The organism is Mesorhizobium sp. WSM4829 (assembly GCF_055811475.1).
Window position 1 is genome coordinate 228979 of sequence record NZ_JBVVQJ010000002.1, and the last position, 57405, is coordinate 286383.

At 63.4% G+C, this 57405-nt stretch carries 51 protein-coding genes (2 of these 51 cut by a window edge); 31 read left to right on the forward strand and 20 right to left on the reverse strand.

All coding sequences use genetic code 11. The features are described from left to right. The 6 genes in view from AC0L17_RS03425 to AC0L17_RS03450 are tightly spaced (at most 12 nt apart) and all read right to left on the reverse strand, a layout consistent with a single transcriptional unit that may run on beyond the window. On the reverse strand, window positions 1-882 hold the 5' portion of the coding sequence (locus AC0L17_RS03425; protein ID WP_473514765.1) for an acyl--CoA ligase. Its footprint begins 654 nt before the window's first position; 882 of the gene's 1536 nt are visible here — the first part of the coding sequence; its start codon is at window positions 880-882; its stop codon lies beyond the left edge, outside the window. After that, window positions 875-1573, reverse strand: coding sequence for a fumarylacetoacetate hydrolase family protein (locus AC0L17_RS03430; protein WP_473494468.1), 699 nt, complete (start codon window positions 1571-1573; stop codon window positions 875-877). Before AC0L17_RS03430 ends, AC0L17_RS03425 begins: the two co-directional genes overlap by 8 nt. 2 nt (window positions 1574-1575) lie before the next feature. Continuing rightward, window positions 1576-2331: an ABC transporter permease gene (locus AC0L17_RS03435; protein ID WP_473514766.1), complete on the reverse strand. Its 756-nt coding sequence runs from the start codon at window positions 2329-2331 to the stop codon at window positions 1576-1578. Window positions 2332-2337: 6 nt separating this feature from the next. Continuing rightward, window positions 2338-3141, reverse strand: a complete 804-nt coding sequence (locus AC0L17_RS03440) for an ABC transporter ATP-binding protein (protein ID WP_473514767.1) — start codon at window positions 3139-3141, stop codon at window positions 2338-2340. A 1-nt stretch (window position 3142) separates the two neighbouring features. After that, entirely contained in the window at window positions 3143-3970 is an 828-nt protein-coding gene (locus tag AC0L17_RS03445; RefSeq protein WP_473514768.1) for an ABC transporter permease, read from the reverse strand. A 12-nt stretch (window positions 3971-3982) separates the two neighbouring features. Further along, entirely contained in the window at window positions 3983-4978 is a 996-nt protein-coding gene (locus AC0L17_RS03450) for an ABC transporter substrate-binding protein (RefSeq protein ID WP_473514769.1), read from the reverse strand. Between the two features lie 178 nt (window positions 4979-5156). On the opposite strand from AC0L17_RS03450, the gene AC0L17_RS03455 reads away from it, so the two are divergent. After that, window positions 5157-5849, forward strand: coding sequence for a FadR/GntR family transcriptional regulator (locus tag AC0L17_RS03455; RefSeq protein ID WP_023799437.1), 693 nt, complete (start codon window positions 5157-5159; stop codon window positions 5847-5849). A 61-nt stretch (window positions 5850-5910) separates the two neighbouring features. Here AC0L17_RS03455 and AC0L17_RS03460 read toward each other — a convergent pair whose 3' ends face one another. The 7 genes from AC0L17_RS03460 to AC0L17_RS03490 form a co-directional block, all read right to left on the reverse strand. Further along, window positions 5911-7338, reverse strand: a complete 1428-nt coding sequence (locus tag AC0L17_RS03460) for an aldehyde dehydrogenase family protein (protein WP_473514770.1) — start codon at window positions 7336-7338, stop codon at window positions 5911-5913. Between the two features lie 32 nt (window positions 7339-7370). Beyond that, a complete protein-coding gene (locus tag AC0L17_RS03465) occupies window positions 7371-8456 on the reverse strand; it encodes an ABC transporter ATP-binding protein (protein ID WP_473514771.1) in 1086 nt (361 codons plus the stop codon). Then, the gene (locus tag AC0L17_RS03470) at window positions 8446-9054 is read right to left on the reverse strand and encodes a cupin domain-containing protein (RefSeq protein WP_473514772.1); all 609 of its coding nucleotides are present in this window, start codon (window positions 9052-9054) and stop codon (window positions 8446-8448) included. The genes AC0L17_RS03465 and AC0L17_RS03470 overlap by 11 nt, the downstream gene beginning before the upstream one ends. 218 nt (window positions 9055-9272) lie before the next feature. Then, window positions 9273-10343, reverse strand: coding sequence for an ABC transporter substrate-binding protein (locus tag AC0L17_RS03475; protein ID WP_473514773.1), 1071 nt, complete (start codon window positions 10341-10343; stop codon window positions 9273-9275). Continuing rightward, window positions 10328-11206: an ABC transporter permease gene (locus AC0L17_RS03480; RefSeq protein ID WP_473514774.1), complete on the reverse strand. Its 879-nt coding sequence runs from the start codon at window positions 11204-11206 to the stop codon at window positions 10328-10330. The genes AC0L17_RS03475 and AC0L17_RS03480 overlap by 16 nt, the downstream gene beginning before the upstream one ends. After that, window positions 11203-12090, reverse strand: coding sequence for an ABC transporter permease (locus AC0L17_RS03485; protein ID WP_473514775.1), 888 nt, complete (start codon window positions 12088-12090; stop codon window positions 11203-11205). Before AC0L17_RS03485 ends, AC0L17_RS03480 begins: the two co-directional genes overlap by 4 nt. 85 nt (window positions 12091-12175) lie before the next feature. Continuing rightward, on the reverse strand, window positions 12176-13459 hold the full coding sequence (locus tag AC0L17_RS03490) for an NAD(P)/FAD-dependent oxidoreductase (protein ID WP_473514776.1): 1284 nt from the start codon (window positions 13457-13459) through the stop codon (window positions 12176-12178). 260 nt (window positions 13460-13719) lie between these two features. On the opposite strand from AC0L17_RS03490, the gene AC0L17_RS03495 reads away from it, so the two are divergent. The 5 genes from AC0L17_RS03495 (at window position 13720) to AC0L17_RS03515 (ending at window position 19062) form a co-directional block, all read left to right on the forward strand. Next, window positions 13720-14877 carry a fumarylacetoacetate hydrolase family protein gene (locus AC0L17_RS03495; RefSeq protein WP_473514777.1) on the forward strand — a complete coding sequence of 386 codons (1158 nt, stop codon included), beginning with the start codon at window positions 13720-13722 and terminating at the stop codon, window positions 14875-14877. Window positions 14878-15133: 256 nt separating this feature from the next. Beyond that, window positions 15134-16066, forward strand: a complete 933-nt coding sequence (locus AC0L17_RS03500; protein ID WP_027152256.1) for a substrate-binding domain-containing protein — start codon at window positions 15134-15136, stop codon at window positions 16064-16066. Window positions 16067-16185: 119 nt separating this feature from the next. Further along, a complete protein-coding gene (locus AC0L17_RS03505; protein ID WP_473514778.1) occupies window positions 16186-17172 on the forward strand; it encodes an ABC transporter permease in 987 nt (328 codons plus the stop codon). A gap of 3 nt (window positions 17173-17175) precedes the next feature. Beyond that, a complete protein-coding gene (locus tag AC0L17_RS03510) occupies window positions 17176-17970 on the forward strand; it encodes an ATP-binding cassette domain-containing protein (RefSeq protein WP_473514779.1) in 795 nt (264 codons plus the stop codon). 69 nt (window positions 17971-18039) lie between these two features. Beyond that, window positions 18040-19062: a LacI family DNA-binding transcriptional regulator gene (locus tag AC0L17_RS03515; RefSeq protein WP_419696181.1), complete on the forward strand. Its 1023-nt coding sequence runs from the start codon at window positions 18040-18042 to the stop codon at window positions 19060-19062. 506 nt (window positions 19063-19568) lie between these two features. Here the strand turns inward: AC0L17_RS03515 and AC0L17_RS03520 are convergent. Beyond that, a complete protein-coding gene (locus AC0L17_RS03520; RefSeq protein WP_091596146.1) occupies window positions 19569-20150 on the reverse strand; it encodes a TetR/AcrR family transcriptional regulator in 582 nt (193 codons plus the stop codon). Between the two features lie 262 nt (window positions 20151-20412). Here AC0L17_RS03520 and AC0L17_RS03525 point away from each other — a divergent pair, with 262 nt between their 5' ends. From AC0L17_RS03525 to AC0L17_RS03550, 6 genes are all read left to right on the forward strand, one after another. Then, complete coding sequence (locus AC0L17_RS03525; protein WP_023799452.1) at window positions 20413-20670, forward strand: hypothetical protein; 258 nt, start codon at window positions 20413-20415, stop codon at window positions 20668-20670. Continuing rightward, window positions 20664-23840, forward strand: coding sequence for an efflux RND transporter permease subunit (locus tag AC0L17_RS03530; RefSeq protein WP_473514780.1), 3177 nt, complete (start codon window positions 20664-20666; stop codon window positions 23838-23840). Before AC0L17_RS03525 ends, AC0L17_RS03530 begins: the two co-directional genes overlap by 7 nt. 15 nt (window positions 23841-23855) lie before the next feature. After that, window positions 23856-25025 carry an efflux RND transporter periplasmic adaptor subunit gene (locus AC0L17_RS03535; RefSeq protein ID WP_473514781.1) on the forward strand — a complete coding sequence of 390 codons (1170 nt, stop codon included), beginning with the start codon at window positions 23856-23858 and terminating at the stop codon, window positions 25023-25025. A 260-nt stretch (window positions 25026-25285) separates the two neighbouring features. Beyond that, window positions 25286-26392, forward strand: a complete 1107-nt coding sequence (locus AC0L17_RS03540; protein WP_473514782.1) for a mandelate racemase/muconate lactonizing enzyme family protein — start codon at window positions 25286-25288, stop codon at window positions 26390-26392. 359 nt (window positions 26393-26751) lie between these two features. Beyond that, a complete protein-coding gene (locus tag AC0L17_RS03545; protein WP_128167747.1) occupies window positions 26752-28074 on the forward strand; it encodes an NAD(P)H-dependent oxidoreductase in 1323 nt (440 codons plus the stop codon). Window positions 28075-28093: 19 nt separating this feature from the next. Beyond that, the gene (locus AC0L17_RS03550; protein WP_473514783.1) at window positions 28094-29650 is read left to right on the forward strand and encodes a xylulokinase; all 1557 of its coding nucleotides are present in this window, start codon (window positions 28094-28096) and stop codon (window positions 29648-29650) included. On the opposite strand, the gene AC0L17_RS03555 is transcribed toward AC0L17_RS03550, so the two are convergent. Then, window positions 29647-30609, reverse strand: a complete 963-nt coding sequence (locus AC0L17_RS03555; RefSeq protein ID WP_473514784.1) for a sugar-binding transcriptional regulator — start codon at window positions 30607-30609, stop codon at window positions 29647-29649. The two genes, AC0L17_RS03550 and AC0L17_RS03555, sit on opposite strands and share 4 nt — an antisense overlap. Window positions 30610-31042: 433 nt before the next feature. Between AC0L17_RS03555 and AC0L17_RS03560 the strand changes: the two genes are divergently transcribed. The 10 genes from AC0L17_RS03560 (at window position 31043) to AC0L17_RS03605 (ending at window position 43365) form a co-directional block, all read left to right on the forward strand. Then, window positions 31043-32053 carry an ABC transporter permease gene (locus tag AC0L17_RS03560; RefSeq protein ID WP_473514785.1) on the forward strand — a complete coding sequence of 337 codons (1011 nt, stop codon included), beginning with the start codon at window positions 31043-31045 and terminating at the stop codon, window positions 32051-32053. Window positions 32054-32187: 134 nt separating this feature from the next. Then, window positions 32188-33126 (forward strand): sugar ABC transporter substrate-binding protein, encoded by a 939-nt coding sequence (locus tag AC0L17_RS03565; RefSeq protein ID WP_091596158.1) that lies wholly within the window; start codon window positions 32188-32190, stop codon window positions 33124-33126. A 34-nt stretch (window positions 33127-33160) separates the two neighbouring features. Further along, window positions 33161-34669 (forward strand): sugar ABC transporter ATP-binding protein, encoded by a 1509-nt coding sequence (locus AC0L17_RS03570; RefSeq protein ID WP_473514786.1) that lies wholly within the window; start codon window positions 33161-33163, stop codon window positions 34667-34669. A gap of 133 nt (window positions 34670-34802) precedes the next feature. Beyond that, complete coding sequence (locus AC0L17_RS03575) at window positions 34803-35567, forward strand: SDR family oxidoreductase (protein ID WP_473514787.1); 765 nt, start codon at window positions 34803-34805, stop codon at window positions 35565-35567. 8 nt (window positions 35568-35575) lie between these two features. Continuing rightward, entirely contained in the window at window positions 35576-36361 is a 786-nt protein-coding gene (locus tag AC0L17_RS03580; protein WP_473514788.1) for an SDR family oxidoreductase, read from the forward strand. Between the two features lie 514 nt (window positions 36362-36875). Beyond that, entirely contained in the window at window positions 36876-37853 is a 978-nt protein-coding gene (locus AC0L17_RS03585; protein WP_473514789.1) for an ABC transporter substrate-binding protein, read from the forward strand. Window positions 37854-37928: 75 nt separating this feature from the next. Further along, complete coding sequence (locus tag AC0L17_RS03590; protein ID WP_473514790.1) at window positions 37929-39014, forward strand: quaternary amine ABC transporter ATP-binding protein; 1086 nt, start codon at window positions 37929-37931, stop codon at window positions 39012-39014. Further along, complete coding sequence (locus AC0L17_RS03595; protein ID WP_473514791.1) at window positions 39011-40993, forward strand: ABC transporter permease; 1983 nt, start codon at window positions 39011-39013, stop codon at window positions 40991-40993. The genes AC0L17_RS03590 and AC0L17_RS03595 overlap by 4 nt, the downstream gene beginning before the upstream one ends. Before the next feature lie 139 nt (window positions 40994-41132). Then, on the forward strand, window positions 41133-42035 hold the full coding sequence (locus AC0L17_RS03600) for a dienelactone hydrolase family protein (protein WP_287226110.1): 903 nt from the start codon (window positions 41133-41135) through the stop codon (window positions 42033-42035). Window positions 42036-42342: 307 nt separating this feature from the next. Continuing rightward, window positions 42343-43365, forward strand: a complete 1023-nt coding sequence (locus AC0L17_RS03605; protein ID WP_473514792.1) for a serine hydrolase domain-containing protein — start codon at window positions 42343-42345, stop codon at window positions 43363-43365. A 34-nt stretch (window positions 43366-43399) separates the two neighbouring features. Here the strand turns inward: AC0L17_RS03605 and AC0L17_RS03610 are convergent, their stop codons facing one another. Then, window positions 43400-44758, reverse strand: a complete 1359-nt coding sequence (locus tag AC0L17_RS03610; RefSeq protein ID WP_473514793.1) for an NAD(P)-binding domain-containing protein — start codon at window positions 44756-44758, stop codon at window positions 43400-43402. A gap of 255 nt (window positions 44759-45013) precedes the next feature. On the opposite strand from AC0L17_RS03610, the gene AC0L17_RS03615 reads away from it, so the two are divergent. After that, entirely contained in the window at window positions 45014-45724 is a 711-nt protein-coding gene (locus AC0L17_RS03615; RefSeq protein WP_473514794.1) for a helix-turn-helix domain-containing protein, read from the forward strand. A 216-nt stretch (window positions 45725-45940) separates the two neighbouring features. On the opposite strand, the gene AC0L17_RS03620 is transcribed toward AC0L17_RS03615, so the two are convergent. From AC0L17_RS03620 to AC0L17_RS03635, 4 genes are read right to left on the reverse strand one after another with little or no spacing between them, the layout of a single operon-like run. Then, window positions 45941-46981, reverse strand: a complete 1041-nt coding sequence (locus tag AC0L17_RS03620) for a heme-dependent oxidative N-demethylase family protein (protein ID WP_473514830.1) — start codon at window positions 46979-46981, stop codon at window positions 45941-45943. Between the two features lie 9 nt (window positions 46982-46990). Continuing rightward, window positions 46991-47956, reverse strand: coding sequence for a PDR/VanB family oxidoreductase (locus AC0L17_RS03625; RefSeq protein WP_473514795.1), 966 nt, complete (start codon window positions 47954-47956; stop codon window positions 46991-46993). Beyond that, window positions 47953-48549: a dimethylamine monooxygenase subunit DmmA family protein gene (locus AC0L17_RS03630; RefSeq protein WP_473514796.1), complete on the reverse strand. Its 597-nt coding sequence runs from the start codon at window positions 48547-48549 to the stop codon at window positions 47953-47955. The genes AC0L17_RS03625 and AC0L17_RS03630 overlap by 4 nt, the downstream gene beginning before the upstream one ends. Before the next feature lie 14 nt (window positions 48550-48563). Next, window positions 48564-49697, reverse strand: coding sequence for an aminomethyl transferase family protein (locus tag AC0L17_RS03635; protein WP_091600567.1), 1134 nt, complete (start codon window positions 49695-49697; stop codon window positions 48564-48566). Window positions 49698-49860: 163 nt separating this feature from the next. Here AC0L17_RS03635 and AC0L17_RS03640 point away from each other — a divergent pair, with 163 nt between their 5' ends. The 8 genes from AC0L17_RS03640 to AC0L17_RS03675 all read left to right on the forward strand — a co-directional run. Next, a complete protein-coding gene (locus AC0L17_RS03640; protein ID WP_473514797.1) occupies window positions 49861-51258 on the forward strand; it encodes an ammonium transporter in 1398 nt (465 codons plus the stop codon). Between the two features lie 37 nt (window positions 51259-51295). After that, the gene (locus AC0L17_RS03645; protein ID WP_287072904.1) at window positions 51296-51514 is read left to right on the forward strand and encodes a hypothetical protein; all 219 of its coding nucleotides are present in this window, start codon (window positions 51296-51298) and stop codon (window positions 51512-51514) included. 133 nt (window positions 51515-51647) lie between these two features. After that, window positions 51648-52544, forward strand: coding sequence for a class II glutamine amidotransferase (locus AC0L17_RS03650; protein ID WP_473514798.1), 897 nt, complete (start codon window positions 51648-51650; stop codon window positions 52542-52544). A gap of 4 nt (window positions 52545-52548) precedes the next feature. Then, entirely contained in the window at window positions 52549-53280 is a 732-nt protein-coding gene (locus AC0L17_RS03655; protein ID WP_473514799.1) for a GltB/FmdC/FwdC-like GXGXG domain-containing protein, read from the forward strand. Between the two features lie 6 nt (window positions 53281-53286). Further along, a complete protein-coding gene (locus AC0L17_RS03660; RefSeq protein ID WP_473514800.1) occupies window positions 53287-54615 on the forward strand; it encodes an FMN-binding glutamate synthase family protein in 1329 nt (442 codons plus the stop codon). Window positions 54616-54652: 37 nt separating this feature from the next. Continuing rightward, complete coding sequence (gene glnT / locus AC0L17_RS03665; RefSeq protein WP_473514801.1) at window positions 54653-55960, forward strand: type III glutamate--ammonia ligase; 1308 nt, start codon at window positions 54653-54655, stop codon at window positions 55958-55960. A gap of 92 nt (window positions 55961-56052) precedes the next feature. After that, entirely contained in the window at window positions 56053-57306 is a 1254-nt protein-coding gene (locus AC0L17_RS03670) for a sarcosine oxidase subunit beta family protein (protein WP_091600574.1), read from the forward strand. Window positions 57307-57322: 16 nt separating this feature from the next. Next, window positions 57323-57405 carry the 5' portion of a sarcosine oxidase subunit delta gene (locus tag AC0L17_RS03675; protein ID WP_473514802.1) on the forward strand. It continues 190 nt past the right edge of the window, so 83 of the gene's 273 nt are visible here — the first part of the coding sequence; the start codon lies at window positions 57323-57325; its stop codon lies off the right edge, out of view.

Sequence of the window (57405 nt, forward strand, 5' to 3'; positions counted from 1 at the left end):
AAGCTCGGCCATCACTTGCGGCGGCAGCGATGCCGAGGACGAGCGGATGAAGCGTAAGGGCGCCGCCGCCAATGCATCGGCATTGCGCGTTGCGCGCGGCAGTATCGCCTGATGCATGGTCGGCACCGCCGTGTACCAGCTCGGCCGCGCCTCGCCCAGCCAATGGAAGAAGCGCAGCGCGTTGAAGCCCGGCGTGCAGAAGACGCTGCCGCCGGCGGCGAGCGAGGACAGCACCGCCGCGATCAGCCCATGGATGTGGAACAGCGGCATGATGTTGAGGCAGCGATCGCCTGATGTCAGGCCGAGCGTCGCGCCGATATGAGTGGCCGAGGCGGCGAGATTGGCGTGGCTGAGCGGCACCAGCTTGGGTCGTGACGTGGTGCCGGACGTGTGCAGCAACAGCGCGATGTCGCCGTCCTCAGCCAAGCCTGGCGAAACAGACGGACCAACCGGTTTGCCCTTGATCTCAAAGCTGCCGGCTGGCGCGTCACGCAGTGCCGTGAGCCTGAGCACCGCTATGCCGAGGCGCTCGGCCACGGTCACCGCCGGGCCGCTTTCGTCTTCGGCGACGAGGATCGCTTTGGCGCCGATGTCGGACAGATAGAAATCGAGCTCGTCGGCCCGGTAGGCCGGATTGAGCGGCGCCGTCGACGCCGCCGCCGCCACTGCGACAAAGGCCGTCGCCATCTCCGGCCCGTTCGGCAGCACGATGGCCACCCGGTCGCCACGGCCGAGCCCCAGTGCATGCAGTTGCGCTGCCGTTTCGGAGATCAGGCGGCGCAGTCCGCCATGCGTGAGCGTGATCCTGTCGGGTGCCGAAATCGCCGGCGCATCGTCGGCTCCGGCGGCAAGCCGTTCAATGATCGAGGCTGCTTCAGACAACGCGAACCTCTAGGTCGCCGACGCCATCGATATGACCGCGAAGAACGTCACCGCGCACGACCGCGCCGACGCCCGCCGGCGTGCCGGAAAGAATGATGTCCCCCGGCTTCAGCGTGAACAGACCTGACAGATAGCTGATCATTTCCGGAACCTTCCAAATCATCTGGTTGAGGTCGCCGGTCTGCTTTCGCTGACCATTGACGTCCAGCCAGATCGCGCCCTGGCTGGGATGGCCGGTCGAGCTTGCCGGAACCAATGGCGTGCATGGCGCCGATGCCTCGAAGGCCTTGCCGACCTCCCATGGACGGCCCATGTCCTTCGCCTTCCCTTGCAGGTCGCGCCGCGTCATATCGAGACCTACGCCATAACCGAACACGCAGTCCAGAGCCTTTTCGACCGGGATGTCGGTACCGCCGCTCTTCAGCGCCACGACCATTTCGATCTCGTGATGAACATCGTTAGAGGCCGGAGGGTACGGAAATTCTCCTGTCGTATCGAGGTTGTCGGGATTCTTCTGGAAGAAGAATGGCGGCTCCCTGTCGGGGTCGTGTCCCATCTCGACGGCATGCGCGGCATAGTTCCGCCCGACGCAATAGACCCGGTGCACCGGAAACATCTTGTCGGTTCCCGCCACCGGGATGCTCGGGATTGCGGTTGGTTCGATGACATAGCTTGAAGTCGTGCCGTGCATGTTCACTGTCTTGCTCCTGCGTAATATTCGACCTTGGCTTCAGCCCGTTCGATCAGTTCGGCGATCAGCAGGGCGAAGGCAAAAAGGATGATGGTCAAGGCCCAGAATTCGGCCATGCGGAAATTTCGCGAGAAGGTTTCGAACAGCGCACCGTAGCCGACGATGGCGACGAGCAACTGGCCGATGACGACGCCCTTGACGCCGCGGATGAGGCCGAGGCGAATGCCGGCAAGGATTTCCGGAAGTGCCGCCCAAAGGATGATCTTGCCATAGAGCGCCGGGCGCGAGGCGCCGTAGGAACGCGCCATCTCGATCAGCGACGGCGAGATATGACGGACCCCGGCGCGGGTGTCGAGAACGATGATCCAGATCGCAAACAGGAACACCGCCGCAACGATCGTCTTCTCGCCGAAGCCGAACAGGATCATCAGCACCGGGACGATCGCCGAGAGCGGTGCGCTTGAAAAGATGTTGACCCACATGCCGAGCAGGTCGTCGGCGATCTTGACGCGTCCCATCAGGATACCCAATGGCACGCCGACCACGATCGACAGGGCCATGCCCGTCGCGAAGGCGCGAAGGGTCGTGACTGTCGCGCTCTGCCAGGACGGCGTCTGCACCAGGCTGACCGCTGCAACCAGCACGTCGCTAAACGGCGGCAGCAGAAAGACAAGGTCGAGCCGGCCGACGATTTCCCATACGACGCACCAGACCAGCAGGGACGCCATCATGGGCACACGGTAGCCAAACAAGGTCACGGCCGGTCACTCCACATACTGCTTCAGCCCCTGCCAGATCTCCTCGACAGTATCGAGATAGTGCCTGTCGCGATGGATGCGCTCGGGGTCGCCGGAGCGATCGATTTCCGGTTCGATGATCTGCGAAACCCGGCCGGGTCTCGGCGACAGCAAGACGATGCGGTCGGAGATGTAGACCGCTTCCTCGATCGAGTGCGTCACGAAGATGAAGGTCTTGTTCTGGTTGGTGCGCAGCCGGATCAGGTCTTCCTGGAATTTCCGCCGGTTCTGCTCGTCGACCGCCGAAAACGGTTCATCGAGCAGCAGGACGTCGGCATCGACCGACAAGGCGCGCGCCAGGCCGACGCGCTGGCGCATGCCGCCCGACAGTTCGTGCGGGTATTTGTCCTCGAAGCCGGCGAGACCCACCTCGGCGATGTAGCGTCGGGCGATCGCTTCGCGCTCGGCCTTGTTGGTGCCGCGCAACTCAAGTCCGAAGGCCACGTTGCGCATCACCGTCGCCCACGGCATCAGCGCAAAATCCTGGAATACGAAAGCGCGTTCGGGGCCGGGTGCGGTGACGTGCTTGCCGTTGATCGCGACGGTGCCGCCATCGGCCCGTATCAGCCCCGCTATGATCTTCAGCAGCGTCGTCTTTCCGCAACCGCTGGGTCCGAGAAGACTGGTCAGCTTGCCCCTGGGGAAGTCGAGATCGATGCCGCGCAGCGCCTCGACATTGCCGTAGGTCTTGGAGATTCCCCTCACTTCCACGATTGAATCGATCGGTGCGGGAACCGGCGACGGTCCATTTCGCAATGCGGTCGCGCCCATCTTAAGCACCTCTGCTCTCGGGCCTGAAAACGCGGACTTCCACCCACTGCAGAAAGACGAGCGTCAGGGTGGAAAGCGCAATGATCGAGGCGATTGTTGCGTACATCTCGGCGTAGTCGGCGCGCGAGCGGTGGAAGGTGATGAGGTCGCCGATGCCGGTCGGAGTGATCAGCAGTTCGGCGAGCACCACGCCGACGAAGCCGGCAGCGACGCCGAGGCGCAAGCCGGCAAAAATCACCGGGCTGGCGTCCGGAAGGATGATCTTGGCGACGGTCTGCCAGCGGGTGCCGAGGAAGGATCGGCACATGACCAGCAGCGACTCGTTGACATTGCGCACGGCCTTGTAGGTGTTGAGCACGATAACCGGCAGCGCCAGGATCATGACGGCGAGCGTCTTGGCGGTCATGCCTATTCCGTAGACAAAGGTGACCATCGGAATGAAGGCGGCGACCGGTGCTGCCTGAAGCACGATGAACACGGGGATCACCAGCCATTCGCCGGTGCGCCACAGGCCACAGATCGTGCCGAGGCCGACACCCAGGAACGCCGACAGGACAACGCCAAGCACCAGCGGCTGCAGCGTCGAAAGATAGGCGGTCGCCAGGCTGCCGTCGGCGAGCAGTCCGAAGAACGCGACGACCGTATCGGAAAAGGTCGGGAAAGCGAAGCTGACGGGAATACGCCCAGCCACCTCCCAGATTCCCGCGAACAGGGCGATCGACACCAGCCTGAGCAGGACCGGCTGGTCCCACGATGCGCCCGTTGCGCTGCGATTGGAAAGAGGAGCGAGGTCGGCAGCCTCCCCGTCGGTTCTGATGCTTACGGCCATCCGGCAGGCCGCCTATTTCTTGCCGAGCTTGGCGACGGCGCGGTCGATTGCGGAGACATCCCAGAAGTCCTCGACCTTGAGGCTGGCGGGATCGCCTTCGATCTGGCCGGCAAGGCTGAAGAAGGCAAAGTCGTCCTTGGCCGCATCGGCTCCGCCGCCGTTCAGCGCAAGACTGCCGGCTTCCGCGGTTTCCTTGTAGTATTCGGTGATTTCGCTGTCGCCTTCAGCGCCGAGATCCGGCAGCAGTTTGTATTTGTTGCGAAGCTCGACGGCGACCGCGGGGTTCGCGGTGATCTCGCGCGCGGTCTTCATCAGTTCCTCGACCAGGATGTCGACGTCGGCGGCGTTGTTCTTCAGATAGTCCGCGGTCGCGAAAAGCGCTTCGTCAGAGGCGCCGAGATCCTCGACCGGTAGAACGATGAACTTGCCGGGGGCTTCGGCCTCGAGCGCGCGCCTGTTGGCGGCATCGACGATCGACGCCTTGATGGTCCCCTGGAGCAGCGCATTGCGGCGAACCTCGGAACCCGGGACATAGCTGATGTTGCCGAGCTTGATGCCGTGGTTTTTCGCCATCAGCAGCATGACCGCTTCGGTGCCGGAGCCGCGCGCCTGCACGGCGACCTCCTGCCCGTCGAGATCCTTCCATTCCTTGTAGAATTCGCTGTTGACGACGGGAAAGAAGCGCAGCGTCGATATCTGCGCGAAAATGCGGATCGGCACGCCCACCTTCTGGATCAACGTATAGGGCGCGCCGATGCCGACATCGGCCTGGCCGCCGACAATGGCCTGGGCAGCCAGATCCTCGTCATTGAGAACAATGAGCTCGACATTCACGCCGCGCTCCTTGGCGCGCTCTATCGCGGCGAGCGTCTGGATGGATTCGATCCCGGGAAGGTCGCCGAATGCGATGCGCATGTCGCCCGCATTTGCGGCCGACAAGGGCGCTGCACATGCCAGGGCCGCTGCGAAAGCGGTGGCAAGGATGGTACGTCTGGACACGCCGGCCATTGTCATTCCTCCCGTTTTTTGTAACCATTTCCTTGATTGGTTAAGACTACGGGACGGATTGGTCAAGGAGAAACTGCACCGCATCGAACGGGTGTGCCCAGAAAACTCGGCAGTTGACGGTTTCCACTAATCGTTTTAACACCGGCAGAGGAAAATCATATGCGGATTGGTTAAATTGATGGACGATCCCGGTAATGGCGGCCACGCCGCCCTGGTTCAGCTGCAGGCCTATCTTGCCCAGATGGATCATGCCGGTGAGACGCGGCTGCCTGCCGAGCGGGAACTGTCGGAGAGCCTCGGCGTATCGCGCGGCGATCTGCGCAAGGCGCTGGCGGTTCTCGAGAAGGACGGCCGCATCTGGCGTCACGTCGGCAGGGGCACCTTCGTCGGCAGCGGGCCGGTCGAGGAGACGATCGGCATTTCGGAAATCGCCGGGCGCACCAATCCGGCCGACGTGATGCGCGCGCGCCTCATCCTCGAGCCGGAGATTGCGCGCGAAGCGGCGCTGCACGCCACGCTTTCGGATATCGCCGCGATGCGGCAATCGCTGGTGCAGACGCGGGAGGCCGTCACGTGGCGGCAATATGAGAATGTCGACAATCTGCTCCACCGGCAGATTGCGCAGGCGAGCCGCAACAATGTGCTGCTCGGCCTGTTCGACGTGCTGAACGCCGTGCGCCGCACCGTGGTCTGGGGACGTCTCCGTTCAGAAGGCGCCCGCCCCCCGGCAGACCATCACAGCTTCGCCGACCATGAACGGATCGTCGAGGCGATCGCCGAGCGTGACCTCGGCGGCGCGGCGGCAGCGATGCGCCTGCATCTCCAGCAGGTCGAGCGGCGCCTGATCCCTGTCCGCGAAGCCGCCGAATAGCTCGGTTAGCCCGTTACAGCGCGCGTGCTTCTTAGGCGCGGGCGCTGTTCGGTGTCATGGGCTAAGCGCCGTAGCCGATGATGCCCTTGATCTCGAGGAAATCGTGGATCGCCCAATCGGCATATTCGCGGCCGTTGCCGGATTGCTTGTAGCCGCCGAACGGCGCGAAGGTGTCCCACTCCGGATAGTTGATCGAGACCTGCCCGGCGCGCAGCCGGCCGGCGACTTTTCGCGCGTGGTCGATATCCCCTGATTGCACGTAGGCGGCGAGGCCATAGACGGTGTCGTTGGCGATTTTCACCGCGTCATCGTCGTCATCATAGGAGATGACCGAAAGCACCGGCCCAAAAATTTCTTCCCGCTCGATGGTCATGCCCGGCGTGACGTGGCCGAAGACGGTCGGCCGCACGTAATAACCGCGATTAAGATGCTCCGGCCGCCCAGGGCCGCCGGTGACCAGCGTTGCACCCTCGGCGATGCCGGCATCGATCAACCGCTGGATCTTGTCGAACTGGATATTGCTGACCACCGGCCCGAGCCTGGTGTCTTCCGAGCGCGGATCGCCGACCTTGTGCGCCTCGGCCGCCTTCTTGGCGATCGCCAGCGCCTCATCGTGGCGGGCGGCCGGCACCAGCATGCGCGTCGGCGCATCGCAGGACTGACCGCTATTGCCGAAACACGCGTTGACACCCTTGCGCACGGCCTTCTCGAAGTCGGCATCGGCTAGCACGATGTTGGGCGATTTGCCGCCGAGTTCCTGCGCTACGCGCTTGACCGTCTCGGCCGCCGTCTTGGCGACGATGATGCCGGCCCGGGTCGAGCCGGTGAAGGAAACCATGTCGACATCGGGATGTCCGGCCATGACCTGTCCGACATCCGGACCGGTGCCGTTGACCATGTTGTAGACCCCCTTCGGCGTGCCGGCCGCTTCCATCACTTCCGAAAAGACGATGCCGCTGATCGGCGCGATCTCGGAAGGCTTCAGCACGACCGTGCAGCCGGCGGCGATCGCCGGCGCCACCTTGCAGACGATCTGGTTAAGCGGCCAGTTCCACGGTGTGATCAGCGCGCAGACGCCGATCGGCTCCTTGACCACCATGGTGGCGCCGCGCTTCTCGCTGAATTCGTAATCCTCCAGCGCCTTGATGGTGGACTCCATATGAGCCCTGCCCGCCCATGCCTGCGCCTCGCGCGCCCAGGTGATCGGCGCGCCCATCTCCTGGCTGACAGCCTGGGCGATGTCCTCGTAGCGCTCGTTGTAGACTTCGAGGATGCGCTTCAGCAGCTTCAGGCGCTCGGCCTTGCTGGTTTGCGAAAAGGCCGGAAAGGCCGCCTTGGCCGCCGCCACGGCGCGATCCACATCGGCCTTCGAGCCGACGGAGATTTTGGTGTAGGCCTCTTCGGTGGACGGATCGATCACATCCAGCGTCGCCGGCACCACCGGCGCGACCCATTTGCCGTCGATGAAGAAGTTCAAGTGATTGCTCATGGGTGGTGCTCCGGTTTTCTGGAAGGATAGGGTCAGATGGGCAGCATAGGGCAGTTAGCGCCGCGGCGCAGGCTGATATGCGCCACGTCGCCGACGCTGAATTGAAAACCTTCCGCCCGGCGTGGCGCGTCGATCACCACTGGTATCCCCTGCCCCAATTCGGCGTGCAGGCGCAAGGTGCGGCCGTGAAAGACGATGCTGCTCACCCGCACCGGCGCGGTGCCGGTCGCTGCTTCGGTCGCCGCCAAAAGATCCTCCGGACGCACTCCGATGGTTCGCACCGCGCCTTCTCCCGGCACTTCGCCGGTTTCCGACGTGGCTTCGAGCGGCAGGGCGCCGGCGGCGAAACGCAACCGATCGCCGTCACGGCCGACAAAGCACGACTGCAGCAGGTTCATCGTGCCGATGAAACTGGCGACGAATTTGGTGGCGGGCCGGTCGTAGAGCGTGGCCGGCGGCGCAATCTGCTCGATGCGGCCCTTGTTCATGACGACGATACGGTCGGAGATCGACAGCGCCTCGGTCTGGTCGTGGGTGACCATGACGAAGGTGGTGCCGAGCCGCGACTGCAGCCGCTTCAATTCGACCTGCATCTGTTCGCGCAGATGCGCATCGAGCGCCGACAGCGGCTCGTCGAGCAGCAGCACACGTGGTTCGCAGACAATCGCACGGGCAAGCGCGACGCGCTGACGCTGGCCGCCCGACAATTCGGACACGCGGGCGCCGAGCTTCTCGGCAAGGCCAACCATGTCGAGCGCTTCGCCGACGCGCTTTGCCTGTTCTGCCCCGGAAAGCTTGCGCAGCGACAGGCCGAAGCCGACGTTTTCGGCGACGTCCATGTGCGGAAACAACGCATAGTCCTGGAACACGGTGTTGACGGGACGGTCGAACGGCCGCAGCGAAGTGATGTCACGGCCGTCGAGCAGCACCCGTCCGTTGGATGGGCTTTCAAATCCTGCGATCACCCGCAGGCTAGTGGTCTTGCCGCAGCCAGATGGGCCGAGCAAGGTCAGGAACTCGCCGCGGGCGATGTCGAGATCGACGGCGTCGAGACCGACGATGCCGCCGGGGAAAATCTTCGATACCGCATCCAGCCGGACGAGAGGATCAGGCGCCATCGCGGACCTCGGACGCTTTGGTCGTGTTGACCCAGAGGATCTGGCAGCGCTCGGTGCCCGGATTGCGGAAGGCATGCAGCAAGGTGCTTTTGAAGGCGAAGCTGTCGCCGGTCTTCAGCCCGTAGGTGGTTGAATCGATCACGAGTTCGACCTCGCCCGACAGGACGAAACCGAATTCGTGGCCGGGATGGGCGTAGGCTTCGACGGTGCCGCCACCGGCTTCTACCGTCACCAGCATGCCGGTGAGCGTCGCGGCCGGCGGCGATAGCAGCGCCTTGGCGATGCCTTCCGACTTCACCGGGATCTGGCGCCGACTGTTGGCGCGCACGCAATAGAGATCGCTGACGGCATCGTTGCCGTCAGCAATCAGCGCCGACGGCTCGATGTCGAGAGCGGCGGCGAGCGGCCAGATCACCTTGACGCGAAGCGAGGACAAGCCGCGCTCGATCTGGCTGAGCGCCCCGATCGAAACGCCGGCCTTGGCTGCGAGATCGGCCAGCGAAAGACTGCGTTCCAGCCTAAGCGCCCGCACGCGCCGGCCGACCCGCACATCGGCGTCGTCTTTCGGCTTTTCAGCCGCTTGGTCCAGTATATCCATGCATACTTCCTCGTTCGCCAGCACTTTCCCTTCTCCCCCTGTGGGAGAAGGTGGCCGAGCCCACGGGTCTTGCCTCCGGCAAGCCCGAGGACAGGCTCCGCTCGGACGGATGAGGGGTGTTCCAGCTTGGCAAACCCCGCATTCTGTCCAGCACCCCTCTACCGTCTCGACGCTACGCGCCGATCCACCTTCTCCCACAAGGGGAAGGAAGAGCGAACTCAGCCGCCTGCCTTGACCTTCTCGAACATCTTGGCGAGTTCGTCATTCTGTTTCATCGGCCCGGTGAAGACGGTAGTCTTCAGCATCACTTCCGGATCGGACGGCAGTTGCAGCTTTTCCAGTTCCTCCTTCGGCACCGCAGCGAAGACCGAGCTGTTTGAGCTGCCGTAACCATAGGTCTGAATCAGGTATTTTCCCGAATCCGTCTCCAGCCGGCTGTTGATGAAATCATAGGCGAGGTCGACATTCTTGGCGTCCTTGAGCATGACGAAGCCGCACGACCAGGTCAGCATGCCTTCCCTAGGCTTCATGAACTCGACCGGCACGCCCTGCTTCTTCAGCGAGGTGGCCGACGCGTTCCAGGTCATGGCGGCGACCAGCTGGCCGCTCGCCAGCGCCTGTTCGACCGAGGTCATGTCGGTGGTGTAGTTGGAGAGCAGCGGGCGCTGCTCGCGCAGTTTTTCAGCCACCTTTTCCATCTGTTCCGGCGTCATGTCGAACGGATTGACACCGGCGAGAAGCGCCGCCACCACCGGCGTGTCGTGGACGGCATCGATCGTCGCCATGCGCCCGGCATATTGCTTGTCCCACAAAAGGTTCCAGCTTGGCTCCGGGTTCTTCACCAGATCGGTGCGGTAAAGGATCGAGGTGTTGCCCCAGTCCCACGGCACCATCCAGACTTTGCCGTCGCCGGCCTGCAGGTCGGGCAGGTTCTTGAAAACCGGAAAGATCGAATCCCAGTTCTTGATGCGCTTGGTGTCGATCGGCTGCAGCAGGCCTTCCTTGTTCCAGCGCGCCACCTTGTCGTAGCAGGGATGCGCGACGTCAGGACGGAAACCGGCCTTGACCTTGGTGAAGGCGTCATCGTCGTCGCCGAACATCGAGGCCTCGACGCCATCGGGGTGTGCGGCGAGGAAGCTCTTGTTGAAGTCGGGAAGTTCGTAGCCCGACCAGGTGAAATATTGCAGCTTGTCGGCCGCAAGCGCGACGGTCGACGAAAGCGCCAGCGCGAAGGCTGCCAATCCGGCTTGGACTGTCTTGCGATTTATCGATTTCAGGTCGAATGCCATTGCAGTTCTCCTCTTTCGGTTTCTTCTGGTTTGGACAGGTTGGCGGGCACTGGCCGCTGAGCGGCGGCGAGCCCGCGATGGCGCAGGATTTCGGCAATTGCCGCGATGACGAAGGACACGGCCAGGATGGCTGTGCCCAGTGCCATGACGGTCGGCAGCGATTTCGGGAAACGCAGCTGGCTCCAGATATAAAGCGGCAAGGTCGGTTCGGTGCCGGCGAGGAAGAAGGCGACGATGAACTCGTCGAATGAGGTCAGGAAGGCCAGCATGAACGCTGATACAATGGCGGGCAGGCTGAGCGGCAGCATGACCCGCCTGAATGTCGTCCAGTCGGAGGCGCCGAGATCGAGTGCCGCCTCGTGGATGGTCTTGGGGATAGCGGCGAAGCGGCTTTTCATGATCACCACCGTCGTCGGCAGCGCCACCAATATGTGGCCGAGCACGATGGCGGTGCGTGACGGCCCGAAGCCAATGAGGTTGACCAGGATCAGCAGCGAGATGCCGACGATGACGCCGGGGATCAGGATCGGCAGCCGCGCGATGGCGCTGATCGTAAAGGCAAGCGGCGAACGGCCGAAGAGATCCATGTAAGACACGGTGATGCCGCAGAGCGTGGCACCGGTGGCGGCAATTGCACCGATGACCAGGCTGTTGGCAAGGGCGCCGGACAGCGCCGAATTGCCGGACAGCGTCGTGTACCATTCAAACGTGAAGCCTTGCAGCGGAAACGCCGCCTGGATCGAATCGTTGAAGGAAAACAGCGGGATCAGCGAGATCGGCAAATAGAGGAATACCAGATAGACAAGCACGTAGGCGCCGAGCCAGCGGCCACCTTGCTTTGCGTCTATGTGCGCGGCGCTCATGTGCGGCTGCCAAACCTGCGGTCGGCGGAACGCACGACCAGCACCACGGCAAGGATGACCAGCATGACGGCAACGGCGAGTGCTGCGCCGAACGGCCAGTCATTTGCCTTGCCGAACTGGGCCTGGATCAGCGAGCCGATCATGGTGCTGGCAGGGCCGCCGACCAGCGCCGGGGTGACATAATCGCCGACCGTCGGCACGAAGACGACGAGAGCCGCCGCCAGCACCCCCGGCATCGAATTCGGCAGCACGACGCGGCGAAAGCTGGTGAACGGTCTGGCGCCGAGATCGGAAGCAGCTTCGAGCAGCGATTTCGGGATCGTGTCCAGCGCCACATAGATAGGCAGGATGGCGAACGGCGCATAGGCGTGAGCCAGCGTGACGACGACGGCGGCCGGCGTGTTGAGAAACGCCGGTGTCGGTTCGGACCAGATGCCGCTTTCGATGAGCGCCGAGTTCAGCACGCCATTGTAGGCAAGCACGATCTTCCAGGCGAAAACGCGCAAGAGATAGCTGGTCCAGAACGGCAGCGTCACCAGAAACAGCAGCAGCCCGCGCCGCCGTCCGGCATGGAAGGCCAGGTAGTAGGCGACGGGATAGGCGGTGACGACCGTCGCCAGCGTCACCAGGCCGGCAATGACCAGCGAGCGCAGCGTTACCGTCCAGTACAGCGGGTCGGATGCCACGGTGATGAAATTCGCAAAAGTGAAGCCGTAGCCCAGCAGCGAACCGTCATTGCCGCGAAGGGCGAGGAAAACCACGAGGCCGAGGGCAAACAGGATCAGGAAGAAGGTGACCAGCCCGCCCGGCAGCAGCATGGCCAACCGGAAACCCGTCGAGGACCGGGACTCCGGCAGCGGCTGCCTTGCAACGATGGTCGACATCGGGGTTGCCCATCGAAATTTGAAATCACATAAGACTTTTTCAGAATCGTGAAACTGTCAAGCTGATTCCTGCATCGGCATAAAATCAGCGCTCGAATGCATCCAGCATACGATACCAGGCGATCGTCGCGGCGACGCCGACCTGCCGAAAGACGTGGAATGGGATCGGCCGGATCGGCGAGACCGGGAACGGCAATTGCCTGGCGTCGCCGCTCGCCAGATAGCCAGCAATGCGCTCGCCAAGCGCGGTCATCAGGCCGACGCCACGGCCCTGGCAGCCGACCATGGCCATCAGGCCCTGCTGGGGCTCGTGGATATGCGGGAGGTGATCCGGCGTCATCGCCACCCGGCCAAACCAGCGCTTTTCGATTGCGACTCCGGATAGCGCCGGATACAGCCGGAGCAGCGCGCGCTCGAGGTGCGCCCAATCACTTTCGCTGGTCGGCAGCGCCATTCGGCCGCGCCCGCCGAGCACCAGCCGCCCGTCGGCACTCTTGCGGTAATAAACGAGGATGCGACGTGAGTCCGACACTGCTTGCCGTTCCGGTAGAATCCTGGCCGCCAGATCGGGCGGCAGCGGTGAAGTCGCGATCTGGAAGGAGTGCAGCGGAACGATTGTCTCGGCGAGACCGGGGAGCAGGTCGCCGGTATAGGCGTTCGTCGCCAGAATGACCGCTTTGGCCTGCAATTCGGCGCCGCCCTCCGTCGAGATGCGCCAAATGCCGGCGTTGTAATCGAGGCGCATCACCTTCTGGTGTTCGGCGATCTTCACGCCCGCGGCCGAGGCGATCCGTGCCAGTTCCGACGTATAGGCAAGCGGATCAATCACGCCGGCCCGGCGGTCGAGCCAGCCACCGAGATAGCCCTGCGCGCCAGTCAACGCGGCGATCTCGGTCTGGCTCAGAAGCCGGACATCGGCGCCACGGTTCCGCCACTGCCGATCCCTGTTCGCCGCCGCCTCCAGCGCCGTCTCGGTGTGCGCTGCCTGGATCCAGCCGTTGCGGACGAACGGCACCGCCAGTTTCTCGTCGCGGATCAATTCGAAGACGGCGTCCGCCGTTGAGGCGGCAAAATTGACGAGGATCTCACCGCGTTCAAGGCCAAAATGCTCCAGCAGCCATTCCGGATCATTTTTCAGGCCAGGGATAACCTGACCGCCATTCAGGCCCGATGCGCCTTGGCCGATTTCGCCGGCTTCCAGCACCTGCACGGCAAGGCCGAACCGGGCTGCATAAAAGGCTGTCGACAGACCGAGAATCCCGCCACCGACAATGACGACATCAGTACGCTGGCAGCCGGGAAAAAGCGACCGGAACGCAGGGGCCGCCGGCGGCTTCCGCCAGATCGGATCGGAAAACGGTAGGGGCAAGAGTCACCTGAATGTACTTCGTCAAATGAAAATCCTAGTGACGATTTCATGATTTTGAAAGAGCCTTTGATCTCGGCATCAGGGGGGATTGAAGAGGAAGGCGTCCGCCACTGCGAAATGCAGCGCAGGGGCTCGACCGCGAGGAACGGGATAGACCTTTGTCGGGAATTTGTCGAAAGTGCCGCCGCCGCGGCCAGGCTTTTGATGAACCATCGGTCCGCAGCGACGACGCAGAACAAGACAGCAGAGGACCGCAAGCCATGACGAACGCCACCCTCCTGCCCGACGAGGGCCTCTTCATCGGCCGCGCCCGGACGAGCGGAGCATCGCATCCGCTGGTGGTCACGGTACGCGGCGGCACGGTCTTCGACATCACCTCCAGCATGGCACCAACCGTGCGCGACGTCTGCGAGATGCCGGACCCAGCAGGCTACGTCCACGCCGCCGCGGGCGAACCGATCGGATCGCTCGATGCAATCGCCGCCAACAGTTTCCAGGCCGCGCGCGATCCGCAAAAACCGTACCTGCTCTCTCCGGTCGACCTGCAGGCGATCAAGGCATCGGGCGTCACCTTCGTCGTCAGTCTGCTCGAACGGGTCATCGAGGAGCAGGCGCGCGGCTCGGCCGAGAAGGCGGACGCCATTCGCGCCGACATTGCCGGGCTGATCGGCCACGATCTGTCGAAGCTCAAGCCAGGCTCGCCGGAGGCGATGGAGATCAAGGCCAAGCTGATCCAGCGCGGCGCTTGGTCGCAATATCTGGAAGTGGGCATCGGCCCCGACGCCGAAATCTTCACCAAATGCCAGCCGATGGCGTCGGTCGGCTTCGGCGCCGATGTCGGCCTGCATCCGGTCTCCACCTGGAACAATCCCGAGCCGGAGATCGCCATGATCGCCGCCGGCAGCGGCAAGATCGTCGGCGCCACGCTCGGCAACGACGTCAATCTGCGCGACGTCGAAGGGCGCTCGGCGCTGTTGCTCGGCAAGGCCAAGGACAACAACGCTTCGGCCGCGCTCGGCCCGTTCATCCGGCTGTTCGACGATACCTTTTCCATTGGTGACGTGAAGCAGGCCACCGTGCGGCTGAAGGTCGAGGGCGAGGACGGTTTCTCGCTGGAGGGCGCCAGTTCGATGGCCGAGATCAGCCGCTCGCCCGAAGAGTTGGTCGCCGCCGCCATGGGCCCGCATCACCAGTACCCCGACGGGCTGGCGCTCTATCTCGGCACCATGTTCGTGCCGTCGAAGGACCGAGGCGAAAAGGGCAAGGGCTTCACGCACAAGGTCGGCGACATCGCCACCATCTCATCGGAGAAATTCGGCGCCTTGATCAACCGGGTGCGGCTGTCGCCCGACTGTCCCCACTGGACCTACGGCGCCAGCCATCTCATGCGCGACCTTGCCAGGGCCGACCTCATCTAGCTTCCGTCCCGCCTGCGCCTCGTTTTCGGCGCCGAGTACCGCTTGCCGCAAAAGATATCAGCCAAACTGATGCGATCTGATGGGATGGCTGATGGCGCATCGTCGTGCGCCAACTACCACTGGCAAATGGAGGCTTGCCATTGATCGAAAAAGCGGATGCTCTGATGCATCCAGATCGCCGCTGGCAAGAATACGGTCAGGCTTGCCGTGATCGTCGCCGGAGCTGGAGGACGTTTTCAAAATGGGAGGAAATCAAATGCTGACGAGGCTACGACTATTTGTATTCGGCTTGATCGTGGCGCTGGCGATTCCGGCGGCGGCACAGGCCAAGACCTTCTACTGGATTTCGCATGGCGGCCCGGCCGATCCGGTCTGGACCTACTTCCTCGCCGGCGCCAAGCAATGGGCGACGGACACCGGCAACACCGTCAACACCTCGTTCCACAATGGCGACGTGTCGTCCCAGCAGGAGGCTGTTCGCGCCGCCATCGCGGCGAAGGCCGACGGCATCACCACCACCAGCCCCGACCCGGGCAGCCTTATCGAGCTCGTCAAGGAGGCACGAGCGGCAAACATCCCGATCATCAACTTCAACACGCCCGATCCGAAGGCGGACTTCAACGCCTATGTCGGCGGCGACAACGTCACCTTCGGCAAGAACTGGGCTCAGTATCTGGTCGACAAGGGCCTGGTGAAGAAGGGCGATTTTGTCTGGATGCCGGTTGAAATCCCCGGCGCCACCTATGGCGTCCAGGAAGAAGAGGGCATCAAGAGCGTCTTCGAGCCGCTCGGCATCACCTATGAAATCACCGAAGCCACGCTCGACCAGGCCGAAGCAATCAACCGCATGGTCGACTATCTCACCGCCAACAGGGCCAAGGTCAAGGCGATCATCGGTCTCGGCGACCTGGTGACCGGCTCGATCAAGCGGGTGTTCGACCAGGCCGGCATCAAGCCGGGTGAAATCCCGGTCGTCGGCTGGGGCAACTCGCTCGACACCACCCAGGAGGTGCTGACCGGCTACGTCAATGCCGCACAATGGCAGGATCCGCAGGCGACCAGCTATGTGGCGCTTTCGATCGCCAACATGGCCGCCAGCGGCATTCCGCCCGGCTTCGACGTGATCACCGGCGCGCTCTACGAAAAGGACACCGCACAGGTCTACGACGACATCCTGTCCGGCAAATAAAACCGCGATCGGGATGGTCGCGGCACGCCTGCCACGATCATCCCCATCATCCCGCTGAGCCTCGAACCGCCTCATGCGGTATCGGGCTTGGCCAGTTCCAACCATGTCGCGGGTCAAACGTGGAAAACAGTTCCATCATCCAACGCTCGATCGCCAGGCCGGAATTCGGGCCCTTCGTGCTGCTTGTCGTCGAGCTCGCGGTGTTCTGGGGGTTCAACCACGACTTCCTGTCGCCGCAGAACATCAGCAACATACTGGCCTTCACGGTCGAGCTCGGCCTGATTGCGCTGGCGATGACGCTGTTGATGACTTCAGGCGAATTCGACCTCTCGGTCGGATCGCTGTTCGGCTTCTCACCCGTCTTGATGTGGACGCTCTTCAACAGCGGCCTCACCTCGCTGGAGGCCGGCTTCGTGTTGGCCTTGCTGGTTGCCGCCTTCATCGGGCTGGTCAATGGCTGGTTCGTGACGCAACTCAAGATTCCATCCTTCCTGGTGACGCTCGGCATGCTGCTGGTGGTGCGCGGCACCGCTCTGTTCGTCACCAGCGGATTTCCGCAACGGACCTGGAGCGCCGAAGGCAGCTCGCTCGCCGAGGCGCTGGTCGGTGACTTCTTCATCGGGCCGTTTCGTATCTACATGTCGCTGTTCTGGTTCATCGCAGCCGCGATCGCACTCGGCTACGTGCTGACGCAGAGCCGCACCGGCAACTGGATCCAGGCGGCCGGCGGCAACCCCAATGCGGCAAGGGCGCGCGGCGTCAATGTCAGCGGCGTCAAGATCGGCCTGTTCATCCTGTCGTCGATCATGGCTTCGCTTGCCGGCGTCATCAGCTCGCTGCGCACTTCGGCGGCCAACCCGAACAGCGGCACTGGCTACGAGCTGGAAGTCATCGCCATGGTGGTGATCGGCGGCACGGCGCTGACCGGCGGACGTGGCACCATCATCGGTACTGTGCTCGGCATCCTGATCCTGCGCGTGATGCGCAATGGCATCGTGCTGATCGGCGTGCCTGGGCTTGCCTACAACATCTTCATCGGCGCGATCATCCTCGGCATGATGGCGCTCCATTCATGGCTGGAACGCCGGCATCAGGCGGGGACTTGAGCCATGGCTGAGCCGCTTGTCCGCATGGAAAACATCCGCAAGTCCTACGGGCGCGTGCAAGCGCTGGTGGACGCCAATTTCCATGTCAACGAAAAGGAGATCGTCGGTCTGCTCGGCGACAATGGCGCCGGCAAGTCGACGCTGATCAAGGTCTTGTCGGGTGCGGTCCCGCTGACCAGCGGCGACATCTTCATCCGCGGCAAGAAGGTGGACTTGCGCAGCACCAGCGACGCCATCGCCCACGGCATCGAGACGATCTACCAGGACTCCGCGCTGGTCACGCAATTGTCGATCGCGCGCAACCTGTTCCTCGGGCGCGAGCCGATCAAGCCGCCGCGTTTCCTCAACCGTATGGACCAGGAGGCGATGAACGTGGTTGTCCGCGATCTGCTCAAGCAGGTCGGCATCTCGAAGGACATCCCGCCGACCACACCAATCGGCTCACTCTCAGGCGGCGAGCGGCAGGCGGTGGCGATCGCGCGCGCCATGCATTTCGACAGCGACCTTATCATCCTCGACGAGCCGACCAACAATCTCGGCGTCGCCGAGACGCAAGGTGTGCTGAGCTTCGTGCGCAGCGCCCGCGATTCGGGCCATTCCTGCATCTTCATCGCCCACAACATCCACCACGTCTTCCAGGTGGTCGACCGCATCGTCGTCATGCGCCGCGGCAAGGTGGTTGCCGACGATATTGATCCGAAGAACACCAACGTCGCGGAAGTCGAACGGATCATCACCGGCATGTCCGACAAGGAGATCCGTGACGCCATCGTGCAGGGGAAGCAATCGCAGGGCTGAGTGGCCAGTTGGAAGCCGGGTTGGCCGTATCTCTGGTACAGGATCACATCGGCTCCTATGACTGCGACTATGAAAGCCACCGTTGCGGACATCGCCAGAAGCTGCGGGCTGTCGACCGCGACGGTCGACCGGGTGCTGAACAACCGGCCGGGCGCCAGCGCCGCCAACCGGCAGCGGGTGATGGAGGCGGCCAAGCAGCTTGGCTATTTGCCGGTCGTGGATCAGGTCACGCTGCCCTCGCGGCCGGCGCATCTCGAGTTCTTCCTGCCGATCGGCTCGAACGCCTTCATGATGGATCTGGCAAATCATATCGAGGACTATGCCGCACGCCTGCCGCTTGTCGCCTCCTGTCGGATCCACAAGCTCGCCGGCATCTCGCCGAACGCGTTGCAGGCGGCCGTCGAAAACCTCTCGCTTAGGGCGAACGGCGTCGGTGTCATTGCGATCGATCACCCGAGAACGCGCAACATCCTGCGCGAGATCGTCGAAGCCGGCATCCGCCTGGTCACGCTGGTGTCGGACGTTCCGGGCGCGCCGCGATCGGCCTATGTCGGCATCGACAACCGTGTCGCAGGGCGCACCGCAGCCCTTTTGATGGGACGTTTCCTAGGCGGTCGCACGGGCCATCTGGCGATGATCGTCGGCTCGCGCTCCTATCGCGGGCATGAGGAACGCGAAATGGGCTTTCGCTCGGTGCTCGGCGAGGAGTTCCGCAATTTGACCGTGACCAGCGCCGTCGAGATCAACGACGAGCCTGATATCAGCTACACGGCGACGATGAAGGCGCTGCACAACGAGCCGGAACTGCTCGGTATCTATTGCGTCGGCGCCGGACGCTCGGGCGTGGCGAAAGCGCTGCTGGAAGCCAAACCGCAAAGGAAGCCGGTGTTCATCTGTCACGACCTGACAAGAGCGACACGCGGCTATCTCGTCGACGATCTGCTCGATGTCGTCATCGACCAGAATGCACGGCTGATCGCCGAGCAATCGGTCATTCGCCTGCTCGGCTCGATCGCTTCCTCGGCGCCCTATCTGACGCGGAAATTCATCGAACCGCGCCTGATCTTCAAGGAGAACGTTCCGGTCCAGTGATGCCACGCAAGCGCCACGGTCGGTCTCGGCGAGGGTTAAAATTCGGTTGATACCGCGAATCTGCACATCTGCTATGCATCTTTTGCTATTGCCGAATCATTGGGCAATTGATAGTTTCGCAGGTGTCGGCCATCTACTCCTCCCAGATGCGATGCCGACGCTGAGTGCGGCGCACCTCCTCCCGCGTCGTATTCGAAATCGAGCCCGCTGCCACCTCCTCCCGGCAGCGGGCTTTTTTTGTTCTGCGGTGTCGGGCAAGGCGGCGGCAATCGCCAATGGCTGGTTCGGGCAGCGCCGCAGCCCCATCGGAATCCCGCCACACTTGTCACTCTCACCAATTCGCCATCGGGCCTAGCCTGCTCACAACCAGCAGCGACCGCCGAGCGCAAGAGCGCGGTGACAGACCGGCAACGGAGACGTGAGATGACAGCACATGCCAAGGCAAAAGAGCACTCGCGGCGCGGCTTGCAATGAACACGCCAGCGATCGTTTCGCCGCTTGCGAGACTATCTGGCCTTGAACGAGGTGATCAGGCCTTCCGCCATGCGGACAAACTGCGCGCTGGGGCCTTCGGCTCCGACGCTTTGCAGGCTGACACGGGCGCCTTCAAGCAGCAGCGACAATGTATCGGCGAGAAGCTCTGCTTGGCCGATGCCGGCATCCCGACACAGGCCGACGAGGCGGTCGCGCTGAGCCTGCTTGAGTTCCTTGATTACCCGACGGGCCGGATGGTCGGTCTCGCTCAACTCGATGGCGGCGTTGGCCATGTCGCAACCGCGGCCGTCCATCATCAGGCAATCGGCTGCCATCCGAACCCAGGCATGCAGTTGCGCAAGCTTGTCGCCCGGATGCTCCGCCTCGAACTTTTGCCACATCGCGTTGGCGCTGCATGCGGTCGCCCGCAGGCACTCGATGACCAGATCGTCCTTGGACTCGAAATGACGGTAGAGCGTCATCTTGTTGGTACCGGCGGCCTCAGTGATCGCGTCGACGCCGACGCCCTTGATGCCATGCTTGTGGAACATATCCCGTGCCGTCTCCAGGATGCGATCCCGGGGGCGGATGCGTTCCGCAGTGCCGTCTTCCATCAAAACCTCCTTGGTTTCCGGGGTTTCCGAAAAATCCCTCGGTACACCTCTTGACTAGGGTGTTACCGGTCTGTAACTTCTAGATGTTACTTACTGGTAACACCCCCATTGCCTCGTGTCAATCTCGCAGGCGCCTGTGAACAGCCTCCGCCAAATCGGCCCAGGCATGAAACTGCGCCCCAGGCGACTTTGGCCGCGAACAGGAAGACCACTCGATCTGCGGCGGCGTACGCCGCAGATCGCCAAGCCAGGAGCCGCTACGATGTCGCAGCGCAAAGATTTGACGATCGACGAAGTTGTGAAGGATCCGATGATCCGGATGCTGATGCAGGCCGACCGTGTCGACCCGCGCTCTTTCGAGACGATGCTGCGTAGCCTTGCGGATGCGCAAGGCCGCAGCCGCAAGGCGCCGCCTCGTTTCCTGGAAGATTCCGGGCAAAGCCGCAGCCGGCGGCTGTCAAGGGTGGCCAAGGCCTTTGGCCAGGCAAGAGCATCGGGCGAGGCGTGCGTGTCATGGTAAATTTCTTCATCCACCGTCCGATCTTCGCATCGTCGATCGCCATCATCATGGTGCTCGCCGGGACGATCTGCTATTTCCTGCTGCCTGTCTCGCAGTTTCCCGATATCACGCCGCCTCAGGTGGTGGTCAGCGCCAACTATCCTGGCGCCAGTGCGCAAGTCGTGGCCGACACCGTCACGACGCCGCTCGAACAGCAGATCAACGGCGTTCAAGGCATGACCTACATGTCGTCGTCGAGCTCCAATGACGGCTCCTCGACGATCACCGTCACCTTCGAGGTCGGCTATCCCCTGAGCACCGCCGCCGTCGATGTCCAGAACCGCGTCTCACAGGCGGCGTCCTCGCTGCCGGCCATCGTCAACCAGGGCGGCGTGACGATCAAGAAGCAGAACCCGAACTTCGTCCTGATCGTCAACCTCACCTCGCCCGACGGCTCCGTCGATCCGGTCGCGCTCAGCAACCTCGCCTACCTGCAAGTGGTCGACCCGCTGAAGCGCCTGCCCGGCGTCGGCGACGTGCAGATCTTCGGCGAGCGGCGCTATTCGATGCGCGTATGGCTCGATCCCGACAAGCTCGCCAATCTCGGCATCACCGCCGTCGATGTCCAAAACGCCATCGCCGAGCAGAATGTCCAGGTTGCGGCCGGCAAGATCGGGCAGTCGCCGGCGCCGGCCGGCACCGCTTTCGAAATGCAGGTCAATGCCGTCGGCCGATTGAGCGATCCCAAGGAATTCGGCGATATCATCGTGCGCGCCGATGCCGCGAACGGTTCACTGGTGCGGTTGCGCGACGTCGCGCGCATCGAACTCGGCGCCCTGCAATATTCGTCGTCGGCGTTCTTCGGCGAGGACCCGACCGTGGTGCTCGCGGTCTACCAGATGCCGGGCTCGAACGCCCTCGATCTGCAGCAGCGCGTCAAAGACAAGATGCAGGAACTGTCGGCCCGCTTCCCGAAGGGCGTCAGCTACGCCATGCATTACGATACGACACGTTTCGTTTCGGCATCGATGCACGACGTGCTGGTCACGCTCGGCGAGGCGCTGGTCCTGGTTGTCGCGGTGGTGTTCATCTTCCTGCAGAGCTGGCGCACCACGATCATCCCGACGATCGCGATTCCCGTGTCGCTGGTGGCCACCCTCGTCGTCATGTACATGTTCGGCTTCTCGCTGAACATGCTCAGCCTGCTCGGCATGGTGCTGGCGATCGGCCTCGTCGTCGATGACGCGATCGTCGTCGTCGAGAATGTCGAACGCCAGCTGGAGGCCGGCCTCAAACCGCTGGCTGCGACGCGCGCGGCGATGGCCGAGGTCACCGGCCCGATCATCGCCACAACCGCCGTGCTGATGGCCGTGTTCGTGCCTGTCGCCTTCATACCCGGCGTTTCCGGCCGGCTCTACAACCAGTTTGCCCTGACGGTGGCGATCTCCTTCGGCATCTCCGCCTTCGTCTCGTTGACGCTCACCCCGGCGCTCAGCGCCGCTTTCCTGCGCCACCGCCCGGCAACGCAATTCGTGCTGTTCCGCTGGTTCAACACGGGCTTCGATCGGCTGTCGCATGCCTATGCCAATGGTGTGCGCTTCCTCATCCGCCTGCGCTGGATCATGCTCGGCATATTCGCGGCTGGGCTTGTCGCGACCTATTTCGTCTGGCAGCGCCTGCCCTCGACCTTCCTTCCGGTCGAGGACCAGGGCTATTTCTTCGTGGTCATCCAGTTGCCGGACGGCGCGTCCCTGGAGCGCACCGACGCGGTGGCCCGCAAAGCGCGCGACATCCTGCAGAACACGCCTGGTGTCGATATCGTCGGCTCGATCAGCGGCTTGAACTTCCTCACCAGTGCCGCCCAGTCGAACTCGGCGGTGGAATTCGCCATCCTGAAGCCATGGGACCAACGCGGCCCTGACCAGAGCGCCTCGAAGCTCGTCGCCGACGTGCGCTCGAAGCTCATGGAACTTCCGGAAGCGTTCGCGCTGAGCTTCGATCCGCCTTCGATTCCGGGCATCGGCACGACCGGCGGCTTTGAATTCCAGGTGGAGGACCTGACCGGTCGCGGCAGCGCTGCGCTCAACGACGCGACGCAGGCCGTGCTCGCCGAAGCGCGCAAGCAGCCCGAACTCAACCCGCAGCAATTGTTCTCGTCGTTCTCGACCTCGACGCCGCAGTTCAACTACGACCTCGATCGCAACAAGGCGAAGCTGCTCGGCCTCAGCCTGCCCGACGTGTTCAACACACTGCAGATCTATCTCGGCTCGCTCTATGTGAACGACTTCAACCTGTTCGGCCGCACCTTCCGGGTGACGATCCAGGCCGACAAGGATGCGCGTGCGGGTGCCGCCGACATTTCGCGGCTCTATGTCCGCAATGCCTCCGGCGGCATGGTGCCGTTGAGCACGCTCGGCAAGCTGGTGCCTATCGTCGGCCCGGAAACCGTCCCGCATTACAACAACAACGCGTCGGCCCTGATCAATGGCGGTGCCGCACCCGGCTTCTCCTCGGGCCAGGCGGTCGCTGCGATGGAACGTGCCGCCGCCACGGCGCTGCCGAAGGATTTCGGCTACGAATGGACGGGCATCACCTATCAGGAGCTCAAGGCCGGATCGATCGCCTCGATCGTCTTCGGTCTCGCCATGGTCTTCGTCTTCCTGATCCTTGCCGCCCAATATGAGAGCTGGGCCATGCCCTTCATGGTCCTGCTCGCGGTGCCGCTTGCCCTGTTCGGCGCCTTTGTCGCCTTGCTTATGCGCGGCATGCAGATCGACGTCTATTCGCAGATCGGTTTCGTCATGCTGATCGGGCTGGCGGCGAAGAACGCCATTCTGATCGTGGAGTTTGCCCGGCGCCGGCGCGAGGAAGGTCTCAGCATCGTCGACGCCGCAATGGAAGCGGCGCGCCTGCGGCTGCGGCCCATCCTGATGACCGCCTTCGCGTTCATCCTCGGTGTGCTGCCGCTGATGTTCTCGACAGGTGCCGGTGCAGCCAGCCGCCAGTCGATCGGCACCACCGTCTTTGGCGGCATGGTCGCAGCGACGATCCTGTCGCTGGTGTTCGTGCCGGTCTTCTACGCGGTGATCGAGCAGCTGCGCGAGCGCGGCAGCAAGAGCGAGCCTGTCGCCGAACCGACTGAAGCAACTGCCGAACCCGCTTTCGAGCGATTGGCCGAAGCGGCCGAATAGAATTGGAGAATGATCATGCGTAAATGGAAAATTGCGTTGGGAGCGGCTGTTGCCGTGGGGGCGGTCTCGATGGCCAGCGTCCACTTGCTCGACATGGGAAATTTTGGCCTCAACGCCGGCACGGCAGGGGCGGCAACGCCTGAGCCCGCGGCGCCCGAGCCCGCGGCTTTTGTCATGCCGGTGCCAGTGGTGAGCGTCGTCAAGAAGACGATCCCGATCTATCTCGACTATGCCGCTCGCACCGAGCCGATCCGCAGCATCACGCTGCAGGCGCGCGTGCCGGGGTATCTGCAGGAGCAGGTCGCGCCCGACGGCAGCGATGTCAAGAAGGGCGACCTTCTCTACAAGATCGCTCCAGAGGATTTCCAGGCTGCCCTTGAACAGGCGAAGGCTCAGGTCCAGCGCGACGAAGCAACGCTCGACTATGCACGATCCAACCTTGGTCGCGGCACCGAACTGGCCAAGAGCGGCTACATCGCCAAGGATGCGTTCGACCAGCGCACCAGCAGCTTGCGCGAGGCCCAGGCATCGCTCGCCGTCAACCAGGCGGCTGTGCGGACCGCCGAACTCAATCTGAGCTATTCGGAAATCAAGGCGCCGTTCGCCGGGCGCGTCGGCCGCAACCAGGCCTCGGTCGGAACGCTGGTCAGCGTCGCCGGCACAGTGCTCAACACGCTGGTGCAGCTCGACCCGATCTATGTCACCTTCAATCCGAGCGAAACGGATCTGGCACAGATCGAGGAAGCCCGCGCGGCGGGACCCATCGATGTCGACGTCCTGCTTCCCGGCGATACGGAACCGCGCCAGAGAGGTCAGCTCACCTTCATCGACAACACGGTCGATCGCTCGACCGGCACCATCACCGCACGCGCGACGATCGGCAATGCCAAGTTCACGCTGCTGCCGGGCCAATATGTTCGTGTCAGGCTGCATATCAAGCAGCAGCCAGATGCACTGATGGTGCCGCAGACGGCATTGGGATCGAGCCAGCTCGGCAAGTATCTCTACGTCGTCGGCAAGGACAATACTGTCGACCAGCGCATTGTTTCGCTGGGACCGACCAACGGCGACCTGGTGGCGATCTCGAGCGGCGTAGCGGAAGGCGACCAGGTGATAACAGGCAATCTGCAGAAGATCGGCCCCGGAATGCCTGTCTCGCCGCTGCCACAGAAACCTGCCACCTGATACCCCCCATCAGGCCCGGTCCAGCGGCGCCCCCGGCTATGCCGAGGGCGCCGTTTTGCTGAGCAGTTCGACGAGGCCGGCGACATCGGCACAGCTTCGAAGAATTGCTTGCCTATGGGCGCGGCCTCGAACAGTGTGTTTCCAGAGGCGTCAAGGCCGATCGCGCCGGCCTGACGCGCAACCGGCCTGACGGCAGTTGAGCCCAGCGGACGATGCAGGTTGGCGGCTTCGTCAGGGCGTCACAGCGACGGACAGAAAAATTGCGGATCAAAACCATCAAGGCCTACCATGTCGTGCAGCCCTTTGTGGACGGGCCCTACCGCATGTCCAAGGGGCGTGTCGCCGCCGCGTTCGACGCGGTGATCGTCGCCATCACCTCCGACAGCGGGCTGACCGGCTGGGGCGAGATGGCGCCGCTCGGCAATTTCTACTCGCCGGCATTCGCGGCCGGCACTCGCGCCGGCGTCATCGAAATTGCGCCGCATCTGCTCGGCCACGATCCTCGCGCCTTGGCCAGTATCGGCAGGCTGATGGACACGGTGTTCAAGGGCCACCCCTACATCAAGTCGGCGCTCGACATGGCCTGCTCGGATCTCGCGTCACGCGCCGCCGAGGTGCCGCTGGTGACGCTGCTCGGCGGGCGCGAGAGCGAGACGGCGGAACTCTACAAGGTCGTCACCCATGGCACCGTCGACGCGATGGCCGCACTGGCCAAGCGCATCGTCAAGGACGGGTTTCACCGGCTGCAGGTCAAGGTCGGCGGCAACGTCCATGACGACATCGAGCGCGTCACCGCGGTCGCCGCTTCGGTGCCGAAGGGCACCGTCATCTTCTGCGACGCCAATGCCGGCTGGACGCCCTATCAGGCGCGCCAGTTCGCTGACGCGACGCGCGCCATCGACTACACGTTCGAGCAGCCCTGCACCACGATCGACGAATGCATGTCGGTGCGCCGCTCGCTCGACAAGCCGATGGTGCTCGACGAATCCGTCACCTCGCTGGACGACATGCTCGACATCCACCGCAAGGGGGCGGCTGACGGGCTGACGCTGAAAATCTCGCGGCTCGGCGGCGTGACCAGGACGCGCCAGATCCGCGACCTTGCCGTCGACCTGGGCTTCATGATCACCGTCGAGGATACCGGCGGCGCCGAGATCGACACATCAGCCATGGCGCATCTGTCGCTGTCGACGCCGGAGGAGCGCCGGCTGCACGCCATCGCCTTCCACGAATGGGTGACGGTGCGCACCGCATCGAACAAACCGCCGGTTTCGGGCAGCCGCATGGGCATTCCGGACGGGCCGGGCCTCGGCATCGACGTTGTTCCCGACCTGCTTGGCGCGCCCTTCTTCGAGGTCGGCAGCTGACCGATATACTGGCATGCGCCGACTGAGCATTCCGGCTGGCGCCCTCTGTTGCGCGGCTTCGTCGCTGGCGATAGGCGCAGCGGCAGCTGAGCGGTCGTGAAACAGTTTTTCGTCGCACTCGCTTGCTTGCGAGAAGGAATGTCACGGTCGTCGCCGCCTGCATCCCAAGAGATCACCGCCTTCTGCGCCCTCGCTGACCGCGCTGCCAAGCCGCAAGCCAGGGCTTGCACAAATTAAATCACAGAATGTTTGCGGGGACGGCTGCCGAATTGCCGGTTGAAATATTTTTCATTTGGAAATAGGAATGTTCAAAATGATGACTTCGACGCTGCGGCGCGTCAGGAACTGGAGGAAGCAACATGGCCCATCCGCAATTTGCAGCGGAACTTTTGCAGCGCGCTGAACAGCAGGGACCGATCACCATCGGGCTTGCAGGCGCCGGGCAGATGGGCACCGACATCGTCGTCCAGGTCGCGCTGATGCCGGGAATGCGGATCGGCGCCATTTCCGAGGTCAGGCCGCAGGCGGCGATCGATGCGGCGCTGCTCGCCGGCCACGACCGCTCGGATATCGTGCAGGCCGGCAATGCGGCGGCGATCGACCGCGCCATCGAGGCCGGCAAGATCGCGGTGACCGAAGATTTGCATGCGTTGGCTGCGGCCGGCCGCATCGACGTCATCATCGACGCGACAGGTAATCCCAACATCGGCACGCTGTTCGCGCTTGAAGTGATGAAGAACGGCAAGCATATCGTCATGCTCAACGTCGAGGCCGACATCACCATCGGCCGCTTCCTCAAGGAGGAGGCGCGCAAGGCCGGCGTCGTCTATACCGGTGCGGCCGGCGACGAGCCGGCCTGCACGCTGGAGATCATCGGCTTTGCCAGGAGCCTCGGCTTCAACATCATCGCCGCCGGCAAGGGCAAGAACAATCCGCTGAAGATCGACGCCATGCCAGCCGACTACGAGAAGGAGGCGGCCGAGCGCAACATGAATGCGCGCATGCTGGTCGAGTTCGTCGACGGCTCGAAGACGGCGATCGAGATGGTGGCGATCGCCAACGCCACCGGCCTGGTGCCCGACGTGCCGGGCATGCACGGCCCGACCGCGACGCTGGAGGAACTCGCCGGCGTGCTTTGCCCGCGCGAGGATGGCGGCGTGCTGCACCGCAAGGGCGTCGTCGACTATTCGATCGGCAAGGGCGTGGCGCCCGGCGTGTTCTGCATCATCGAGACCAGGCATCCCCGCGTGCTGGAGCGCATGATCGACCTCAAGGTCGGCAAGGGCCCGTATTTCACGATCTTCCGCCCCTATCATTTGACCAGCCTGGAAGTGCCGCTGTCGGCGGCGCGCGCCGTGGTCTACAAGCGCGCCGACATGGAGCCGCTCGACCATCCGGTCGCCGAGGCGGTGGCGGTTGCCAAGAGCGAGCTTGCCCCTGGCCAGTCGCTCGGCATGATCGGCGAGAACGACTATCGCGGCTTCGCCATGACCTGGGAGGACGCGCGCGCCCGCGGCGCCCTGCCGCTCGGCCTCGCCGAACGCGCCAAGGTGGTCAAGCCGGTCAAGACAGGCGATTTCCTCACCTATGAAAATTGTGTACCCGACGATTCGATGGTGATAACCCAGATCCGCCGTCGTCTCGACCAGTCGGACGGACGGTTCGTTACGAACGCCGCCTGATCCGCTGGATTCCCGCCTGATGGACGATGTCGTAATCGGGATCGACGCCTCGACCACGGCCGTGAAAGCGATTGCCTTCACGCGCGACGGCAAGGAGCTGTTCCAGGCGCGCGAAGCCTACCCGCTTTCAAATCCCAGGCCCGGCCATTTCGAGCAGGATGCCGAACATTGGTGGACCGCGCTGCTCGGCGCCTTGACGCAAGTCACCGAGGCGGTTGGCGCTGCCCGGGTGGAGGCGATCGCCATCGCCCACCAGCGCGAGACCTTCACGTTGATCGACCACGCCGGCAAGCCGCTTATTCCGGCGATCCTGTGGCTGGACGAGCGGGCGCGCCCGCAAGTCATCAGGCTTTCGGCGGAGCTCGGCCGCGAGACGATCCGCGACTGGAGCGGCAAACCGCCGGACCCGACGCCCGCGCTCTATGCGATCGCCTGGCTTGCCGAGCACCAGCCGCAAACGCTTGATGACGCAGCCGCACTCGTCGACGTGCATGGCTTCTTCGTCCACCGGCTGACCGGACGTCTGGTCACCAGCACGGCAAGTGCGGATCCGCTGGGGCTGCTCGACGTCAAGAATGGCACTTGGCACCCTCAGCTCGTCGAGGCCGCGGGGCTGCGCCCGGACCAGTTGCCGCGACTGGTCGCGCCCGGCGCGATCTGCGGCGGGCTTGGCGAAAGCGTGGCCCGGCTGATCGGGTTGAAGGCCGGCACGCCTGTTGTCGCCGGCGCCGGCGATGGCCAGGCGATGGGCCTTGGCATGGGCGTCTATGGCGACGGCAAAAACTACCTTTCGCTCGGCTCGGGCATCGTCAGCGGCTGTTACTCCCATGGGATCACGACTTCGGACGCGTTTCGAACGCTGGTCTCGCCGACCGGCTCGGGCTTCATGCTGGAGACCGTGCTGCGCTCGGGCATGCAACTGGTCGACTGGATCGTTCGCACCACCGGCTCGCCGTCGGCTGCAGCGCTGGAGAAAGCAGCAGTCGACGTTGCCGCCGGCAGCGAGGGCCTGCTCGTCATGCCGTATTGGGCCGGTGTCATGAGCCCCTATTGGGACGGCGCGGCGCGCGGCGCCATTGTCGGCCTGTCGCTCGACCATGAGCCGAAGCACCTTTTTCGAGCGGTTCTGGAAGGCATCGCCTTCGAGCAGGCCATCGCCAGCGAGGCAATGGAAACGCAAGCAGCGGAAACTCGGGCGGCGGAAACCCAAGCGGCGGAAACCCAGGCGGGGCAAACTCTGGCCGGCGGCAAACCGGCGGCGATGATCGCCGCCGGCGGCGGCACCAACTGCGCCCTGCTGATGCGGATCATGGCAAGCGTGCTCGAGCGGCCGCTCTCCGTCTCGCCAGTCAACGAAGCTGCAGCGCTCGGCGCCGCCATGCTGGCGGCTTCCGCCATCGGATGGTTTGCCTCGCCTGAAACGGCGGCTGAGGCGATGGCCGCGCCGCCGACCAGGCATGTCGACCCCGTCGACGGGCTGGTCTCCGGTTACCGTGCGCGCAAGGCAATCTACCGCGACCTCTATCAGGCGACGCGCGAGACCCATGTGCGGCTCGGTGAAGTCGGACAGGTTTAGCGGTTGAGCAGGCCCTTGGCGGCGTCCTCGTCGGTGATCAGAACCGATATCCTGGTGTTGGCAAGCGCCGCCCGCATGATGGCGATTTTTTCCTGCCCTCCCGAGACCAGGATGATGGCCGGGATGTCCGACAGGTCCTGCAGCGGATAGGCGCAGACCCGGCGGTTGACCTCATGGTCGACGAGCCGGCCCTCGGCGTCGATGAAATGGCATAAAATATCGCCAACTGCGCCGGCCGCCTGAAGCTCTTCGAGTTCGCTGGGCTTGATGAAGCCGTAATTGGCGATCGGGCTGTCATTGGAAAACGATCCGACGCTGAGCACGGCGATGTTTGCCCGGCGTGCACGGAAGACGACGTCCTGAACGCTGCGCTGACTCATGAAGGCTTCGCGCTGCTCCGGCCTGTCGGCATAGACCGGCACCGGCAGCAGAAAGCACTCGGCGCCGATCTTTTCGGCGAATTCCCAGGCGCTTTCGGTCGGGTTGAGCGGCTGGGCATGGGTGAGGCCGCCCAGCATGGAAACCACCGTCGTCCTGGCGATCGGCCGCCGCGGCAATTCATTGATGGCGAATTTCAGCGTGCGCCCCCAGCCCAGCGCGATGACATCGCCGGCATTCACATTGTCGGCCAGATAGGCACCCGCGGCATGGCCGATCATCAGCGGCGCGTTGCTTCGGTCGGCGGCGGACGGCACCACAACGGCCTGGCTGAGCCCAAAACGCTGTTTTAGAGCCTCTTCCAGCACCAGGCATTCGACGACGCTGTCACGGATGCGGAACTGGACGACGCCCTCCTCACGCGCGGCGGACAGGATGCGATGCACCTTGATGCGGCCGATGCCGAGGATCTCCGAAATCCTCTCCTGCGTCAGACCCTCGACATAATAGTGCCACGCGGCACGCGCCTTCAGCTCGGCATCCGGGAAGCGCGAGGCCCTGTCATTGTCTGTCATCGCCATCTTTTTGCCCTCCCGCGGTCGTCTGAATCCTTAAATGCCATTCAAATGGCGTTATCCGACCAAGCGACGCGAAATCGTGCTGCGTGCCCAGGATTCGAGATTCAGGACATCGACAGGATACCTCTACAACGTGAATGAAAGCCAAAATGGTCAACATTTACTTCGTCTTGGCCGTCCTGCCCTGCTCAAGCAGCCGACATGAATTCGCAGGATGCGACCGGAGCTGAGAACGCGGCATTTCATGCCCTTTCGTAAGGCAAACCGGCTGGCGGCGCAAACCGGCGTGGAATGATGCGGCGGGCCTTGACAATTTTCCGACGAACAGTTTAGCTGAACAAAATTGCATATCAAAGATAAATTGTTCACAGGGAGGTGCCTGGTGAACAAGAGTGAGCCGACGACGCATCGCCGGATCGCTGATGGAGGAGACAAAATGGCTGTGAGCAACGGTGCAAGCGAGTTGAAGGCCGGCCCAAATGCACAGGCCGCGGCGGGCGCGAAGCTTTCGGCCCTGTTCGCCGGAACCATGGGACCGCTGATCGGGCTGGTGCTGCTGTGCCTTGCGCTGTCGCTGACCACCGACACCTTCCTCACCGTCCGCAACATCCTCAACGTGCTCGATCAGGTCACGGTGCTCGGCATCATGGCGATCGGCATGACGTTGGTCATCCTGATCGGCGGCATCGACCTGTCCGTCGGTTCCGTGCTGGCGCTCGCCGCCATGGTGATGGGCTTCGTCGCCCATCCCGACCACCTCAATCTCGGCATGCCTGCCGGCATCGTCACAGCGCTTGTCGTTGCTGGGCTTTGCGGGCTGGTTTCAGGCCTGCTCGTGACCGTCACCAGACTGCCGCCCTTCATCGCCACGCTGGCCATGATGTCGGTGGCCCGCGGTCTTGCCAACATGATCACCGACGGCTCGCAGATCATCGGCTTCCCCGACTGGTTCACCAGCCTGTCGATCATCCGCCATTTCGGCTTCCTGTCGGTTACCGTCGGCTTGATGATCGTTCTGGCCATCATCTTCGCGATCTTCCTCAACTATCGCGCGACCGGTCGCAGCCTCTACGCGATCGGCGGCAGCGCCGAGGTCGCCAGGCTGTCCGGCATACCGGTCAAGTCGCTGACCAACTGGGTCTACGCGGTCTGCGGCGTGCTGGCGGGGCTCGCCGGCATCGTGCTTGCGGCACGGCTTGATTCCGTCCAGCCGAGTTCCGGCTTCGGCTACGAGCTGGATACGATCGCGGCGGTGGTGATCGGCGGCGCCAGCCTGTCGGGCGGCGTCGGCTCGATCGGCGGCACCGCCATCGGCGTGCTCATCATCGGCGTGCTGCGCAACGGGCTGAACCTGCTTGGCGTGTCGCCCTTCATCCAGCAGGTGGTGATCGGCGTGGTGATCGCGCTGGCGGTGGCCATGGATACGTGGCGGCGCAGAGCCCAATGAAGAGTGGGGCGCATTAAAGAATTCACCCGGATGTCCGGGCGAACACGGATCGGTGATCCGAAACTGGGAGTTGTTCGGCCAAGGGGCGCCGTGATGCGCCGGCAGGACAGATTGAACATCAACGGAGGAAACACATGCTGACCAAACGTTCATTGCTGCTCGCTGCCGCGGCCGTCATTCCGCTGCTCGGACTGTCCGAGATGGCCTCGGCCAAGGAGGCCAAGAAGCTTGGGCTCGCCGTCGCCAATTTGCAGGCCGATTTCTTCAACCAGATCAAGCAGTCCGTCGAGGCCTATGGCAAGGAAAAGGGCATCGAGATCGTCACCGTCGACGCCAAGGGCGATTCGGCGACCCAGGTCAGCCAGGTCCAGGACCTGATCACGCAAAACATCGATGCGCTGATCTACATCCCGGCCGGCGCCACCGCCGCCACCGTGCCGACCAAGACGGCCAAGGCCGCCGGCATCCCGGTCATCAATGTCGACCGCAACGCCGAGGGCGCCCCCGGCGACACCTTCATCGCCACCAACAGCGTCGCATCGGCCAAGGCGGTGTGCGACTACATCGCCAAGCAGGCCGGCGGCAAGGGCGAGCTGATCATCATCCATGGCCAGAAAGGCACGACGCCCGAGGTCGACCGGTCGAAGGGCTGCGGCGAAGCGCTGAGCGCCTATCCCGACATCAAGGTGGTCGGCGAGCTATGGAGCGAAGGCTGGCACCAGGACGAGGGCTTCAAGCTGACGCAGGACCTGCTGCAGTCGCATCCAGACGTGTCGATCGTCATCGGCCAGGCCGATGCGCTGGCGCTCGGTGCGGCGCAGGCGGTCAAGGTCGCCAATCCCGGCCACAAGGTCTGGGTTGCCGGCTTCGACGGCGACGTGGCGGCGCTCAAGGCGCTGAAGGGCGGCGTCTTCGACGTGACTGCGACGCAGCAGACACAAGGCATGGGCCGGCTTGCCGTCGATGCGGCGATCAAGCTGGTGGCCGGCGAAACCGTTCCCGCAGAACAGCTGCAGGATGCGACGCTGACCACCAAGGACAATGTCGACCAGTTCATCGCCAAGCATCCCTGATCCCAGACATTCCTGATTATTGACGAGCGGAACGATGTCCCTGGATCCCAGCCATACGCAGACCCCGCATCTGGGGCTCTTCGTCAGCGGCCTCTGCAAGAGCTACGGGCCGGTGCAGGTCCTGGCCGATGCGAGCTTCGAGGTGCGGCCGGGAGAGGTCGTGGCGCTGCTTGGAGAAAATGGCGCCGGCAAGTCCACCGTTTCGAACATCATCGCCGGGTCGACCAAACCCGATGCCGGCAGCATCGCATGGCGGGGGAAGCCGTATTCCCCCGCCTCTCCTGCCGCGGCCATCGACGCCGGCGTCGGCATGATCCACCAGGAACTGAAGCTGCTGCCGGACCTGTCGGTCGCCGAGAACGTCTATGTCGGGCGCCTGCTGATGCGCGGCGGCCGCATCGACCGCGCGGCCATGAATGCGCGGGCATCGGCCCAACTGAAGCGGCTCGGCCTCGATGTCTCGCCGGAACGCAAGGTGGGCACGCTGCGCATCGCCGCCCAGCAGCAGGTCGAGATCGCCAAGGCGCTGACGCTCAATGCCGAGCTTCTGATCTTCGACGAGCCGACAGCGGCACTTGGCAGCGAGGAAACGGAGCTGTTGTTCAAGCAGATCCGCAAGCTCAAGGCGGAAGGCATGTCCTTCATCTATATCAGCCACCGGCTGGACGAGGTCGCTGCGATCGCCGACCGCGTCGTGGTGATGCGCGACGGGCGCATTGTCGCCCGCCACGAGCGCGCCGACGTTCCGGTGCGCACGATAGTCGAGCAGATGGTCGGCCGCAGCGTCGAGCGGATGTTCCCGCCGCTGTCGGAGCCGGGCAGCGAGGCGTTGCTCGAGGTCGACAACCTGTCCTCGCCGGAACGCAGTTTTCAGAATGTCAGCTTTTCGGTAAGGGCCGGCGAAATCCTTGGCATCGCCGGGCTGATCGGCGCCGGCCGCACCGAGCTGGTGCGGGCGATTGCCGGCGCCGATCCGATTTCCTCGGGGTCGGTGCGTATCGCCGGCAAACCGGTGCACCTCACTGGCCCGGCGGCGGCGATCAAGGCCGGCGTCGTGCTGGTGCCGGAAGACCGCAAGGCGCAAGGCGTGGTGCTCGACCAGACCATCGGCGAGAATCTGGCGATCGGCAATTTCGACCATGTCGCGCCGAATGGCTGGGTATTTCCCAAGGCGGCGCAGAAATTCGCCGAGGCCGGCATCGGCCGGCTCGGCGTCAAGGGCCGGCCTAACCAGGCGATCAGCAAGCTTTCCGGCGGCAACCAGCAGAAGGTGATCATCGCCAAATGGATCTCACGGCCGCCCAAGGTGTTCATCCTGGACGAGCCGACACGCGGCATCGACGTCGGCGCCCGCGCCGCGATCTACGATGTCATCGCCGAACTCGCCCGCTCCGGCATGGCGGTGGTGGTGGTGAGCTCCGACCTCGAGGAAGTGCTCGGCCTGTCGCATCGCGTGCTGGTGCTGAGCCGTGGCCGCCAGCGTGGCATTCTCGACCGCAGCGAAGCAAGCAACGTCGCCGTCATGGAGCTCGCCACAAGCTGAGGGCGGCATAAAGGATCGGAATAGAGCGCAGCAGGTGGTATCCTCCCAAGCACCGGACCGCGCGGGGCGCCAGTCAGGACTGGCGCCCTTCCTCCCCAGGGCAGCGCCGGCGGCTCAACAGGAAAACATTTCGATGAAACTATTCGATCTTCATGGCGACGTTGCTCTCGTCACCGGCGCCGGCAGCGGCATCGGGCAAGCAATCGCCATCGGTCTGGCCGAGGCCGGCGCCGATATCGCCTGTTTCGGCCATGCCTCGAAGGGCGGGCTGGACGAGACCGCGCACAGGATCTCGGCGCTCGGCCGCAAGGCACTGGTGCTGACCGGCACAGTGACCTCAGAGGCCGATTTGGCAGCGGCGACCGAACGCACGGAGAAGGAACTCGGCGCGCTGACCATCGCCGTCAACAATGCCGGCGTCGCCGGGGCCGAGCCGGCCGAGACGCTGTCGCTGGAGACATGGCAGAAGCTCTACGACGTCAATGTCAGCGGCGTGTTCCTGTCCTGCCAGGCCGAAGCGCGCGTAATGCTGACGCGGCGCAAGGGCTCGATCATCAACATCGCCTCGATGTCGGGCTCGATCGTCAACCGCGGCCTGACCCAGGCGCACTATAATTCGTCGAAGGCCGCCGTCATCCACATGTCGAGGAGTCTCGCCATGGAATGGGCCGATCGCGGTCTGCGGGTCAACGTCGTCAGCCCCGGCTACACGCTGACGCCGATGAACAAGCGGCCGGAGGTCGCCGACCAGGTCAGGATCTTCGAGCGCGACACGCCGATGGGGCGGATGGCGGCGCCGGAAGAGATGGTCGGCCCGACCGTGTTCCTGGCCAGCCGCGCCTCGAGTTTCGTCACCGGCATCGACCTGATCGTCGATGGCGGCTTCGTCTGCTGGTAGGAGAGAAAATGCAGAAGCGGTTCGAGGGAAAGACGGCGGTCATCACCGGCGCCAGCGGCGGCATTGGCGCGGCCATGGCCAGGCGCTTCGCGGCTGAGGGTGCTGCTGTCGTCGTCAGCGCCATCGACCCTCGCGTCGACGAGGTCGCCGCCGGACTGAAGGCGGAGGGCGCCAAGGTCGCATCGCTGCGTATGGACGTGACCAGGAAGGACGAGGTCGCCGCCCTCTACGATCTGGCCGAACAGCAGTTCGGCCGCGTCGACATCTCCGTGCAGAATGCCGGCGTCATCACCATCGCCAGGATCGAGGCGATGACCGAGGCCGAATGGGACAAGGTGATGGCGGTCAACGCCAAGGGCGTGTTCCTGTGCTGCCAGGAGGCGATCGCGCGCATCCGCAAGCATGGCGACGGCGGCCGGCTGATCAACACCGCATCCGGCCAGGCGCGCCAGGGCTTCATCTACACACCGCATTATGCCGCCTCGAAATTCGGCGTCGTCGGCATCACCCAGAGCCTCGCCAAGGAAGTGGCCAAGGAGAAGATCACCGTCAACGCGATCTGCCCCGGCATCATCGACACCGACATGTGGGCCTACAACGACGCCGCATGGGGCAGACTGATGGGCGACTACAAGCCCGGCGAGTTGATGGCAGAATGGGTGAAGAACATCCCGATGGGCCGCGCCGGCAGCGGCGAGGATGTTTCGGGCCTGGTCAGCTTTCTGGCCAGCAACGACGCCGCCTACATCACCGGCCAGACGATCAATGTCGATGGCGGCCTGATCATGTCGTGAGGCGCCACCGCTTCTTGCCTTCTCCCCTTGTGGGAGAAGGTGGATCGGCGCGCAGCGCCGAGACGGATGAGGGGTGTTGGCCGGAGTGCTGTTAGTGCCAAGCTGGAGCACCCCTCATCCGACCTCGCTTCGCGAGGCCACCTTCTCCAACAAGGGGAGAGGAAGAGGCGCATTAGCCGTTGCGCGACATGAATGTTGGTATATATAATTTCATCTCATGAAAATGGCTTCGGCGACTGCCGAGAGCCGACAGCATGGGACCTTGATGGCTCGCAAGCTTGACGGCGCCGCAAGAGCGGCGATCGATCCGCGGATCACTGCTTCGGCAGCACGGCAGCCATGACGCGGTCGCTCTTCATCGAATTGGGCATCATTCCCGTCTGCGCCTACTTCAGCGCCGACAGCAATTTGCTGCCAATGGACTTGCGCAACGACCAGCTTTTCCAACACAATCAAAAAGACGCAAGAAGGGAACGAACGATAACTTCCACCAGAGCTTGACAGGAGCACAGGCATGTCACTTCGGAGTTTGATTTCGAGATTATCAATGGGAGCCTTAACACTTGCCGCGGCAAGTGCACTGACGCCTTCGGCCCAAGCGGCGGCGCCAGAATCGAACGACCCTATCAAGATCGCGCTGTTCGACTGGACCAGCGTCAATCTGAACGCAAAGATCCTCGGCGGCATTCTTGAAAAGCTGGGATACACGGTCGAGTACCCGACCGCCGATTATCTCTCCAGCCTGACCACCGGTCTTACCAATGGCGATCTGGCTGTCGCCATGGAATTCTGGGACACGACGGCCGGCGAAGCCATGAAGGCCTCGGATGCGACCGGGCAGACCGAACGCCTCGGCCCGCTCGGGCCCAAGGCCAAGGAGGAATGGTGGTATCCCGAATACATGAAGGAAAAATGCCCGGGCCTGCCGAACTGGGAGGCGCTGAAGGACCCGAAATGCGCCGAGGCCTTCTCGACCGCCGAAACGGCGCCGAACGGCCGCTATCTCGGCGGCCCGGTGACATGGGAAGGTTTTGACGACGAGCGTGCCGCGGCGCTGAAGCTGCCCTTCACCGTCATCCATGCCGGCACCGACGCGGCGATGTTCGCCGAGCTGGATTCGGCCTATCAGCGCAAGGCGCCGATCATGCTGTGGGTCTATTCGCCGCATTGGGCGCCGGCCAAGTACAAGGGCGAATGGGTCGAATTCCCCGACTATACGCCGGAATGCTACACCGATCCGAAATGGGGCGTGAACCCCGACGCAAAGTATGACTGCGGCAAGCCGCATGGCGAGATCTGGAAATATTCCTGGGCCGGCATGAAGGACAAATGGCCGGTCGCCTACAAGGTCGCGAAGAACTACACGATCGACACCGACGAGCTCAACAAGATGAGCGGCCAGATCGATCTTGAAGGCAAGACGCCGGAAGACGTCGCCGCCGCCTGGATCGCCGCCCACGAAGCCGACTGGAAAGCCTGGGCGGCCGAGTGATCGTTCCAACTGGAAACTGCGAGACCCGGTCATTCATGGCCGGGTCTCTATCCCATATTCCAGAAGGACGACTGCATGGCCGACACGACTGAACAGGTGCTGCAAGCGGCGGGCACGCCGAAGGATGCCCGCCCGATAAAACTTGCCTGCCGCAACGTCTGGAAGCTGTTCGGCGCGAACGCGGCCAATTTCATCGGCCAGCGCGACGGCAAGGCCAGCATGGCGGAGGTCGCCGCGGCCGGGCTGGTCGGCGCGGTGCGCGCCGTCGACCTCGAAATCCGCCAGGGCGAGATCTTCATCATCATGGGGCTTTCGGGGTCGGGCAAGTCGACGCTGGTGCGCTGCATGTCGCGGCTGGTCGAGCCGACGCATGGCAAGGTCGAGTTCGAGGGCAAGGATCTCCTGAAAATCTCCGATGCCGCATTGATCGAGCTGCGGCGCCACCGCATGGGCATGGTGTTCCAGAATTTCGCCCTGCTGCCGCATCTGAATGTGCTGGAGAACATCGCCTTTCCACTGGGCATCCAAGGGCAGGACCGGCCGACGCGCGAGAAGCGCGCGCGCGAAGTGATCGAGCTTGTCGGCCTGCGCGGCCGCGAGCATTTCTATCCGCGTGAGCTTTCCGGCGGCCAGCAGCAGCGTGTCGGCATCGCCCGCAGCCTCGCCACCAAGCCGGAAATCTGGTTTCTCGACGAGCCGTTTTCGGCGCTCGATCCGCTTATCCGCCGCGAGATGCAGGACGAATTGATGCGGCTGCAGACCATGCTGCACAAGACCATCGTCTTCATCACCCATGATTTCGACGAGGCCATCCGGCTGGCCGACCGCATCGCCATCATGAAGGACGGCGAGGTCATCCAGATCGGCACCCCGGAACAGCTGGTGGTCAACCCGGCGACCGACTATGTCGCCGAGTTCACCCGCGACGTCGACCGCGCCAAGGTGATCTCGGCGCGAAGCCTGATGCGCGCCTGCGCCGGCGCCGAGCATGGCGGCGTGGTCGCGCCGGATGCCAAGATATCGAGTTTTTCGGCTGATATCGTCTCGGCCGGCAAGCCGTTCGCCGTCGTCAACGGCACCGGCAAGCCGATCGGCGAAGTCACGCCGCAAGCGGTGATCGATCTTCTGGCCGGCATCGAGCGTTCCGGGGCCAACGCATGACGGTGACGGCAAGCGCCAGCGAGGCGAGATCGCGGCCGGTTCAGCTCTGGCTGGTGGTCTGGGCCGGCGCCCTCGCAGCCGTGCTTGCCGTGTTCCTGCTGCAGGACAGACTGCCCTGGGCGGTCAACTATCCGGCCAGCGCAATCGTTCCGGTCGCCGACTGGGTCAGCGCGCTGATGAGCCTGATAAAGTCGAACTTTTCCTGGCTGACGCGCTCGATCACCGCGGCGCTCGGCGTGCCGCTCGATTTTGCGCTCGGTCTGCTCGCCAAGAATTTCAAGATCGGCCATGGCGCCGACATGCTCGTCCTGCCGCGCCTGTCCTGGGTCGGTGTCTGCATCGCCGCCTTCCTGGCCGGACGCGCCGCCGGTGGCTGGAAGCTCGGCGCGCTGGTCGGCGGCTGTTTCCTCTACATCGCGCTGTTCGGCCAGTGGACCAGCGCCATGCTGACGCTCGGGCTGATCTCCATCGCCGTGCCGTTCTGCATCGTCACTGGATTGTTCGTCGGCATCTGGGCGTGGCGCAAGCCCTGGGCCGAGCGGCTGCTGATCTCCCCTGCCCTCGATCTGATGCAGACCATCCCGACCTTCGCCTATCTGATCCCGATGCTGCTTTTGTTCGGCAACAGTCCGGTTTCGGCGATGATCGCGACGGCCATTTTCGCGACGCCGCCGATGGTGCGCGCGACGATGCTGGGGCTGTCGCGGGTGCCGTCCGAAATCGACGATTTCAGCGAGATGGCCGGCTGCACGGCGCGCCAGAAACTGTGGCGCGTGCTGCTGCCTTCGGCGCGTCCGACATTGATGGTCGGCGTCAACCAGGTCATCATGCTGGCGCTCAATATGGTGATCATCGCTTCGATGATCGGCGCCGGCGGCCTCGGCTACGACGTGCTGTTGGCGCTCAGGGCGCTGAAGGTCGGCGAGGCGATGGAAGCCGGCCTTGCCATCGTGGCGCTGGCCATCGCGCTCGACCGGCTAAGCCAGGCGATCGCGCGCAATCACGCGAAGGGCCATGTCTATCAGGAGGTCAGCCCGAGCTTCTGGCGGCGCTACCCCAATCTGACGCTGGCCGTCGCCATCCTTGCCGCCACGACGCTGCTTGGCCTGTTCGTGCCGGCCTTCGCCGCGGTGCCGAAGGCGATCACCTTCACCACCGCGCCGATGTGGAAGACAGCGGTGAGCTGGATCACGATCAACTTCTTCGACACGATCGAAGCATTCCGCGTGGCGCTGATCCTCAATGTGCTGAACCCGGTGCGCGCCTTCTGCGAGGGCTTCCCGTGGCTGGGCGCGGTGTTCCTGCTCGGCCTTGCCGGCTACCAGCTCGGCGGCCTGCGCCTCGCCGCCTTGGTCGCGGCACTGACCGTCTTTTGCGCGGTGACCGGCCTCTGGGAAAAGACCATGGCGACGGTCTACCTGTGCGGCATCTCGGCCTTCATCGCCTGCCTGATCGGCATTCCGATCGGGCTGATGGCATCGCGCAGCGACCGTGTCGAGAAGATCGTCACTCCAATCATCGACACGCTGCAGGTGCTGCCGTCGTTCTGCTTCATCATCCCGGTGGTGATGCTATTCAGAGTCGGCGACGTGACGGCGATGATCGCGACCGTCGCCTTCGCCGTGGTGCCGGCCATCCGCTACACCAATCACGGCCTCCGGCAGGTGCCGCCGGCGCTGATCGAGGCGGCAAAGGTGTCGGGCTGCACCAAGCGCCAGACGTTCCTGCGCGTCCAGCTGCCGCTGGCGCTGCCCGAGATCATGCTCGGCGTCAACCAGACCATCCTGATGGCGCTGGCGATGATCATCATCTGCGCCATGGTCGGCACCCGCGATCTCGGCCAGGAGGTGTTCATCGCGCTGTCCAAGGCCGATTCCGGCCGCGGCATCGTCGCCGGACTGGCCATCGCCTTCATCGGCATCGTCGCCGACCGGCTGTTCAACGCCTGGACGGCCAAGGCGCGGGCAAGGCTGGGATAGCCGGAGATAGAGGCGAGAGGGCTCGTTCTCCAGCTATTCTCGAAGGCGAACTCGCCGACCTTGCCAAAGCCGGACTGCCAAAGAAATGAAAGGCTCGCAAGCGTCGGCGTAATCGTTCCAGAGTTAGAAAGGCTGAACGATGTCTTTTCCATCCTTAGCTGCTACCGCAATCGCGGTTGTGCTGGCGACAACTGCTGCTGGATCTGATGATCAGTTCGATGAGTTTGCCGTGCCTTTTAACAGCGCGGATTTGACGCTTCCGGATCAGACGCGGGACCTTGCGGCCGGACGCGAAAGCATGATGTTCAAGCCTGTTGGCGAGGGCCCTTTTCCGGCGCTCGTCATCATGCCCACCTGCTATGGACATCTCTACACTTCGAACACGTTCGATTGGGCGCGGCGTGCCGTCGAGCACGGGTACGCGGCGCTCGTCATTGATCCGCTGGCTCCGCGCGGAGTCGACGACAACTGTGTCCGGCCCTTGGCCATCCCTGCTTCTCGGCTCCTGAAGGATGCGTTTGATGCTGCCAACCACCTCCGTCGGCAGCATTTCGTCGATCCCGCTCGCGTCGCTCTGATGGGTTTTTCGCAAGGCGCGATGACAGGACTCGCCGCCGCGGGATCGAGGCGGTCGCGACCGGATGGAACCGAGCCATTTCGCGCTATCGTCTCGGTTTACCCGGTTTGTCTTTTCGCGAACTTCCTGATGCCGGGAATGCCGCATCCCGTCGACATGCACTTCATTCCGGAAAAGATCGTCATACCTTTGCTGGTTGAAATAGGCGACCAAGACACGCAGGGCGGACCGCCGATGAACGGCTGCAAGACGCTGCTCGAAGAACGGAAGGCGCAGGGGGATCCGGTCGAACACATCGTCTACCATGCGACACATGTTTGGGATCATCGGGAATTGGGCAGCGCGGGGGAGCGCATACGCGGCGTCTATGGCCAGGAGATCGTGTATCAATACAGCGCAGAGGTGACCGAACAGTCGGCGAAGGACACGTTTGCCTTCCTCGATAAGCAAATGAAGGGGCCATGACGGCATTCTCTCATTCAACGAAGATCGGCAACTACGGCTGGCAATTGGATAACACCGCGTAGATCGCGTCGTCAGCCCAAGCGCCCTTAAACCAATCAGACTGGCGGAAATGGGCCTCTTTCACGAAGCGGCGCGGCAATTGGCGCGCTCTCCATGACCTGACTAAATTTTGAGGTAATGTTTGTCTAATCTCGCACCGACGCGAGCACGAAGTCTTCGAAAACATCCATCGATACCCCATCTAGGCAGGCGTCTTTGCCCGCCGCCCCACCTTCGTCTTGCCCAAAATGCATCCCAAGCTGGCTTCATGCTGAAGCGTCTCACTGTGATTCTCGCCTTTCTCCTCATCCTTTCCGTCGCTGCTCACGCCGCCGATGGCCTGGAGCAGCGGCTTGGAAAGCTCCTTGACGAGGCCGAGCGCCTGACGCCGCTGCGCACGGTTGCCATCGCGCATGAGGGCGCGGTGGTGGCCGAGCGCGGCTATCGCGGCCACTCCCCGACACGTCCTGCCAACGTAAAATCGGCCTCCAAGTCGATTATCTCGGCGCTCGTCGGCATCGCCATCGACAAGGGCGTGCTGCAAGGGACCGACCAGAAGATCGCTCCGCTTCTTCAGGCCGACCTGCCCGCCGACGCGGATCCGCGGCTCCAGCAGGTGACGATCGGTCATCTGCTTTCCATGCAGGCGGGGCTCGGTCGGACTTCTGGCCCAAACTACGGGCGCTGGGTGGCAAGCGACAACTGGGTGCGGGCAGCGCTGGCCATGCCCTTCGACGACGAACCGGGCGGCGCCATGCTTTATTCCACCGGCTCAACGCATCTGCTTTCGGCGATCCTGACGCGGCGGACCGGCCGCTCGACCCTGGAACTGGCGCGCGAATGGCTCGGGCCGCAGCAGGGCTTTTCCATCGCCGCCTGGGACCGCGACCCGCAGGGCATCTATCTCGGCGGCAACCAGATGGCGATGAGCCCGCGCTCGCTGCTCGCCTTTGGCGAGCTCTATCGCAGCGGCGGGAAGAGCCGCAGCGGACGGCAGCTCGTGCCGGCCGACTGGATCAAGCTCTCCTGGCAGCCACGCACCGCCTCGCGTTTCACCGGTGACGGTTATGGCTATGGTTGGTTCATCCGTCAGATCGCGGGCGAAACGGTCTTCTACGGCTGGGGCTATGGCGGGCAGATGGTCTATGTCGTGCCCGGGCGCGCGTTGACCGTGGTCATGACTTCAGATGAAAACGGCCCCGCCGGCCGCAACGGCCACCGCGACGATCTTCATGCCCTGCTCGGCCGGATCATCGAGGCGACGAAAGAGGTGCGCGAGGCTCGCAGCTAGTGCATGCGCGCAAAAGTGAGTGGCGAGGAATCCGCTACTCCGCCGCGACGCCTTTCACCTCGAGATAGGATTCCATCGAATCGTCCATCGCCTGCAGCCAGGGCGTATGGTGCAGCGGCGCCATCGTGCCGGTCATCAACGAGCGATAGGCATGGTCGCGGAAGCTCATGATGTCCTGCGCCTTGTGGTGCTCCCATTCCATGAAAGTCTGATTGACAGCCTCGACGTCGAAACCCGGATAATCGGTCTGCTCCATCAACTCCCTGGTGTAGTCGCCCTGGAACCAGATCATCTGCTCGGCGTCTTCCAGCGTTTCCTCACGCGCCCGCCATTTCGCGCCATGCTCGGCCATCACCTCGGCCGAAGGCAGCTTTATCCGGCCCATGATGACGTCGCGGGCGAACCAGGCCTGCGCGTCGAACATGTTGAAGGTGTAGAACTGGTCCTGCATGCCGATATAGGACAGCTGCGGGTTCTTCTCCCAGACGACGCCCTCAAAAAGCCCGTCCGGCCACATCCGGTTGGCGGTCTTGAGCTTCAGATCCTCGGTGAGGAACGGGAAGGAGTGGAGGTAGCCGGTACACAGGATGATGGCGTCGACATCCCTGGTACTGCCGTCCTTGAAATGCGCGGTCTTGCCGACGACCTTCTGCAGCAGCGGCACTTCCCGCCAGTTGTCAGGCCATTTGAAACCCATCGGCTTCGAACGGTAGCTGGAGGTGATCGATCTGGCGCCGTATTTGTAGCATTGCGAGCCGATGTCCTCGGCCGAATAGGAGCGGCCGATGATCAGGATGTCCTTGTCCTTGAATTCCATGGCGTCGCGGAAATCATGGCTGTGCAGGATGCGGCCGTTGAAGCTCGAAAAACCCTCGAAATAGGGAACGTTGGGCACGGAAAAATGCCCCGAGGCGACGACGACGTTGTCGAACTCCTCCGAATAGGTGACGTCGTTGCTGCGGTCATGCGCGGTGACGGTGAACTTTTTCGTCGCGTCGGAGAACGTCACCATACGCACCGGGCTGTTGAAGCGCACCCATTGGCGCACGTCGGATTTTTCGACGCGGCCCTTGATGTAGTCCCACAGCACGGCGCGCGGTGGGTAGGAGCCGATCGGCCGGCCAAAGTGCTCCTCGAACGTGTAGTCGGCGAATTCGAGGCATTCCTTCGGCCCGTTCGACCAGAGGTAGCGGTACATCGAGCCGTGCACCGGGTCGCCATGCTCGTCGAGGCCGGTGCGCCAGGTGTAGTTCCACAGGCCGCCCCAGTCGGACTGCTTTTCGAAGCAGACGATTTCCGGGATCTCCGCGCCGTTGTCGGCTGCCGACTTGAAGGCTCGAAGCTGGGCCATGCCGGACGGCCCGGCTCCGATGACGGCAACACGACTTTTCATTGCGGGCCTCCCGGTCTCATTTCCCTAACGAAACAAATTTCACTGACAGGACAGTAATTGCCCCTTCGATGCTGTCAACAGGCCTTCTGCCGAAACCACGGTTCACCCGATTGGATTTTCGGCAAAACGGCCAACGGCGGAAAAATCCAGAGAACGCGCGGTCGTTTAAAAGTGGCTTGCTGTCGCTGTTGCGCTCTGTATCCGCAGCGAATACGTTCACCCCGAGTGAAATAAATCTACAGACGGGGTGGCGACATGGCGAAGAAAGTTTCCAGTTTCAGGAATGGGGCAGCCGCCGCCAAGGCCAAGCCATCGCCTAAAAACGTGGCAACGATCCGGGCGCCACTGACCCAGGATCCGCACGCCGTTCGCGACACCCGCGAAAAGGTCCTCGAGGTCGCGATCGGCCGCGAGGTGCGGGCGTTTCGCAAGAAACTCGGCATCACTGTTGCCGATCTTGCCGCTGCCACCGACATTTCGCTGGGCATGCTGTCGAAGATCGAAAACGGCATCACCTCGCCGTCGCTGACCACCTTGCAGGCGCTGTCGCGGGCGCTCGGCGTTCCGGTCACCGCCTTCTTCCGCCGCTTCGAGGAAGAGCGCAGCGCCGTCTTCGTCAGGGCTGGCGAAGGCCTCGACGTCGAGCGCCGCGGCACGCGCGCCGGCCACCAGTACAATCTGCTCGGCCATATCGGCTCCAACACCAGCGGCGTCGTCGTCGAGCCCTATCTGATCACGCTGACCGAGGATTCCGATGTGTTTCCGACTTTTCAGCACGAAGGCATGGAGTTCCTCTACATGCTCGAAGGCGAGGTCACCTACCGGCACGGCAGCAATCTCTACCCGATGAAACCCGGCGACAGCCTGTTCTTCGACGCCGACGCGCCGCACGGGCCGGAGGTGCTGACAGTCCTGCCGATGCGCTATCTCTCGATCATCTGCTATCCGCAGGGCAGCGCCGGTTGAGAGGTTGGTCTGCGAAGGACTGCGCCTCATTCCAGCTTGGCTTCCTCGCCCCCACGAAGTGGGAGAGAGGTGCTCGGCGAAGCTGAGACGGAGGGGGGAACCGCGCCCTACGAAAGCCCCCTCTCCGGCCGCTTCGCGGCCACCTCTCCCCCGCTTCGCGGGAGCGAGGAACCCAGGTCTTGAGAGGGCAGCGCAACGGGGAACCCAGGCAAAAACTCAATCAGGCCCGAAGCCTGCTGACGTCAGGCTGCCGTCGTCGAGCTTCGACAGCCACTCGACCAGCGTCGCGCGATAGCGCGACAAGCCTTTGTAATTGGCGAGTTCTTCGGGCAGGTCGCGAATGACGCGATGCAGGCGCCGCGCCCATATCGGCTGCGTCACCAGCTCGTCCATCTTGATCAGGTAGCAGCGGATCGGGAAGACGATGCCGTTCGAGCGCGGCAGCCGCCAGAAGCTTTGCAGCTCAACGCGCAGGTGGACCTTGTCGCCGACGTTTTCGGGCGTCACCGTCGTCCGGTCAGGACCCCATTTATGATAATTTTCCGGACTGGTGTCGAGGCGCGGATTGATGGTCATCGTCCAGTTCAGCCGCCGCGCCGGCTTGCCCTGCTGGATGTTGGTGAGGAATTTTAGCGCCCGGGTGAAAATCCCCTTCTCATGCGCCAGCGGCACCGGCGCGTGCCATTCGAAGAAGTTCATGCCGATGTCGAAATCCAGCGACCAGTCGGCCTGGGTGGTGACCATGCCGGCATCCATCCACAGATTGCCGTCACGCTGGTCGAGGATGCAGAAATCGCCCTGGCTTTGCCGCGTGATGTATTCCATCGGCCCGTAGGGCAGCGTCGAGACATCGCCGAATGTGAAGCTGTCGTCGATGCCGAGCGGCCGGTTGATCCAGCGCCATTTGTCGCCGTCGCGCGTCAGCGTGAAATGCTCGGGATAGCCCAGCGCCTGCTGTTCCATCAGAAGTTCGAGCAGGTCCCAGCCGGCCAGCGTCATGTGCGGCAGCGACTGGCAGCGCAGCGGGTCTTCCGCCAGCACCAGCGCGCGGTCCTGCATCTCGGCGACATAGTGCTCGTCGACGTCGATCAGGTTTTCGAGCGCGCTGCCCTTCGGTCCGACGACGTGCGGCTCGATGTTGACCGCATACATGTAGCTGTCCTCGTGGAACGGGAACGGAAACCGCCTGATGTGCTCCGGGCTGTTCCTGAAGGTGAAGTCGTTACGGAACGTTTCGTTACGAAAGGTGATGCCCAGGCTCGCCTCCTATCTTTCCAGAACCAGCGACCTGCCCTCGAAGCGCGAGACGCAAGGCATGATCTTCTTGCCGCAACGGTGCTCTTCCTCGCTCAGCCAGTGGTCGTTGTGGATGAAGTTGCCGTCATGCGCGATGACATTGGTCTCGCACTGGCCGCAGACGCCGCCGCGGCAGAGATAGGGCGGATCGACGCCGGCCGCCTCGATCGCCTCGAGCAGGCTCTGCTGCTCGCCGACGCGGATGGTCATGCCGCTGACCGCCAGCGTCACCTCGAACGGGGCGCCGGGCTGCGGCGCGGCAAAATGCTCGAAATGCACGGTTTCCGCCGGCCAGCCCAGCGCAGCGGCGCGATCGCGCACCCAGCCGATCATGCCGGACGGGCCGCAGACGTAGAGATGCGTGCCGAGCGGCTGCGACGACAGCAGCCGGTCGAGCTCGATGCGCTCGTCGCGATCGTCGTGATAGAGCCTGACCCGGCGATCGTAGCGCTCCTTGAGCACATCGGCATAGGTGCCGAGCGAAGCGGTGCGGCAGGTGTAATGCAACTCGAAATTGCCGCCATCCGCCGCCAGCTGCGCGGTCTGCGCCATGAACGGCGTGATGCCGATGCCGCCGGCCAGCATCAAATGCTTCCTGGCGCGCAGGTCGAGCGAGAACAGATTGACAGGATAGCTGATCACCATCTCATGGCCGGGCCTGACAGTGCTGTGCATGAACAGCGAGCCGCCGCGGCCGGCATCGTCGCGGCGCACCGAGATGGTATACTCGCGCGTGTCGAGCGGCGAGCCCATCAGCGAATAGGGATTGAGCCTGGTCCGCTCGCCGTCGCGCATCTCCACCACAACATGGGCGCCGCCGGAGAATGTCGGCAAAAGCTGCCCGTCGCGCCGGCGGAAATGGAAGCGCGTTACCAGTTCGTTGACCGGGACGACATCGCTCACCACGACGTCGAGCTTGGTGGTGCCGGTGCTCATCGAAAGATCTCCTCCGCCGGAGGAATTTCGCTGCGGTCTTCCGCATTGATGCAGACGCCCTGGAATGCGGCGAGGCGCCTGGAATAGTGATCGCGTACCAGAAGAAGCAGGCCACAATGCGAGCAGGTCGCCGGCTGCGTCGTCACGCTTTCGGTGATGCCCTTGCAATGGACGCATTGGACGCGGCGCGCCAGCGAGCCGCGATGCTCGGTCTGGATCGAGGTGTGGTCGATGCCGGCTTCGAGCGCCGCCTGCATCGCCTGGCCGATCAGCCCCTCGGTGCCGGCGAGATAGAGGCGCAGGCCCATATGCGCGTTGGCCAGCGTCTGCTTCAGCCGCGGCAGGGCGCTGGCGAAGGAAGGCCCCTGATAGAACTGGGCCGGCTTCAGCGCTTCGAGCGCGGCGACATGCTGGCCCTCATTACCGGGGATGAAAATAATATGGGCATCGGCAAAAAAACCGTCGGGCGCCTTGGGGGCCAAGTCCGTTATCGCCAGCGCGCCGTCTGCATCGGCCACGAAAAGATGGTGCTTGCCGGGCTGCGGCGACAGGGTTCCGTAGACCGGCCGGCTGATGATGCTTTTCGCTGCCATCCTCTCAGTATGCCTCAGCCTTTTGCCGTGCGCTTGGTCTTCTTCGGATCATCGAATGGAAGCGGCTCAGCCGTCGCGCTGATGGCGCCGCTCTGGTTGCGGATCTCGAGCCTGGTGCCCTGGACGGCGCAGTCGACGTCGAGCCGGGCAATGCCCATCGATTTCTGGACCAGCGGCGAATACATGGCGCAGGTCACCACGCCGACCCTTTTGCCGTCGCGATAGACCGGTGCGCCCTCGTCGGCCGGCTCCTTGCCTTCGAGCAGCACGCCGAAGATCTTGAAGCGTTCCTTGCCCTTGAGGCGGTAGTGCTCCTCGGCGCCGCGAAACCCTGTCTTGCCGGGGCTGACGGTAAAATCGAGGCCGAGTTCCCACAGCGTGTCGCCGGGGCCTTCGTTCTCGAACGGATATTTCTGCGAATTGTCGTAGGGGTAGAACAGGAGGTAGCTCTCGACGCGCAGCATATCGAGCGTGGTGAACCGGCACGGGATGATGCCGGCGCTCTTGCCCTCGTCGAGGATGGTGTCCCAGATCGTGCCGGCATCCTGGCCACGGCAGAAGATCTCGTAGCCGCGTTCGCCGGTGTAGCCGGTGCGCGAGATCATCACCGGAAAACCGAACAGCCGGGTCTGCATGTGATGGAAATAGGCGAGGTCGCGTATGCCAGGCACATGCTTGGCCAGGTAGTCGACTGATATCGGTCCCTGCAGCGAAAGGTCGTGCAGATTGTCGTCAAAGCGCAGCGAGACATCGCGGCCCATGGCGGCGCGCTGCAACTCCTCTTGGCCGGTGCCCGAACCATGCACAACCATCCAGGCATTCGGACCGGTGCGGTAGAGGATGCAGTCGTCGGTGAACTTGCCGGCCTCGTTGAGCATGCAGGCATAAGCCGACTTGCCGGGATATATTTTCTCGACGTCGCGCGTCGTGGCGAGGTCGATCAGGTGCGAGGCATGCGGCCCGGTGATGTGGACCTTTTTCAGGCCCGACACGTCCATCAGCCCGGCCTTGGTGCGGATGGCGATGTACTCCTCGTCGGCGTCCTTGTCGTAGGTCCAGGCCGTGCCCATCCCGCTCCAGTCTTCGAGCTTCGAACCGAGCGCACGATGGCGATCCGCCAAGGTCGAAAATCTCCAGGATGCGGTCATGGACTTGCTTCTCCTCACAAGATTGCCGGCGTCCGCCGCTCAAGGGCACTGAGGCCATGCGACGGTCCGCGCCATATTGACTCAAAACTCCAAAAGCGCGCAATACTAAGATGCAAAAAGTTTTACTGAGAGGCAAGGAACGCAACTGAACAGGGGACATGCAATGGAAGGGAATCTCAACGCTCTAACGACCATTTTCACGGAGTTCTATTACTGGGTGACCATCGTCATGATGTTCCTGATCCATGTCGGGTTCTGCATGTACGAGGTCGGCGTGTCGCGCCGGCGCAATCATCTGAAAACGCTGATGAAAAACGCGATGGCGATTCCGCTCGTCACGATCACCTTTTATTTTTTCGGATGGTGGATCTATTTCGGCTTCCCCAACGGGCCGGGCATCGCCGGCGGACTTGTCACCGCACCTTTCGCCGAACCATGGAATCCGCTGATGGGCACCCATCTCTCCGGCGTCAATCCCGGCGAGACGGGGGTCACGCCGACCGACGCGGCGTTGTGGCATCGCCTCAACGGCGTGTTCTGGGGCGCCTTTCTGCTGTTCTCCATCACGACGGCGTCGATCATCTCGGGCTCGATCATAGAGCGCGCGCGCTCAGGCGCGTTCTGGATCGTCGCGGTCCTGATCGGCTCGGTCCTGTGGATCCTCGACGCGTCCTGGGGCTGGCATCCGCAAGGCTGGATGGTGAAACTCTGGGGCTATCATGATGCCTATGCATCGGGGGTCGTGCACGCGATCGCGGGCGGAGCGGCGCTCGCTTTTCTCATCGTGCTGGGCCCGCGCATCGGCAAGTTCAGGCCCGACGGCACGGCGCGCGACATCCCGCCCCACAATGTCTGGCTGGTCACGATCGGCCTGTTCCTGATCTTCACCGGCTTTTGGGGCTTCTATGCCGCGTGCAACATTCCGCTGATCAGCCCGGCCACGATTGCCGGCCAGATCACCGGCGAGACCTGGACGGCGACCAATATCTATCTCGCGCCGACCACGCTCTCGGCGGTCACCTTCAACTTCTTGATGTCGCTGTCGGGCGGCATGCTGGCCGGCTACATCGTCTCGAAAGGCGACCCTTTCTGGACATTCTCGATGGGGCTTTGCGGCATCATCTCGGCGTCTGCCGGCAATGACCTCTATCACCCGATCCAGGCGATGCTGATCGGCGCGATCGTCCCGAGCATCTGCTACAAACTGCACTATTTCGTCGAGCGCCGCTTCAAGGTCGACGATGCGGTCGGCGCCGTTGCCGTGCACGGCTATGGCGGCTTCCTCGGCGTCGTGGTGGCGGGATTCATGCTGTGGGGACAGCCGTCCTCGCCCTATGAGGGCTTCGCGCACATCAACCCGCTCGGCAATTTCGCTGGTGCGGTGCTGATGTTCGTGCTCGGCTTCGTCCCCACCTTCGTCGTCTGCAAGATCCTCAACAGCATGAACCTGCTGCGCGTCCCGAAGAAGGTCGAACTCGAGGGCGTCGACTTTGCCCTCAACCATGCGTTCGAGGCGTCGGTCCGCGAACTGGGAACCGCCGAAAAGGCCATGATCAAATAGTCAACCGACAACTAGTCAACCGACAGGGAGAACCGCAATGTCGACCAATGGAATGGAAAGCTGGGCCGTGGACCTCAAGGACGTCGGCGCGATCTACCCTTTCCAGGGTTCTGAAGTGGTGATGGTGATCGTCGGCCTCGTCTTCTGGATCGGGTGGCACGTCCTCCAGACGCGCCAGGAGAACGCTGAGATCGAGGCCGATATGGCGGCGGATCGCACCGGCGAGGAGACCAGAAAGGCGATCGATCGCCATTAGACCGGAATAAGGTCGTCTGGCGCCTCAAATTGCGCCGGACGACTTGTCCAAGATGAAAAAAACTTTCATATGAGTTGAATTCTTGATATGAAGCTGGTAGCACCGAAATCATACCTCACCGCGGGAGCCTGACATGTGCGGAATCGTCGGATTGTTTTTGAAGGACAAGGCGCTCGAGCCCCAGCTCGGCTCGATGCTTTCGCAGATGCTGATCTCGCTCAGCGATCGCGGTCCCGACAGTGCCGGCATCGCCATCTATGGCGCGCCATCCGGCAACGAGGCCAAGATCACCATCCAGTCGGCAAAACCGGAGCAGGATTTCCGCAACCTTGACGCCGAACTCGCCAAGGCGATCGGAGCGCCAGTAAGCATCGCAGTGAAATCGACGCATGCAGTGGTCAGGACCGCGCCTGCCAAGATCGACGAAATGCGCGAGGCGATCCAGGCGCTGCGCCCCGACATCCGCATCATGGGCGCCGGCGAGGTCGTCGAAATCTACAAGGAAGTCGGCTTGCCGGAAACGGTTGTCGATCGCTTCGACGTGCGCAGCATGACCGGCACGCACGGCATCGGCCATACCCGCATGGCGACGGAATCGGCGGTGACGACGATGGGCGCGCATCCGTTCTCGACCGGCGCCGACCAATGCCTGGTGCATAATGGCTCGCTTTCCAATCACAACAATGTCCGCCGCGAGCTGATCCGCGAAGGCATGAAATTCGAGACCGAGAACGACACCGAAGTCGCGGCCGCCTACCTCTCCTCGCAGATGGCGCATGGCAAGAATCTCGGCGAGGCGCTGGAAGGCACGCTGAGCGACCTCGACGGCTTCTTCACCTTCGTCGTCGGCACCAAGAACGGCTTCGGCGTGGTGCGCGATCCGATCGCCTGCAAGCCTGCCGTCATGGCCGAAACCGACCAATATGTCGCCTTCGGCTCGGAGTATCGTGCGCTGACCAAACTGCCCGGCATCGACAATGCGAGGGTCTGGGAACCCGAGCCTGCAACCGTCTATTTCTGGGAGCATTGAGTTCATGCCGGCAATCAACGTCTCCAAGGCACTCGATCAGAGCCATGCATCAGGGGTGTTCGACCTGGCCGAGATGCCGTTGCGCGAGCTTAACCAGGCGCTTCACGATTTGACTCCCGGTTCGAACCAGACCGTCTGGGAAGTGCTCAATCCGAAAGGCAGCCATTCGGTCGCCGTCGGCGTCGACCAGCCGGTCACCGTCGATGTCCGCGGCAGCGTCGGCTATTATTGCGGCGGCATGAACGACGGCAGCGCCATCACGGTGCATGGCTCGGCCGGACCCGGCGTCGGCGAAAACATGATGTCTGGCTCGATAACGGTCAAAGGCGATGCCAGCCAATATGCCGGCGCCACCGGCAGGGGCGGGCTGCTGGTCATCGAGGGCAACGCGTCGTCGCGCTGCGGCATCTCGATGAAGGGCATCGACATCGTCGTCCACGGCAATATCGGCCATATGTCGGCCTTCATGGCGCAGTCCGGCAATCTGGTGGTGCTGGGCGATGCCGGCGATGCGCTCGGCGATTCCATCTACGAGGCGCGGCTGTTCGTGCGCGGCAAGGTCGGCAGCCTCGGCGCCGACTGCATCGCCAAGGAGATGCGGCCCGAGCATCTGGCATTGCTGCAGGACCTGCTCGACCGCGCCGGGGTGACCGGCGTCAAGGCGGCGGAGTTCACGCGTTACGGCTCGGCGCGCACCCTCTACAATTTCAACATCGACAACGCCGACGCGTATTGAGGCTCAATGACCTATCGCAACCCGCCGACGACGCCGCGCAAATCCGCGACCTTCGACGACTACACGCTTTCCGAGATCCGTCGCGCCGCTGCGACCGGCATCTATGATATCCGCGGCGCCGGCGCCAAGCGCAGGCTGCCGCATTTCGACGACCTGCTTGTCCTCGGCGCCTCGATCTCGCGCTATCCGCTCGAAGGCTATCGCGAGCGCTGCGACACCAGTGTCGTGTTGGGATCGCGCCATGCGAAAAAGCCGATCGAGCTGAAAATCCCGATCACCATTGCCGGAATGAGTTTTGGCTCGCTGTCCGGCCCGGCCAAGGAAGCGCTCGGCCGCGGCGCGACGCTGTCCGGCACCTCGACGACGACCGGCGACGGCGGCATGACCGAGGAAGAGCGCGGCCATTCCAAGACGCTGGTCTACCAGTACCTGCCGTCGCGCTACGGCATGAACCCGCGCGACTTGCGCCGGGCGGATGCGATCGAGATCGTCGTCGGCCAGGGTGCCAAGCCCGGTGGCGGCGGCATGCTGCTTGGCCAGAAGATCTCCGACCGTGTCGCCGACATGCGCACGCTGCCCAAGGGTATCGACCAGCGCTCAGCCTCACGCCATCCCGACTGGACCGGGCCCGACGATCTCGAAATCAAGATCCTGGAACTGCGCGAAATCACCGACTGGGAAAAGCCGATCTACGTCAAGGTCGGCGGCGCGCGGCCCTATTACGATACAGCCCTTGCGGTGAAATCAGGCGCCGATGTCGTCGTGATCGACGGCATGCAGGGCGGCACCGCCGCAACCCAGGAAGTGTTCATCGAGAATGTCGGCCAGCCGACGCTTGCCTGCATCCGGCCGGCGGTGCAGGCACTGCAGGATCTCGGCATGCATCGCAAGGTGCAGCTGATCATCTCCGGCGGCATCCGCAACGGCGCCGATGTCGCCAAGGCGCTGGCGCTCGGCGTCGACGCGGTGTCGATCGGCACCGCCGCACTTGTCGCGCTCGGCGACAACGATCCGCGCTGGGAGGCGGAGTACAACGAGCTCGGCACCACCGCCGGCGCCTATGACGACTGGCACGAGGGCCGCGATCCGGCCGGCATCACCACGCAGGACCCCGAGCTGATGAAACGGCTCGATCCGATAGCGGCCGGGCGACGGCTGGCCAATTATCTCAAGGTGATGACGCTGGAGGCGCAGACCATCGCCCGCGCCTGCGGCAAGAACAGCCTGCACAATCTCGAGCCCGAGGATCTCGTCGCGCTGACGATCGAAGCCGCCGCCATGGCCGGTGTGCCGCTGGCCGGCACCAACTGGATACCGGGGAAGAACGGCTTCTGATACCAGACTACCAAATACCAATAAGCGAGGAACTATAATGGGGAACGATCTCGCCGCCTTCGCCAAAGGGAACGGCGTCAAATATTTCATGATTTCCTACACCGACCTGTTCGGTGGACAGCGCGCCAAGCTGGTGCCGGCGCAGGCCATCGCCGACATGCAGAAGGACGGCGCCGGCTTTGCCGGCTTTGCCACCTGGCTCGACCTGACGCCGGCGCATCCAGACATGCTGGCGGTGCCGGATCCGGATTCGGTCATCCAGCTGCCGTGGAAGCCGGAAGTCGCCTGGATTGCCGCCAATTGCATGATGGACGAAAAAACGGTCGCCCAGGCGCCGCGCAACACGCTGAAGCGGCTGATTGACGAGGCGGCGGGCGACGGCATGCATGTCAAGACCGGCGTCGAGGCCGAGTTCTTCCTGATCTCGCCGGACGGCAAGACGATTTCCGACGAATACGACACGGCGTCAAAGCCCTGCTACGACCAGCAAGCGGTGATGCGGCGCTATGATGTCATCGCCGAGATCTGCGACCACATGCTGGCGCTCGGCTGGGGCGCCTACCAGAACGACCACGAGGACGCCAACGGCCAGTTCGAGATGAACTGGGCCTTCGACGATGCGCTGGCGACCGCCGACAAGCATTCCTTCTTCAAGTTCATGGTGAGGTCCATTGCAGAAAAGCACGGCCTGCGCGCCACCTTCATGCCAAAACCATTCCCCGGCCTGACCGGCAATGGCTGCCACGCCCATATCTCGGTGTGGGACAAGGACGGCAAGACCAATGTCTTTGCCGACAACGCCATGGAGCTCGGCCTGTCGGCGAAGGGCAGGAATTTTCTCGGCGGCATCATGAAGCATGCCTCGGCACTTGCCGCGATCACCAACCCGACCGTCAATTCCTACAAGCGCATCAATGCGCCGCGCACCATTTCGGGCGCCACCTGGGCGCCGAACTCGGTGACCTGGACCGGCAACAACCGCACCCACATGGTGCGCGTGCCCGGCCCGGGACGCTTCGAGCTGCGCCTGCCCGACGGCGCGGCAAACCCTTATCTGCTGCAGGCGGTCATCATCGCCGCCGGCCTCGACGGCATCCGCTCGAAGGCCGATCCCGGCAAGCGCTACGACATCGACATGTACCAGTTCGGGCATACGGTGGAGGGCGCGCCGAAGCTGCCGCTCAACCTGCTCGATGCATTGCGCGAGTTCGACAACGACAAATCGCTCAAGGCGGCGCTGGGTGAGGAATTCTCGTCGGCTTATCTAAAGCTGAAGCATCAGGAATGGAATTCCTATGCTTCCCACTTCACCCAGTGGGAGCGCGACCACACGCTGGATATCTAGAGCATCGGACCGAAAAGTGTGAAGCGGTTTTCGGACGATTCCGATGCGTCAAGAATGGTCCTGCGCGGCGCGAGCGACCTCGGAATAGAACCATGAAATACTCGATCTTCTCCCTCGCCCGTGCGGCATTTTCCGGCCACAAAAATTGGCAGCGCACCTGGCGCGACGCCAGCCCGAAGGACCGCTACGACGTGGTGATCATCGGTGGCGGCGGCCACGGCCTGGCGACGGCATGGTTCCTCGCCAGCGAATACGGCATCAGGAATGTCGCCGTGCTCGAAAAGGGCTGGATCGGCTCCGGCAATGCCGGCCGCAACACCACCATCATTCGCTCCAATTACGGGCTGCCCGGCAATACCGGCTTCTACGAGCTGTCGATGAAGCTGTGGGAGCGGATGGAGCAGGACCTCAACTACAACACGATGGTCAGCCAGCGCGGCGTCATCAACCTTTACCATTCCGATGCGCAGCGCGACGCCTATGCGCGGCGCGGCAACACGATGCGCATCAACGGCATCGATGCCGAACTGCTCGACCTTGCCGCGGTCAAGAAGATGATGCCGTTCCTGAACTTCGACAATGCCCGCTTTCCCGTGCAAGGCGGCCTGCTGCAGCGGCGCGGCGGCACAGCACGCCACGACGCCGTGGTCTGGGGCTACGCCCATGCGGCGAGCGCGCTCGGCGTCGACATCATCCAGAACTGCGAGGTGACCGGCTTTGGGCGCGACGCCAACGGCAAGGTGACCGGCGTCGAGACATCGCGCGGCACAATCGGCGCCGGCAAGGTCGGCATGGCCGTCGCCGGCAGTTCGTCGCGCGTCGCGGCGATGGCTGGCCTGCGGCTGCCGATCGAGAGCCATGTGCTGCAGGCCTTCGTTTCCGAGGCGATCAAGCCGCTGATCCCCAATGTCATGACCTTCGGCGCCGGCCATTTCTATGTTAGCCAGTCGGACAAGGGCGGGCTGGTCTTCGGCGGCGATATAGACGGCTACAATTCCTATGCCCAGCGCGGCAACATGCCTGTGATGGAAGACGTCTGCGAGGGCGGCATGGCGCTGATGCCGATGATCGGTCGCGTGCGCCTGTTGCGCCAATGGGGCGGCATCATGGACATGTCGATGGACGGCTCGCCGATCATCGACAAGACGCCGGTGGACGGGCTCTATCTCAATGCCGGCTGGTGCTATGGCGGCTTCAAGGCGACGCCCGGCTCCGGCCTTGTCTTTGCCCATCTTCTGGCCCGCGACGAACTGCACAAGGAGGCGGCGCGCTTCCGCCTCGACCGGTTCCGGCGGGGCGCTGTCATCGATGAAAAGGGCGTCGGCGCCCAACCGAACCTGCACTGAGGACGGCCCGAAAAGCATGCGTATTGTCTGTCCCTTCTGCGGCGAACGCGAACTCGGCGAGTTCACCTATCTCGGCGACGCCAAGCCGCTGCGGCCGGC

Excerpts from the sequence above, each read along its gene's own strand:
- AC0L17_RS03550 (WP_473514783.1), top strand. The coding sequence starts at position 28,094 with ATGGACGATGTCGTAATCGGGATCGACGCCTCGACCACGGCCGTGAAA.
- AC0L17_RS03580 (WP_473514788.1), top strand. The coding sequence starts at position 35,576 with ATGCAGAAGCGGTTCGAGGGAAAGACGGCGGTCATCACCGGCGCCAGC.
- AC0L17_RS03590 (WP_473514790.1), top strand. The coding sequence starts at position 37,929 with ATGGCCGACACGACTGAACAGGTGCTGCAAGCGGCGGGCACGCCGAAG.
- AC0L17_RS03535 (WP_473514781.1), top strand. The coding sequence starts at position 23,856 with ATGCGTAAATGGAAAATTGCGTTGGGAGCGGCTGTTGCCGTGGGGGCG.
- AC0L17_RS03655 (WP_473514799.1), top strand. The coding sequence starts at position 52,549 with ATGCCGGCAATCAACGTCTCCAAGGCACTCGATCAGAGCCATGCATCA.
- AC0L17_RS03585 (WP_473514789.1), top strand. The coding sequence starts at position 36,876 with ATGTCACTTCGGAGTTTGATTTCGAGATTATCAATGGGAGCCTTAACA.
- AC0L17_RS03635 (WP_091600567.1), bottom strand. The coding sequence starts at position 49,697 with ATGACCGCATCCTGGAGATTTTCGACCTTGGCGGATCGCCATCGTGCG.
- AC0L17_RS03450 (WP_473514769.1), bottom strand. The coding sequence starts at position 4,978 with ATGGCCGGCGTGTCCAGACGTACCATCCTTGCCACCGCTTTCGCAGCG.
- AC0L17_RS03625 (WP_473514795.1), bottom strand. The coding sequence starts at position 47,956 with ATGAGCACCGGCACCACCAAGCTCGACGTCGTGGTGAGCGATGTCGTC.
- AC0L17_RS03575 (WP_473514787.1), top strand. The coding sequence starts at position 34,803 with ATGAAACTATTCGATCTTCATGGCGACGTTGCTCTCGTCACCGGCGCC.
- AC0L17_RS03565 (WP_091596158.1), top strand. The coding sequence starts at position 32,188 with ATGCTGACCAAACGTTCATTGCTGCTCGCTGCCGCGGCCGTCATTCCG.
- AC0L17_RS03645 (WP_287072904.1), top strand. The coding sequence starts at position 51,296 with ATGTCGACCAATGGAATGGAAAGCTGGGCCGTGGACCTCAAGGACGTC.
- AC0L17_RS03465 (WP_473514771.1), bottom strand. The coding sequence starts at position 8,456 with ATGGCGCCTGATCCTCTCGTCCGGCTGGATGCGGTATCGAAGATTTTC.
- AC0L17_RS03440 (WP_473514767.1), bottom strand. The coding sequence starts at position 3,141 with ATGGGCGCGACCGCATTGCGAAATGGACCGTCGCCGGTTCCCGCACCG.
- AC0L17_RS03615 (WP_473514794.1), top strand. The coding sequence starts at position 45,014 with ATGGCGAAGAAAGTTTCCAGTTTCAGGAATGGGGCAGCCGCCGCCAAG.
- AC0L17_RS03460 (WP_473514770.1), bottom strand. The coding sequence starts at position 7,338 with ATGAGCAATCACTTGAACTTCTTCATCGACGGCAAATGGGTCGCGCCG.
- AC0L17_RS03485 (WP_473514775.1), bottom strand. The coding sequence starts at position 12,090 with ATGTCGACCATCGTTGCAAGGCAGCCGCTGCCGGAGTCCCGGTCCTCG.
- AC0L17_RS03610 (WP_473514793.1), bottom strand. The coding sequence starts at position 44,758 with ATGAAAAGTCGTGTTGCCGTCATCGGAGCCGGGCCGTCCGGCATGGCC.
- AC0L17_RS03600 (WP_287226110.1), top strand. The coding sequence starts at position 41,133 with ATGTCTTTTCCATCCTTAGCTGCTACCGCAATCGCGGTTGTGCTGGCG.
- glnT (WP_473514801.1), top strand. The coding sequence starts at position 54,653 with ATGGGGAACGATCTCGCCGCCTTCGCCAAAGGGAACGGCGTCAAATAT.
- AC0L17_RS03570 (WP_473514786.1), top strand. The coding sequence starts at position 33,161 with ATGTCCCTGGATCCCAGCCATACGCAGACCCCGCATCTGGGGCTCTTC.
- AC0L17_RS03640 (WP_473514797.1), top strand. The coding sequence starts at position 49,861 with ATGGAAGGGAATCTCAACGCTCTAACGACCATTTTCACGGAGTTCTAT.
- AC0L17_RS03495 (WP_473514777.1), top strand. The coding sequence starts at position 13,720 with ATGACGAACGCCACCCTCCTGCCCGACGAGGGCCTCTTCATCGGCCGC.
- AC0L17_RS03545 (WP_128167747.1), top strand. The coding sequence starts at position 26,752 with ATGGCCCATCCGCAATTTGCAGCGGAACTTTTGCAGCGCGCTGAACAG.
- AC0L17_RS03630 (WP_473514796.1), bottom strand. The coding sequence starts at position 48,549 with ATGGCAGCGAAAAGCATCATCAGCCGGCCGGTCTACGGAACCCTGTCG.
- AC0L17_RS03530 (WP_473514780.1), top strand. The coding sequence starts at position 20,664 with ATGGTAAATTTCTTCATCCACCGTCCGATCTTCGCATCGTCGATCGCC.
- AC0L17_RS03480 (WP_473514774.1), bottom strand. The coding sequence starts at position 11,206 with ATGAGCGCCGCGCACATAGACGCAAAGCAAGGTGGCCGCTGGCTCGGC.
- AC0L17_RS03670 (WP_091600574.1), top strand. The coding sequence starts at position 56,053 with ATGAAATACTCGATCTTCTCCCTCGCCCGTGCGGCATTTTCCGGCCAC.
- AC0L17_RS03555 (WP_473514784.1), bottom strand. The coding sequence starts at position 30,609 with ATGGCGATGACAGACAATGACAGGGCCTCGCGCTTCCCGGATGCCGAG.
- AC0L17_RS03515 (WP_419696181.1), top strand. The coding sequence starts at position 18,040 with ATGAAAGCCACCGTTGCGGACATCGCCAGAAGCTGCGGGCTGTCGACC.
- AC0L17_RS03660 (WP_473514800.1), top strand. The coding sequence starts at position 53,287 with ATGACCTATCGCAACCCGCCGACGACGCCGCGCAAATCCGCGACCTTC.
- AC0L17_RS03470 (WP_473514772.1), bottom strand. The coding sequence starts at position 9,054 with ATGGATATACTGGACCAAGCGGCTGAAAAGCCGAAAGACGACGCCGAT.
- AC0L17_RS03525 (WP_023799452.1), top strand. The coding sequence starts at position 20,413 with ATGTCGCAGCGCAAAGATTTGACGATCGACGAAGTTGTGAAGGATCCG.
- AC0L17_RS03430 (WP_473494468.1), bottom strand. The coding sequence starts at position 1,573 with ATGCACGGCACGACTTCAAGCTATGTCATCGAACCAACCGCAATCCCG.
- AC0L17_RS03510 (WP_473514779.1), top strand. The coding sequence starts at position 17,176 with ATGGCTGAGCCGCTTGTCCGCATGGAAAACATCCGCAAGTCCTACGGG.
- AC0L17_RS03560 (WP_473514785.1), top strand. The coding sequence starts at position 31,043 with ATGGCTGTGAGCAACGGTGCAAGCGAGTTGAAGGCCGGCCCAAATGCA.
- AC0L17_RS03520 (WP_091596146.1), bottom strand. The coding sequence starts at position 20,150 with ATGGAAGACGGCACTGCGGAACGCATCCGCCCCCGGGATCGCATCCTG.
- AC0L17_RS03445 (WP_473514768.1), bottom strand. The coding sequence starts at position 3,970 with ATGGCCGTAAGCATCAGAACCGACGGGGAGGCTGCCGACCTCGCTCCT.
- AC0L17_RS03650 (WP_473514798.1), top strand. The coding sequence starts at position 51,648 with ATGTGCGGAATCGTCGGATTGTTTTTGAAGGACAAGGCGCTCGAGCCC.
- AC0L17_RS03500 (WP_027152256.1), top strand. The coding sequence starts at position 15,134 with ATGCTGACGAGGCTACGACTATTTGTATTCGGCTTGATCGTGGCGCTG.
- AC0L17_RS03595 (WP_473514791.1), top strand. The coding sequence starts at position 39,011 with ATGACGGTGACGGCAAGCGCCAGCGAGGCGAGATCGCGGCCGGTTCAG.
- AC0L17_RS03455 (WP_023799437.1), top strand. The coding sequence starts at position 5,157 with ATGGACGATCCCGGTAATGGCGGCCACGCCGCCCTGGTTCAGCTGCAG.
- AC0L17_RS03475 (WP_473514773.1), bottom strand. The coding sequence starts at position 10,343 with ATGGCATTCGACCTGAAATCGATAAATCGCAAGACAGTCCAAGCCGGA.
- AC0L17_RS03605 (WP_473514792.1), top strand. The coding sequence starts at position 42,343 with ATGCTGAAGCGTCTCACTGTGATTCTCGCCTTTCTCCTCATCCTTTCC.